Source organism: Gandjariella thermophila (assembly GCF_005405885.1).
GTDB classification, from domain to species: Bacteria; Actinomycetota; Actinomycetes; order Mycobacteriales; family Pseudonocardiaceae; genus Gandjariella; species Gandjariella thermophila.
In genome coordinates this window covers 341,722-398,169 of sequence record NZ_BJFL01000002.1, presented here as the reverse complement: position 1 = coordinate 398,169, position 56,448 = coordinate 341,722, and the positions used below count along the sequence as shown (strand labels likewise).

Below are 56,448 nucleotides of genomic sequence, written 5' to 3'. Positions count from 1 at the left end.
CGGCGACCAGCCAGGCGGTCCTGGCGATGTCCCCGGCCTGCGGGCCGATGGTGTCCACGCAGCCGAAGATCACGTCGTCCACGTCGATCGGGTCGACGTCGGTGCGGTCCAGCAGCGCGGTGATCACCCTGGCGCCGAGGTCGGCGGGGTGCACCCCGGCGAGCGCCCCGCCTCGCCGGCCGACCGGAGTGCGCACCGCGTCGATGATGTACGCCTCGGACATGGAACTGTCCTCCTTCTTGACCGCGAGTCTGCGCGCCTACGATCCCGTCGGCAGGGCCGGGCTCGGGACGACATCGGTCTGCTCGTAGGGGCCCTGCCTCCGGGATCGTGCGGCGGCCGGACCGCGCTCGGTGGTCGCGGCCGTATCGCGGCTCGACACGATCACTGAAACGCCTTGGATTCAGGTGGCCGGCTGCCGGCGGGCGGCGGACCGGCGGCGCCGGGTGGAGATGCCGTCGAGCAGGATGCCCAGGTACTGCTCGGCCACCGCGCGGGCGGTCAGCGCGCCGCCGGGGCGGTACCAGCGGACCGCGACCCACACCGTGTCCCGGATGAAGCGGTAGACCAGCTCGACGTCGAGATCGGGACGGAACGCGCCGGACCGGACGCCCTCCTCGAGGATGCCGACCCACAGCTTGCGGAACTCCACGTTGAGGTCGTCGATGTAGGAGAACCGCTCGAACTGGGCCAGGTGGCGGGCCTCGTTCTGGTAGATGGCCACCTCGGAGTGCCGGCGGTCGATGCTCTCGAACGAGGCCACCACCACCGCCTCGAGCATGTCCCTCGGGTCACCCCCGGCGGCGACGATCTCCCGGTACCGGCCGAACAGCTCGTCCAGGAACCCGCGCAGGATCTCGTCCACCATGGATTCCTTGGAGTCGAAGTGGTGGTAGAGGCTGCCGGAGAGGATGCCGGCCGCGTCGGCGATGTCCCGCACCGTGGTGGACCGGAAGCCACGCTCGGCGAACATCTCCGCGGCGAGCGCGAGCAGTTCCGCCCGGCGCTCGGAACCGCCGGCGTTGCTCTCCCCGGAACCGCCCGATCGGCGTCCTCGCGGGCTCATCCTGGTCTCCTCGTCGTCGTCCTGCTACGGATGCTGGCTGGAAACCGATACCACCTCGCCGGTGAGGTAGGACGCGTAGTCGCTGGCCAGGAACACCATGACGTTGGCCACCTCCCAGGGTTCGGCGGCGCGGCCGAACGCCTCCCGGGAGGTCAGCTCGGTGAGCAGGTCCTCGCTGGTGACCTTGGCCAGGAACGGGTGCATGGCCAGGCTCGGCGCGACCGCGTTGACCCGGATGCCGTGCTCGGCGGCGTCCAGCGCGGCGCATCGGGTGAGCGCCATGACGCCGGCCTTGGCCGCCGCGTAGTGCGCCTGGCCGACCTGCGCCCGCCAGCCGACCACGGAGGCGTTGTTCACCACCGCGCCGCCGCCGCCCTGGGCGGCCATCTGCCGCAGCGCCGCCCGGGTGCACCGGAACGTGCCGTTCAGCGTCACGTCCAGCACCCGCTGCCATTCCTCGTCGGTCATCTCCAGCACCGACCGGGTGCCGCCCAGCCCGGCGTTGTTGATCAACACATCGATCCGGCCGAACCGCCGCACCGCGCCGGACAGCAACGCCTGCACCTGCCCGCCGTCGGTGACGTCGCAGGGCAGCCCGTGCACCCGGTCGCCGTGCTCGGCGGCCAGCTTGTCCACGGTCTCGCCGAGCCGCCGCTCGTGGTGGTCGCTGACCACCACCCGGGCACCCTCCTCCAGGCAGCGCCGGGCGGCGGCGGAGCCGATGCCGGTGCCGGCCGCGGCCGTCACCACGACGACCTTGTCGGCCAGCAGGTCGTGGCCGGCGGGGTAGGCAGGGATCACGGGCGCGCCTTCCTTTCCGCGGCTTCGCGCGCCCCCGCGAGCGGGTCGGCAGGGCGCGCGCTGCGGTCATCTCGGGCATCGCGACTTGACACGCGCATTACCGGGCCTCCCGGGGCAGGCCGAGCACCCGCTCGGCGATGATGTTGCGCTGGATCTCGTCCGAGCCGCCGTAGATCGTGTCGGCCCGGCTGAACAGGAACAGCCGCTGCCACTCGTCCAGGTCACCGGCGTCGGTACCGGCCACCATGGAGGGCGCGCCGATCACCTCCATGGCAAGCTCGCCGAGGGCGCGATGCCAGCCGGCCCAGAACAGCTTGGCCACCGACGCCTCGGCCATGCCCGGCGTGCCGCCGGAACCGGCGAGGGTGCGCAGCGCGTGCGCGCGCAGCACGTCCAGGCCGAGCCAGGCCCGGGTCAGCCGCTCCCGCAGCACCGGGTCGTCCACCGCGCCGTTGCGCTTCGCGAGTTCGGTGATGCCCTCCAGCTCGCGGCGGAAGCCGACCTGCTGGCCGAGGGTGGCGACACCGCGCTCGACGGCGAGCGTGCCCATGGCCACCTTCCAGCCCTGACCGACCTCGCCGACCACCAGGTCACGGGCGGTGCGGGCACCGTCGAAGAACACCTCGTTGAACTCGGACGTGCCGGTGAGCTGCTGGATCGGCCGCACCGTCACGCCGTCCTGGCGCATCGGCACCAGCAGGTACGACAGCCCGGCGTGGCGCCGGGAGCCGGGTTCGGTGCGGGCCAGCACGAAGCACCAGTCGGCCACGTGCGCCAGCGACGTCCACACCTTCTGCCCGCTGACCACCCACTCGTCGCCGTCCAGCGTCGCGGTCGTGGACACCGAGGCCAGATCGGAGCCGGCGCCGGGTTCGGAGTAGCCCTGGCACCACAGTTCCTCCACGGCGACGATCTTCGGCAGGAACCGCCGCTGCTGCTCGGGCGTGCCGAACGCGATCAGGGTGGGGCCGAGCAGTTCCTCGCCGAGGTGGCTGACCTTCGCCGGGGCGCCGGCGCGAGCGTACTCCTCGTGGAAGATCACCTGCTGCTCGACGGTGGCCCCGCGACCGCCGTACTCCACCGGCCAGCCGAGGCAGGTCCACCCGGCGGCGGCGAGGTGCCGGTTCCACGCCAGCCGCTCCTCGAACGCCTCGTGCTCCCGGCCGGGACCGCCGAGGCCGCGCAGCGCGGCGAACTCGCCGGAGAGGTTGTCCGCCAACCACTCCCGCACCTGGCGACGGAAGGCCTCGTCCGTCACGCGCACCTCCGTCTGGCCAAACGGAACCCGACCTGCGTAGGCTAGCCTACCAAGCACTTGCTTTGCCAAAGGCGCAGCGGGAGGGGACGTGAGTCTCGACGACGCGAGCACGATCCCGGCCGCCGTGGCCCGTGCCGCCGCCCGGTTCGGTGACGCCGAGGCCGTGGTCGACGGTTCGGTGCGGTTGACCTATGCCGAGTTGCACGACCGGGTCCGCACCCTGGCCCGCCTGTTCCTGGCCCGCGGCGTCGAGCCCGGCGACCGGGTGGCGGTGTGCGCGCCGAACACCCACCACTGGGCGGTGGCCGCGCTCGGCGCGCTGTACGCCGGGGCCACCCTGGTCCCCGTCAACACCCGGTTCACCGGCCCCGAAACGCTGGACGTGGTGCGGCGCAGCCGGGCTCGGACGCTGGCCGTCGCCGGCCCGTTCCTCGGCACCGACCGGCTGGCCGAGCTGCGCCGGGCCGCCGCGGCCGAGCCGGACGGGTCGCCCGACCCCGCCGACCCGGTGCCCGGGCTGCCCGCGGTGCGCACCGTGCTGCGCATCCCGACCGAAGAGCCCGCCGAACCCACCGCCGGTGCCATCGAGTGGAACGAGATCGACGCCTACGCCGACATGCTCACCACGGCCGACGCGGACGCACGCGCCGAGGCGGTCGACCCGGACGGCGTCAGCGACATCCTGTTCACCTCCGGTACCACCGGCCGCAGCAAGGGCGCGATGAGCGCGCACCGCCAAGCGCTCGCGGTGGCCGAGGCGTGGGCGGACTGCGGCGAGGTCACCGCGGCCGACCGCTACCTGGTGATCAACCCGTTCTTCCACAGCTTCGGCTACAAGGCCGGCATCCTCGTCTGCCTGCTGCGCGGCGCCACCCTGGTGCCGCAGCCGGTGTTCGACGTGGAGCGGGCGATGAAGCTGGTCGACGCGGAGCGGATCACCGTGCTGCCCGGCCCGCCCACCATCTACCAGACCATGCTGGACCACCCGAGCCGGGACACGTTCGACCTGTCCACCCTGCGGCTGGCGGTGACCGGTGCGGCGACCGTGCCGGTCGCCCTGATCGAACGCATGCGCGCGGAACTCAGCTTCCGCACCGTGCTCACCGCGTACGGGCTGACCGAGGCGGTGGTGGCCACCATGTGCCGGCCCGGTGACGACGCCGACCGGGTCGCCCGCACCTCCGGACGCGCCGCCGCCGGATTCGAGGTGCGGGTCGCCGACCCGGACGGCAACCCGCTGCCGCCCGGCGAACCCGGCGAGGTCCTGCTGCGCGGCCCCAACGTGATGCTCGGCTACCTCGACGACCCGGAGGCCACCGGCCAGGCGATCGACCGGGACGGCTGGCTGCACACCGGCGACGTCGGCCGGCTGGACAGGCGCGGCTACCTCACCATCACCGACCGGCTCAAGGACATGTACATCTGCGGCGGGTTCAACGTCTACCCGGCCGAGGTGGAGCAGGTACTCGCCCGGCTTTCCGGGGTCGCCGATTCCGCGGTGGTCGGCGTGCCGGACGACCGGCTCGGCGAGGTCGGCAAGGCGTACGTGGTCACCCGGCCCGGGCACGAACTGTCCACAGAGGACGTCATCGGGCACTGCCGCACCCGGCTGGCCAACTACAAGGTCCCCCGGCACGTCGAGTTCCGCACCCAGCTCCCCCGGAATCCCGGCGGCAAGGTCCTCAAGCGCCAACTGCGAGAGGAGTCCCAGCAATCATGACCGACGAGGACGTGGTCCGCTACGAGCGGCGGGGCCCGGTCGCGGTGGTGACCATGCACCGCCCCGAGTACCGCAACGCGCAGAACTCCGCGATGACCTACGCGCTGGACGCCGCGTTCACCACGGCGGTGGACGACAACGACGTCTCGGTGATCGTGCTCGCCGGCGCCGGCAAGCACTTCTCCGCCGGCCACGACATCGGCACACCCGGCCGGGACGTGGACGTCTCGTACGAGCGCAGGGCCGTGATGTGGTGGGACCACGTGGACAAGCCGGGCGGGGACCAGCGCTACGCCCGGGAGATGGAGGTCTACCTCGGCATGTGCCGGCGGTGGCGGGACATGCCCAAACCCACCATCGCCATGGTGCAGGGCGCGTGCATCGCCGGCGGGCTGATGCTGGCCTGGGTGTGCGACATGATCGTCGCCTCGGACGACGCGTTCTTCGCCGACCCGGTGCTGCGGATGGGCATTCCGGGGGTGGAGTACTTCGCGCACCCGTGGGTGCTCGGCCCCCGCGCGGCCAAGGAGGTGCTGTTCACCGGGGAACGGTTCGACGCCCGCCGCGCCTACGAGCTGGGCATGGTGAACCGGGTGGTCTCTCGGGACAAGCTGGAGACGGAGACGTTCACCCTGGCCGAGACCATCGCCAAGATGCCGCGCTTCGGCCTGGCGCTGGCCAAGCGGGCGGTCAACCAGTGCGAGGACCTGATGGGCATGCGCTCCGGCATGGACTCGGTGTTCGGGCTGCACCACTTCGCGCACGCGCACAACGCCGAGGTGTCGGCGGACTCGCTGGCCGGCCTGGACGCGCGCGCCATGAAGCGGGCCGGGAGCTGACGTGGACCTCGACCTGGACGCCGGCGATGTCGCCTTCCGCGACGAGGTACGGGACTGGCTGACCGAACACGTGCCGGCGCGGCCGCTGCCGTCGATGGACACCGCCGAGGGCTTCGCCGCGCACCGCGAGTGGGAGGCCACGCTCGCCGGCGCGCGGCTGTCCGCGGTGTCCTGGCCGGCGGAGTACGGCGGCCGGGACGCGTCGCTGCTGCGCTGGGTGCTCTTCGAGGAGGAGTACTACGCGGCGGGCGCGCCCGGCCGGGTCAGCCAGAACGGCATCTTCCTGCTCGCCCCGACGCTGTTCGCGCACGGCACCGACGAGCAGCGCAAGCGGCTGCTTCCCCGGATGGCGCGCGGCGAGGACATCTGGGCGCAGGCGTGGTCCGAGCCCGAGGCGGGCAGCGACCTCGCCGCGATCCGCAGCAGCGCGGTGCGCACCGACGGCGGCTGGCTGCTGTCCGGGCAGAAGACGTGGAGTTCCCGGGCCACCTTCGCGGACCGGGGATTCGGGCTGTTCCGCACCGACCCGGACGCGGAACGCCACCGCGGTCTCACCTACTTCCTGTTCGACCTGCGCGCCGAGGGCGTCACCATCCGGCCCATCCCCCAACTCGACGGCGAGCCCGGATTCGCGGAGATCTTCCTGGACGGGGTGTTCGTGCCGGACGCCGACGTGCTCGGCGAGGTGCACAACGGCTGGCGGGTGGCGATGAGCACGGCCAGCAACGAGCGCGGCCTGTCGCTGCGCAGCCCGGGCCGGTTCCGCGCCGCCGCGGACCGGTTGGTGCGGCTGTGGCGGGCGGTCGGCGCCCCGTCCGACACCGCGCTGCGGGACCGGGTGGTGGACGCCTGGATCGGCGCGCAGGCATACCGGCTGTACACCTTCGGCACGGTCACCCGGCTTGCCGAGGGTGGCGGCCTGGGCGCCGAGTCCAGCGTGAACAAGCTGTTCTGGTCCGAACTGGACGTGGCATTGCACGAGACCGCGCTGGACCTGCTCGGCGCCGAGGGCGAGCTGACCGGCCGGTGGCTCGACGGCTACCTGTTCTCCCTGGCCGGCCCGATCTACGCGGGCACCAACGAGATCCAGCGCAACGTCGTCGCGGAGCGGCTGCTCGGCTTGCCCAAAGGGACGTAGATGAGCGTGTCGAGGCGCGGCACCCACCCCGGCAGAGCGCGCACCGGGGCGTCAGCGTGCTGACCTCGGCTACCGCAGCGACGCCCCGGCGAGACGATCGCGGTCGCGCGGGGTCGCGGAGAGGACGGTGACCGGTGAAGTTCACGCTGAGTCCGGAGCAGCGGCAGTTCGCCGCCAGCATCGGCGATCTGCTCAGCGGCTCCGACGTGCCCGGCCTGGCACGCCGGTGGGGCGCCGGACAACCCGACCTGGCCACGTGGCGGCGGCTCGCCGACCTCGGGGTGACCGGGCTGGCCGTGCCGGAGCGCTGGGACGGCCTGGCCGCGCACCCGGTCGACCTGGTGGTCGCCTTCGAGGAGCTGGGCCGGCACGCGGTGCCCGGACCGCTGGTCGAGTCGGTGGCCGCGGTGCCCACCCTGCTGGTCGAGTTGGGCGACGACGCGCTCGCCGGGCGCTGGCTGCCCGCGCTCTCCGCCGGGACCACCGTGGCCACTCTGGCGGCTCCGCCGCACCTGCCCTACGCGCTGGACGCCGACCTCGCCGACCCGGTGCTGCTCGTCGTGGACGGCACCCTGAGCCTGGCCAGGACCACCACCGCACTGTCCTCAGTGGACGCAACCCGCCGGCTGTTCGCGGTGGACGGTGCCGGCGTGCTCGCCTCCGGGCCGGCGGTGACCGCCGCGGCCGGGCGGGCGTTCGACGCCGGCACCCTGGCGTGTGCCGCGCAACTGGTCGGCGCCGGCCAGGCACTGCTGGAACGGGCCACCGACTACGCGAAGCAGCGCAGCCAGTTCGGCCGGCCGATCGGCGCCTTCCAGGCGGTCAAGCACCAGTTGGCGGACGTCCTGGTCGGGCTGGAGCTGGCCCGGCCGCTGGTGTACGGCGCGGCGGTGGCGGTGGCCGACCGGTCCGCCACCGCCGGCCGGGACTGCTCGGCCGCCAAGGTCGCCGCCGGCCGGGCCGCCTACCAGGCCGCGCGCACCGCGCTCCAGGTGCACGGCGCGGTCGGCTACACCCAGGAGTACGACCTCGGGCTGTGGCTGACCAAGGTCCGCGCCCTGCTGTCCGCCTGGGGCACCGCGACCACGCACCGCGCCCGCGTCGCGGCCGCACTCCGGGACGCGGCCACCACCGCCGCCCGTAGATAACCAAGCGATTGTTTGGTTTACTCCGGGGCGTGTACGCGTTGACCGAGGAGCAGGTGGCGCTGCGGAACGCGGTTCGGTCGCTGCTGTCCCGGCGGTCCGACCCGGCCGCGGTGCGCGCGGCGGCGGCGTCCGGCCGCGGCTACGACCCCGACCTGTGGTCGGTGCTGTGCGAGCAGATCGGCGTCGCGGCGCTGGCCGTGCCCGAGGAGTACGGCGGCGCCGGGGCCGGGGTGCCGGAGATCCGGTTGGTGCTGGAGGAGTTGGGCCGCACGCTCACCCCGTCGCCGCTGCTGGGCTCCGCGGTGCTGGCCGCGCAGGCACTGCTGGCCTCCGGCGACGCCGAGGCGTGCAAGCGGCTGCTGCCCGGGATCGCGGATGGCAGCCGGATCGCCACCGTGCTGTGGACCGGGCCGGCCGGGCACTGGTCCGCCGAGGACACCGCCTGCTCCGCCGAGCCGCGCGGCACGGGTGGCTGGGCGCTGCACGGCAGGGCGCACCACGTCCTCGACGGCGACCTGGCCGACGTGCTGCTGGTCGCCGCGCGCACCGACACCGGCATCGGGCTGTTCGAGGTGACGCCGCACCAGCCGGGCGTGCACCGCCGGCACGCCGCGACCATGGACCTCACCCGCCGGCTGGCCACCGTGCGGCTGGCCGGTGCCACCGGGCGGCGGATCGGCGACGACGCCCGGCCGGCGCTGCGCCGGGCCCGTGACACCGCCTGCGCGGCGCTGTCCGGCGAGCAGGTCGGCGCGGCCAGCCGGTGCCTGGAGCTGACCGTGGAGTACGCCAAGGCGCGGGTGCAGTTCGACCGGCCGATCGGCAGCTTTCAGGCGCTGAAACACCGGATGGCGGACATGTACGTGCTGGTGGAGACGGCCCGGTCGGCGTCGCACGCGGCGGCGCAGGCGGCCGAGGAGGGCGACGCCGAGCTGCTCGCCGCCCGTGCCGCGGCGGCCAAGACGTACTGCTCCGAGGCGCTGTGCCGGGTGGCCGCCGAGATGATCCAGTTGCACGGCGGCATCGCGATCACCTGGGAGCACGACGCCCACCTGTACTTCAAGCGGGCGCACGGCAGCGCGCAGCTCTTCGGGCAGCCGCGCGAGCACGCGGCCCGGCTGGGTCGGCTGCTCGGCCTGGACGGCCCGGCCCGCTCCGGCGGGTCGCTCGGCTGAGCCGACACATCGCCGCCGACCAGCGTATCCGGGGCAGCCACGTGCGCCACTGTGAAACGTGTTCTACTCTGTGCGCGACCGAACACCGAGAACGGATGGCGTCAAATCGCCACCGGTCGATAACCTGTTTCAGGCAGGACGGCTCGCACACCGGAGGGACGCGATGAGTGGGAACGGGGTCCGCAGCATCGATACCGGCGCCCCGCCGCAACGGTTCGCCCGTGGCTGGCACTGCCTGGGCCTGGCCGACACCTTCCGGGACGGCAAGCCACACGCCGTGGAGGCCTTCGGCACCAAGCTCGTCGTCTTCGCCGACTCGGCCGGCGCCCTGCACGTGCTGGACGCCTACTGCCGGCACATGGGCGGCGACCTTTCCCAGGGCACGATCAAGGGCGACGCGGTCGCCTGCCCGTTCCACGACTGGCGCTGGGGCGGCAACGGGCGCTGCGTGGACATCCCCTACGCCAAGCGGGTGCCGCCGCGGGCCCGGACCCGATCGTGGCTGACCCTGGAGGAGAACAGGCAACTGTTCGTCTATCACGACCCGCAGGGCAACCCGCCGCCGGAGCACGTGGTCATCCCGCGCATCCCCGAGGCGTTCGAACCCGGCTGGTCGAACTGGACCTGGGACAGCGTCCGCATCGACGGCTCGAACTGCCGGGAGATCATCGACAACGTCGTGGACATGGCCCACTTCTTCTACATCCACTTCGCCTTCCCGACCTACTTCAAGAACGTCTTCGAGGGCCATGTGGCCACCCAGTACCTGCACTCCCGCGGCCGCCCGGATGTCGGAGCCGCCCAGGGCAACTACGCCGGCGAGGACGTGACCCTGCGGTCGGAGGCGTCCTACTACGGCCCCTCCTACATGATCAACCACCTGGCCACCAACTACCGGGGCACCCCGATCGACGCCATCCTGATCAACTGCCACTACCCGGTGACCCCGGAGTCCTTCGTGCTGCAGTGGGGCGTGACGGTGAGGAAGCTGCCCGGCCTGGACGACGCCCAGGCCGACGCGGTGGCCGGCAAGTTCGCCAAGTCCTTCGGCGTGGGGTTCCTGCAGGACGTGGAGATCTGGCGGAACAAGACCCGCATCGACAACCCGCTGCTGTGCGAGGAGGACGGCCCGGTCTACCAGTTGCGCCGCTGGTACGAGCAGTTCTACGTGGACGTGGAGGACGTCACCGAGGACATGACCCGCCGCTTCGAGTTCGAGGTCGACACCACCCGCGCGGTGGCCTCCTGGGAGGCCGAGGTCGCGGCCAACCTGGCCAACCGCCAGACCGAGACGTCCACCCGATGACGGACCACGCCGCAGTGCGCGCCGCCTCCGCCGAGGCAGGTTCTCCCGCCGAGGCGGCGAATGACACCGCCGCCGACCGGAGGCTGTATCTGGAGGGCGGGCTGCGACCGCTGACCTGCCACGGCTGCGGCATCGAGGTGCTGGTCAAGAAGCTCAGCCCGGAGCACACCAGCATCCAGTGGACGACCGGCACCGACCGCTGCCCGGAGATCGCCGCGCGGGTCGCCGCCGGGGAACACCCGGCGCGCGTGGACACCTGCGCCCGGCTGCGCGCCAGCATCGAGCACGCCGTCCACGAGGGACTGGTGGAGGTGCCACGCCGGGAAGCCGACGCCGGCTGACCACCCGCGGTCGCGACTGATCCCTCGTCCTGGAAAGGGGGCGGCATGCCCATCGACCCGAGCGTCGCCATCGGCGCCGAGCTTCCCGAGGTGGAGTTTTCCTGGACCGCCTCCGATGTCCTGCTGTACCACCTCGGACTGGGCGCCGGCGCCGACCCGGAGGACCCGCGCGAACTGCGCTACGTCTACGAGCGGGACCTCCAGGTGCTGCCCACCTTCGGCGTGGTGGCGCCCACGTTCGGGGCCACCGAGCCGCCGCGGGTGTCCTTCCCCGGTGTGGACATCGACCTGGCCAGCGTGCTGCACGGCGAGCAGGGCATCACCGTGCACCAGCCGCTGCCGGTGGCCGGGTCCGCCCGCGCCCGCATCCGGATCGCCGACATCCACGACAAGGGCAAGGCCGCGGTGATCGTGCAGGAGTCCGAGGCGGTGGACGGCGCGGGGAACCCGCTGTTCACCACCCGATCCAGCATCTTCGCCCGCGGCGAGGGCGGTTTCGGCGGCCACCGCGGGCCGTCCGGCAGCACCACGCTGCCCGACCGCGACCCGGACGCCGAGTTGCTGTCCCCCACCCTGCCGCAGCAAGCGCTGCTGTACCGGCTGTGCGGCGACCGCAACCCGCTGCACGCCGACCCGGACTTCGCCGCGGCCGCCGGCTTCCCCCGGCCGATCCTGCACGGCCTGTGCTCCTACGGGGTGGTGTGCAAGGCCCTGGTGGACGGCCTGCTCAAGGGCGACACCGCCCGGGTGGCCGGCTTCTCCGCCCGGTTCGCCGGCGTGGTGTATCCCGGGGAGACGCTGCGCACCCGGGTCTGGGAGTCCGACGACCGGATACTGCTGACCACGTCGGTGGTGGAGCGCGACGACGCTCCGGTGCTCGCCGACGCGGTACTGACCATCCACTGACCGTGCCTTAATGAAACGCGTTGCCTTCCCCTGACGGGTCCGCGTGGCGGCACCGGGACGCGGGTGACGCCCAGGACGACAGCCACACACTGCCCGGCCGCCGGGGCGACGCGGCGCCTCGGGTAAACTGGAACGTGAAACCTGAAACAGGTTCCTTCTTCCGGACGAACATCCGATCTGAGCGGAGGGACGATCCGACGTCACCCCGCCCGACCATCCGAGGGGACCGCCTCGATGACATCGACGGCAAAGACGAACGCGTCGACCGGCAACGTGCTGAACACACTCGCCGACGACGAGCTCGGCTCGGCTGCGCAGCGTGATCGGCGCAAGCGGATCATCGACGCGACCGTTGCTCTGGCCTCCAAGGGTGGCTACGACGCGGTGCAGATGCGGACCGTGGCGGAGCGGGCCGACGTCGCGCTCGGCACCCTGTACCGCTACTTCCCGTCCAAGATCCACCTGCTGGTGTCCAGCCTGGCGCGCGAGTTCGAGCGCGCTCAGGAGCGGCTGGACCGGGCCACCGTCCGCGGTGAGACGCCGTACGAGCGGGTGCTCTTCGTGCTGGGCCGGGTGACCAGGGGGATGCAGCGCAACCCGCATCTCGCCGAGGCGATGACCCGGGCGTTCATGTTCGCCGACGCGTCCGCGGCCGCCGAGGTGGACACCGTGGCCCGGCTGATGGAGGGCATGTTCACCCGGGCGATGAGCGACGAGGAGCCGACCGACGAGCAGAAGGCCATCGCCAGGGTGATCGGCGACGTGTGGCTGTCCAACCTGGTCGCCTGGGTCACCCGGCGCGCCTCCGCCACCGACGTCTCCAACCGGCTGGAACTGACGGTTCGCCTGTTGCTCGGCTGACCGCCGCCGGGCCGGTCACAGCACCGTGAGGTCGCTGATCTTCCAGGTGGTTCCGGTGCGCACCGCGACCACGTCGAGCTGGGCGGCGCCCGAGTTGCTCTGGCTGCTGTCCGCGCGCAACGCCTGCTGGTCGACGAAGACCAGCGCCCGCGCGTGGTCGCCGTCGACCTGGATGACGCCCACCGACCGCACGGTCGTGGTGAGCATCAGCTTCTGCGCCGGCGCGTCCCGCTCGACCTGGGCGAACAACTGGTTGTACTCGTCGATGGCATGGCCGGTGAGCACGTTCTGCGCGGCCTGGCGGGTGGTCGCCGGATTGGTGTAGTCGTAGCTGAACGCGGCCCGCACCGCCTCGCCGACCTGGGTGCTCACCGCGTTCGTGGTGGCCACGTCGACCAGGGCGGTGTTGCGAGCCGCCTCGATCCCGCCCACCGCGTGCGCGGACAGCCCGAACCACACGGCCAGGCCGGCGGCCACCACGGCCACCCCGGCGAGCGCGGCCCGCACCAGCCGGCGCCGATCGGCCGGGCTGGCCGTTTCCACCTCGCGCGGTGGCTCGGTGGCGCCGGGCTCGGCGGCCCGGTCACGGTCCCGCTCGGGTGCCTGGTCACGGTCCGGCTCGGCAGCCCGGTCAAAGTCCGGCTCGGCGGCCTCGGCGGCCCGCCGGCAAGCCTGGCTGGCCGCGCCGTCCACCGCGCCGTGTCCGGCACCGTTTCCGGGCCGGCTCAGCGCGCCGCGCACCGGGTCCGGCTCCGCCCGGCCGGCCGGCTCCGGGCTGTCGCGCCGGATCAGCCCGGCGACCCGGGGCCGGCGCCGCCGGTGCGCCGTCCCGCCACCACGCCTGGAGAACGCCACTGTTCTCCTCCTTCCGTGCCGGCCGCTCAGCCCACCACGCCGACGACCTGCAACGAGGCCACCTTCCAGCCCTGCGGGGTGCGGGCCATGCCGGCGTCCAACCGGCTGCGTCTGATCGACGGCTGGCCGCCGTTCGCGGTCACCGACACCTCCAGCACGGCGATCACATCCGCCGTCCCAGCGTGGGTGTCCAGCCTGGTCACCGCGGCCTCGACTACCTTCGCCGCGGTGGCCGTCTTCGCGGTGCGGATCTGCTGCGCGTCGCTGTCCCGGCTGCGGGTCAACTCGTCGAGCAGTGCCCCGGTGGCCGCCTGGCGCCACCGCTCCAGCCCATGGTCGGCGTCCTGGTAGTCCAGCGTGTTGAGCACGATCAGTTCCTGCCGGCCGGCGTCCAGCACGGCATCCCTGGCCGAGGCGAACTGCAGGTCCTCATCGTGCGCGGTGTGCCACCACGACCAGCCGAACCAGCTGGCGGTGGCCACCGCCAGCACGGCGAGCACGGCGAGCGCGTCGCGCACCCGGTCCCGGCCGCCGGCGGCGGTCGCATCGCCCGGGGCGGCGGGTGCCGCGCCTGACACGGTCATCGAACTCCATCGGGTTTGTCCTCGGTAACCCCGGACACGCTAGAACACGTTATCGTTATGGCTCAACCGAGGTGTCGGTACCGGGAAAACGAGCGGTTCGGGTCCCAGGTCACGCGCGGCACCCGGCGGATCAGCGCAGCACGTCCTCGGCGATGACGCGTTCGATGTTCCGCTCCGCGAGCGCGGTGATTGTGACGAACGGGTTGACCCCCACCCAGCCGGGGATCAGCGAGCCGTCAGTGACGTAGAGGTTCGGGTAGCCGCGCACCCGGCCGTAGCCGTCCGTGGCCCTGCCCAACACCACGCCGCCGAGCGGGTGGTAGCAGAAGTCGTCGGCGAATGCCTTGTTGTGCCCGAACAGGTCATACCGGTACACGGTGCCGTTCGCCGCGTTGATCCTGTCGAAGAGCGCCTTCGCCGAGGCCACCGACGGCTGGCTCTGCTCGGGGCCCCAGCGCAGTTCCGCCCGGCCGGTGGCCGGGTTGTAGGCGAAGTTGCCGCGCTCGACGGTCCTGGTGATGGCCAGGTAGAGGTTCACCCAGGTTTCGAACCCGGCGGGGAGCGGGGCGATCTCGGCGAACACCGGATTGGCTGGGTCGGCCCGGTGGTCGATGCCCAGCGCCGGCATCCCGGACTGCACCGTGCCAGTCGGCTGCCACACGTGGTTGGCCCGCGCGGTCATGATGTTGCCGTTGTTGCCCCAGCGCTGCCCGATCTCCGGGCTGAGGTCGGGCAACGCGCCGGTCTCCCGGGCGCGCAGCAGCAGTTCCGTCGTACCGAGGCTGCCCGCGCCGAGGAACAGGTACCGGCAGCCGATCTCCCGGTCGGCGACCACCGAGCCGTACGGGTCGATCTGCCGGGCGCGCAGCAGATAGCCACCACCCGACTGGCGCTCGATGCTCCGCACCTCGGTGAGGGTCTGGATGGTGATATGGCCGGTGCCCAGGGCGGCGGGCAGGTAGGACCTGTCCAGGCTGCGCTTTCCGTGGTTGTTGCCGTAGATGACCTCGGAGTTCAGCGCGGACTTCGGCACGAGGCCGGCGTCCTCCCGCGCCATGTAACCAAAGTCGTAGACGTTGGGCACGAAGGCCGTGCCGTAGCCGGCCACGCGGGCGCTCTCCCGCGCCACCCGCGCGTACCGGTAGCAGTCGGCCGTCTCGAACCAGGCCGGGTCGACGTCGTTCACCCCGAGACCGGCGTTGGCCCTCGGGAAGTACACGCGGTACATCTCGTCCGCGTCCACGCCGGGCAGGATGTCGGCGAACGACGACCTCAGCGGGGTCACCGCCATCCCGCCGTTGACCAGCGAGCCGCCACCCACGCCGCGGCCGACGTAGACGTCCATGTTCGGGAAGTGCACCCGGTCCAGCACACCCGCGTACGGGGTGATGTCCCGGTTGATCACGTCCAGCCAGAGGAAGGTGGCCAGCGGCGCCTCGGTCCGCGTGCGGAACCACATGGACCGCTGGTCGGGGCTGAGCATCGTACAGAACACGTTCCCGTCCGGGCCGGGCTTGTCCCATAACTGGCCCATTTCCAGCATCAGCGTCGGCACCCCCGCCGCGCCGAGGCGCAGCGCGGTGACCGCCGCACCGTAGCCGGTGCCGACCACCACGGCGGGACTGAACGTGGCGCCGTCGGCCGGGCGATCGGCGGCGCGGGCACTGCCGCAGGCGATCGTGGTCAATCCGAACGTGGCCGCCGTCCGCATGGCGGCCAGGCCGAGAAACCGGCGGCGGGACAACGACAAGCGGGACATGGCGTCTCCTTCCGGCGCGGGCCACGGCGACGGGTCACCCGCGCCGGTCGCACGTCCGCGGGCCACCGAGCGTCACCGAGATCGACAGCACAGTAGCCACTAATCTGGACACCTGTCCATCACTCGCGGTGCATCGGCGAGGATCGCCGGAGCCGCGCCGGCCGCGAGATACCCTCACGCCATGACCGACCGGACGTCACCAAGTGCAACCGCCGCGTCAACGGCTCCGCCGCAGCCGGCCCGGTGTTCATGAGCGAGCCGATCCGCCAGGTCGTCGAGGGCCGCAGGGCCGACACGGTGCGGCGGCTGCTCGACGCCACCGTGGCCGAGCTGCGCGAGGTCGGCTTCCCGGCACTGACGGTGCGCTCGGTGGCCAGGCGGGCCCAGGTTTCCCCGGCGACCGCGTACACCTACTTCTCCTCCAAGGAACACCTGGTCACCGCGGTGTTCTGGAAGAAGGTGCAGGCGCTGCCACCGGCCGAGCGGGACCGCGCCGGCCGGCCCGCCGAGGACGTGGCCGCCGTGGTGCGGGCCATCGCGCTGCTGCTGGTCGACGAACCGGAGCTGGCCCAGGCGTGCACGCTGGCCATGCTCACCGACCACGAGGAGGTGCGCCGGCTCCGCGACCAGATCGGCCGGGAGATCTACGCGCGGCTGGCCGACGCGCTCGGCGCGGACGCCGACCCCCCGGCCGAGCGGGCCGTGCTGACCGCCTTCGTCGGGGCCATGGTGCTCGCCGGCAGCGGCCACCTGCCCTTCGCCGAGGTAGCCGACCACCTCCGCGAGATCACCGAAACGGTGCTGCGCCGGTCCCCGGTGAAACGCCGCTGACCTCCCTCTCCGGTCCGGGGGGCTCCCGCAGGTGGGTTGCCGGCGGCTCACCGCCCGGCCGCCACCGCCCGCGCGGGTCACGGCGTCGCGGCGGTGAAACGGGGACTTTCGGCTCTTATTGCCGAATGGCTATGCGTTTAGCTTCGGAGGCGTCCGGTGCACCGGCGCCGCGCGGCCAACAGGGGCCGTGACGCGACCCGCGAGGCGCCCTATGCCGGGGTGACGTCGCGAGGCCCGAGGTGACCACGCCGCGCGCCGCTGCCGGCATGCCGCGCACACTCGCGGAAAGGGAGCACCGATGCCAGAGAACAAGGCTGTGATCTACGAGGGCCCGGGCAAGGTGGAGGTCGAGTCCACCGAGTACCCGAGTTTCGAACTCAAGGAGGGGCCCGGCGTCAACCCGCTCAACGTGGGGCGCAAGACACCGCACGGCGTGATCCTCAAGGTGGCCGCGACCAACATCTGCGGCAGCGACCAGCACATGGTGCGGGGGCGGACGACCGCGCCGCAGGGGTTGGCGCTCGGCCACGAGATCACCGGTGAGGTGGTCGAGGTCGGCAGGGACGTGGAGTTCATCAAGGAGGGCGACCTGGTTTCGGTGCCCTTCAACATCGCCTGCGGCCGCTGCCGCAACTGCAAGGAGGGCAAGACCGGCGTCTGCCTGAACGTCAACCCGGACCGGCCCGGCTCCGCGTACGGGTATGTCGACATGGGCGGGTGGACCGGCGGTCAGGCCGACTACGTGCTCGTGCCGTACGCCGACTGGAACCTGCTGAAGTTCCCGGACAAGGAGCGGGCCCTGGACAAGATCCTGGACCTGACCATGCTGTCCGACATCTTCCCGACCGGGTTCCACGGCTGTGTCAGCGCGGGCGTCGGCCCCGGCTCCACGGTCTACATCGCCGGCGCGGGACCGGTCGGGCTGTCCGCCGCCACCTCGGCGTTCCTGCTCGGCGCCGCGGTGGTCATCGTCGGCGACCTGAACCAGGACCGGCTGGCCCAGGCGCGCAGCTTCGGCTGCGAGACGGTGGACGTCAGCCAGGCAGACCCGAAGGACCAGATCGAGCAGATCCTCGGCGTGCCGGAGGTCGACTGCGCGGTGGACGCGGTCGGCTTCGAGGCCCGTGGCCACGGCCGGGAGGCGCAGACCGAGCGCCCGGCCACCGTGCTCAACACGGTCATGGACGTGACCAGGGCCGGCGGTGCGGTCGGCATCCCGGGCCTGTACGTGACCGGAGACCCGGGGGCGGCCGACGAGGCGGCCCGGGAGGGCTCGCTGTCACTGCGGATCGGCCTCGGCTGGGCCAAGTCGCTGTCCTTCGCCACCGGGCAGTGCCCGGTGATGCGGTACCACCGGCAGTTGATGATGGCGATCCTGCACGACCGGGTGCAGATCGCCAAGAACGTCAACGCGACCGTGCTGCCGCTGGAGGACGCGCCGCGCGGCTACGCGGACTTCGACAAGGGTGCGGCGCGCAAGTTCGTGCTCGACCCGCACGGCATCGTGCGCGCACACATGCCGCAGCCTCGCCAGCCTGCCTGAGCCGTTCTCGGTGGGCGGGCGCGGGGACACCGCACCCGCCCACCGCTGTGGTCACCGCCGCCGGTACCAGCGGGGTGAGGTGGTCGGCGGCGGGGTGAGCGCGGCGCGCACCACGAGCACGTTCGGTCCGTCCGCGGCGACGAACTCGGTGAGCCGCACCGCGAACTCCGACCCGAAGCCGTCCACCACGGCGGCGTCCACGCCGAACGCGCGGGCCAGCGCGACGAAGTCCGGGGTGTGCAGGTCCACGCCGAAGTACGGGTGGCCGGCGTTCGCCTGGTCGAACCGCAGCATCCCGTAGCCGCCGTCGTCCACCAGCACCACGGTCACCGGTAGCCGCTCCTGCGCGGCGGTGGCCAGTTCCCCGCAGGCGAACAGGAACCCGCCGTCACCGCAGACGCTCACCGCCCGGCCGGTGCCGCCGAGCGCGGCGCCCAGCGCGGCCGGAAAGGAGAACCCGAGCGTGCCCCAGCCCACCGGATAGGCGAACCCGCGCGGCCGGCGCACCCGGTGGAAGCCGCCCAGCCAGTAGCCGGGGATGCACATGTCGGCGACCAGCACGGCGTCCGGCGGCAGCACCGCGTCGAGCACGTCCAGCAGTTGCGCGGCTTGCGGTTCCTCGGCGAGCACCGCCTTGCGCACCTCGGCGTTCAGCGCGGCCAGCCGCTCGGCCAGGTCCGAGTCGATCTCCCGCTCCGGCAGCGCGGCGACCAGCCGGGCCAGCACCCGCCGGGCGTCACCGGCGAGCAGCACGTCGGGCCGGTAGTTCTTGCTCGCGTCGGCCCGGTCGACGTTGACCGACACCAGCCGCTGCGGGGCCGGCATCGCCCAGTTCTGCGTCATCATCCCGTCGAAGTCGGTGCCCACCGCGACCACCACGTCGGCCTCATCCCACAGCCGGCCCACCTCGGGCAGGTGCACCGGCCCGTGCACGGCGTACGGGTGGTCCACCGGGATCAGGCCGCGGCCGCCGTAGGTGGTGACCACCGGCGCGCCGATCCGCTCGGCCAGCACCGCCACCTCGGCGCCCGCGCCGGAGCGGAGAGCGCCACCGCCCGCCCAGACCAGCGGCCGCCGCGCCGAGGACAGTTCGGCCACGGCCCGGTCCAGGTCGGCGTCGGAACACTCGTCGTGCTCGGCGGCGGCGACCGGTGGCAGCGGGTCGGTGCCGACCTCCGCGCTCAGGAAGTCGGTGGGCACGCCCAGGTACACCGGTCCCCGCGGAGCGGCCAGCGCCAGCCGCGCCGCCCGGTCGGTCAACCCAGCCAGGTCCGCCGCGCCGGGCACCTGCCAGGCGTCCTTGACCACCGGAAGGAACATCGCCCGCTGGTCCCTGGTCTCGTGCAGCACCCCGCGGTACACCCCGGGCCGGCGCAGCGAACTCGGGATGTCGGTGGCCACGACCAGCACCGGCGACCCGGAGGCCATCGCCTCGCCGGTCGCGCCGAGCGTGTTGGCCGCGCCGGGACCGGTGGTCACCACCGCGACCCCGAGCCGCCCGCTGGCCCGGGCATAGCCGTCCGCGGCGTACACCGCGGCCTGCTCGTGCCGCACCCCGACCAGGCGCGGGCCGTGCTCCCGCGCCGCCTCCCACACGGCCAGGTTGTGCACGCCGGGAAGGCCGAAAACAGTGTGCACGCCGTGCCCGGCGAGCACCCGAAGCAGCCGCTCGGCCCCTGTGGACGTTCCGGCTTCCGCTGCGGCGCTGATGGTGCCCACCCCTTCGACCGACCCGAGGCTGGTGCCGCCGGGTGCCCCGGCGGCGAGGACGCAGCCGACGCTAGACAGCCGGGCCGTGCGGCAACAAGGCCGCCGAAGCGATCTCCGCGATGTCCCGTTTGTCCGCCCGCCGGAACCCCACCGCCCCTCCCGGCGTGCCGGGGTGGTGGCCCGGCGCGCTGTCGCAGTTAATTTCGGTTTACACTGAACTAATCGTGCCAACTGTCAGAATGGCCGTGGCCGTCCCCCTATCCGGTGCGAATTTCGCCTCGGATGGCCGAGACCTGCGGGGTCCGCGACATTCGGGACATGCCGTCCACACCGCACCGCACCCCCGGCGACCCATCCGAGAGGCGGGGATGACCCACTCCGGCATGCCCCACCGGCTGGGTGACGAGCCCGCGCCCGACGGCGCCGGGGACGCGCCGGAGGCACCACCGTGGCGCCCGCCGTGGCCGCGGCGGGACGGGCACCGGCTGCCGTTGCGGACCCGGATGGCCATGCGGATCGGCGGAGCGGTCGCGTGGCTGTCGCAGGCCCTGCAGATGGGCCAGGGCGCCATGATCGGTGGCCGCCTGATGCTCGCGCTGGACCCCGGGGCCCTGCGGCGGCTCAGTCAGGGCCGGCTCACCGTGCTGGTGACCGGAACCAACGGCAAGACCACCACGACGGCCATGCTCGCCGCCGCGCTGTCCGAGCTGGGCGAGGTCGCGTCCAACTCGTCCGGGGCCAACATGCCGGGCGGGCTGGTCACCGCGCTGGCCCAGAGCCCCGAAGCTCCGCTGGCCGTGCTCGAGGTCGACGAGGGTTACTTCCCGAGCGTCGCCGCGACCGTGCGGCCCGGCGTCGCGGTGCTGCTCAACCTCAGCCGCGACCAGATCGACCGGGTGGGCGAGGTCAGCCGCACCGAGCGCGCCATCCGGGACGCGTTGCACACGCTTGACGGCGTTACCGCGGTGGTCAACTGCGACGACGCGCTGATGACCTCCGCGGCGCGGGATGTCGCGCACCCGGTGTGGGTGTCGGTGGGCAGCACATGGCAGGAGACCGCGGCGCGCTGCCCGCGGTGCGGCCAGCCGGTGACCACCGACGCGGCCGGCGACGGTGCCGGCTGGGGCTGCGCGTGCGGGTTCGAAAGCCCCCGCCCGCAGTGGACGCTGGACGGCACCGAGATCATCACCCCGGAGGGCGGGCGCGTCCCGCTGGAACTGCGGCTGCCCGGCCGGGTCAACGCGCGGAACGCGGCCATGGCCGTGGCGGCGGCGGTGACCCTGGGCGTGCCGGTGGACGCGGCGGTTTCCCGGGTCGGTTCGCTGGCCGAGGTGGCCGGGCGGTACCGCACCGTCCGGCTGGGCACGCACCGGGTGCGGCTGCTGCTGGCCAAGAATCCGGCCGGCTGGGCGGAGACCCTCGACCTCCTCGCGGGCAGCCGCGACCCGGTGGTGATCGCCGTCAACGCGCGCGAGGCCGACGGGCGGGACACATCCTGGCTGTGGGACGTGCCGTTCGAACGGCTCCGCGGCCGGTCGGTGGTGGCCAGCGGGGAGCGGGCCACCGATCTGGCGGTGCGGCTGACCTACGCCGACGTGCCGCACGTGCGCCTGCCCGAGCCGTGGTGGGCGGTGGAGATGCTGCGGCCCGGGCACGTCGACCTGGTCGCCAACTACACCGCGTTCCGGGAGCTGGTAATCCGGTGCTGACTGCCTGTTCCGGAACGGGACCGACCCGCGATGGCGAGCAGCGGAACGTGCCAGGGCACGTTCCGGAACAGGCGCTGAGCCGCGCCCGGTGGGGGCTGGGATGAGGATCCGGGGCCGGCGTGCCGGCGGTGCCGGGTCGCCCCGGCGCCGGTGGCGGCTCGCCGGCGTCGGCGCCGGCGCGGTCACCATGCTGCTCGCCCCGCTCGCCGTCCGGCTGGCCACCGGGCATCTCGCCCCCACCGACCTGCCCGCCGGGCACCCGCCGCCGGCCCGGCCGGCCACCTCGCCGCCCCAGCCCCGGATGGAGACACCACAGGTCGCCGCGGTCGAGCCGGCCCCGCTGGACTCCCCCGGCTTCGCGCCGGGCGCCTGCATGGCCCTCGGCCCGCTGCGCGGGAACCGGCACCGCACGGTGTTCCTCGACGCCGGGCACGGCGGCCCCGACCCGGGCGCGGTCGGCAGCACCGCCGCCGGCGGCCCCGTCGCGGAGAAGGACGCGACGCTACCCGTCGCGCTGCGCGCGGCGCGGCTGCTCCGCGAGGCCGGCTACCGGGTGGTGCTCTCCCGCACCCAGGACGGCCCGGTGGCCCACCTGCCCGGCGGCACCGATGCGGGCGTGCTCACCGTCGAGCAGTCGCATGCCGACCACATCGCCCGGGTGCGCTGCGCGAACCTGGCCCACGCCGCGGTACTGATCTCGATCCACTTCAACGCCTTCGACGATCCCGGCGAGGGCGGCGCCACCACCGTGTACGACCCCAGCCGGCCATTCGCCGCGGACAACCAGCGACTCGCCGTGGACCTGCAGCGCGGGATCGTCGCCGCGCTCGCCGGCCACGGGTGGCGGGTCGAGGACCGGGGCGTCGACAGCGACGAGGGCACCGGCGGGCCCGCGCTCTCCGAGCAGGGCGCCAGCTACGGTCACCTGATCATCCTCGGCCCGCCCGCCGCCGGCTACCTCGCCGAGCCCACCGGGATGCCCGGCGCGCTGGTGGAGCCGCTGTTCGTGACCAACCCGGGGGAGGCGGCCATCGCCGAAGCCCCGGCCGGGCAGCAGGCGATCGCCGAGGGCATCGCGCGAGCCGTGCAGGAGTTCGACGGGGGCCGCTGACCCCGCGCCACCGCCGTCACCGCGGTCGCCGTCATGGCGACGTTGCGCCGACCGGGCTACCGTGGCCAGTATCGACATTTCCCGCACCGGGGGTTCGTGGTGGCTGGGACCGTTGCTCCGGACATGACGGCCCGGCGAGGACAGGGCAACCTCCCCGCCGAGGAGACGAGTTTCGTCGACCGGCGCCGGGAACGCGACGAGACCAGGCGGCTGCTGTCCGTCTCCCGGCTGGTGACGCTGACCGGGGTCGGCGGCGTGGGTAAGACGCGGCTGGCGCTGCGGGTGGCCGCCGAGGTCAGCCGGTCCTTCCCGGACGGCGTGTGGCTGGCGGAGCTGGCCCAGGTCCAGGACGAGAACCTGCTGGCGCACACGGTCGCCGGGGCGCTGCGGTTGCAGGACCTGTCCAGCCGGGATCTGGTCAGCGTGCTCGCCGGCTACCTCGCGGACAAGCGGCTGCTGCTCGTACTGGACAACTGCGAGCAGGTGGTGACCGGCTGCGCGAGGCTGGCCGAGCGGCTCCTGCGCGCCGCACCGGGGCTGCGCATCCTGGCCACCAGCCGGCAGCCGCTCGGCATCCCGGCCGAGCACATGCTCCGGGTCCCGCCGCTGGCGGCGCCCGAGCCCGGCCACCTGTGGGATGGCGCCGAGGTGGGCGACTACGAAGCCGTGGCGCTGTTCTGCGAGCGCGCGTCGGCCGCGCTCTCCGACTTCCGCCTCACCCCGGACAACCAGGCGGCCGTGGTGCGACTGTGCCAGCAACTCGAGGGGATCCCGCTGGCCATCGAGCTGGCCGCGGCGCGGCTGCGCGCCCTCTCCGCCGAGGAGCTGCTGGCCCGGCTGGGCGACCGCTTCCGCGTGCTCGGCGGGGCCCGCGGCCTCACCCAGGCGCGGCACCGCACGCTGCGGGCAGCGATCGACTGGAGTTACGAGCTGTGTTCGGCGGCGGAGCGGCAGCTCTGGTCCCGGCTGTCGGTGTTCGCCGGCAGCTTCACCCTGGAAGCCGCGGAGGAGGTGTGCGCGGACGGGGACCCGAGCGACGAGTCGTTCGTGGACGTGCTTGCCGGGCTGGTCGACAAGTCCGTGGTCACCCGCGAGGAGACGCGGCGCCAGCACGGGGCGCCCACCCGGTATCGGATGCTGGAGACGATCCGCCAGTACGGCGCGCAGCGGCTGCGCGACCGCGGTGCCGAGCCGGAGTACCGCCGTCGGCACCGCGACTGGTACCTGCGGCTGTCCGAGCAGGCCGCGGCGGACTGGTTCGGGCCGCGCCAGCTCGCCTGGTACACCCGGATGCGATTGGAGCACGACAACCTACGCGCCGCGCTGGAGTTCTGCCTGCGCGATCCCGGCGAGCGCGATGCCGGCCTGCGCATGGCCGGTTCGCTCTGGTTCTACTGGGTGACCTGTGGCGTCCTCGCCGAGGGGCGGCAGTGGCTGGACCGCCTGCTTGCCCCGCCGGTCCCGACGTCGCCGGAGGCCGAGACCGCGAGCTGGGTGCGCAGCTGGATCGCCAGCCACCAGGGCGACCAGGTGGTCAGCGAGCAGGACGCGGCGCGATCCATCGAGCTGTCCAGGCGGCTCGGCGACGCCCGGCTGAAGGCGTACGCGGTGCACGCCGTCGGGGTGGCGGCGATGGTGACCGATCTCGACCGGGCCAGAGCCCTGCTGACGGAGGCATGGGCCCGGCACCGCGCCATGGACGACGTCGGCAGCGCCTCCGTGATGTCCCTGGTGCAGCTGTCCGTGGTGGCCAACCTCCAGGGCGACCTGGCCGGCGCCGCCGGCTACGCCACCGAGTGCCTGCGGATCTCCGACCTGCACGAGGAGACCTGGACCCGTTCGTGGGGGCTGTCGCTGCTGGCGTTCGCCGAGTGGCGGCAGGGCGACAGCGCGCGGGCCGCCGACCGACTGCGAGAAAGCCTCGCCATCAAGCGCGGGTTCGACGACCTGTTCGGCATCGCCATGTCGCTGGAGTTCCTCAGCTGGTGCCTGGTCACCGACGGCCAGCACGCCCAGGCGGCCCGGCTGTTCGGCGCGCTGGAGGGGCTGTGGCAGTTCGTGGGTCTCCCGCTGATGGCCTCACCGCAGTTCAGCGGATACCGGCAGGGCAGCGAGCGGCAGGCGCGAGCGGCGCTCGGAGACGACCGGTACCAGGCCGAATACCAGCGTGGCAGGTCGCTGTCCATGCCCGAGGCACTGGACTATGCGCTCACCGGCACCGCCCGGTCGCCCGAGCGCGAGCGGGCGGCGGTCCGCCGGCCGGCGACTCCGGCGTCGAGATCCCCGCTGACAACGCGGGAAGAGACCGTCGCCGAACTCGTCGCCACGGGAATGTCCAATAAGGACATAGCGACCCGGCTGCTCATCGCCCCGCGCACGGTGGACAGTCACGTGGAGCACATCCTGGCCAAGCTGGGCTTCAACTCCCGCACCCAGATCGCCACCTGGGTAGCCCACCGGGAGCCGCGCCGGTCAGCCCGCCCCTGACCCGCCGACCGCATGGGCGGCGAGACCGACACCGACCGGAGCGTCCGGTTCGCCACGCATCTGCCGCAGCAGGGTCTCGTTGTCGAAGTAGATGCGTTCGGCGACCAGCCTGGCGGCGTCCTCGCCCTCCCCGAAGATGTAGAAGGCGGCCAGCTCGAAGGACACGTGCCGGCCCTGCGGAGCCACCCCACAGTACTCGCCGCGATGCGTGCCGCTGATGGTCACCTCCCGGACGGACACTCGCGGGGTGTCGTATTCGCCGGTGACCACGATGCGGAAGTCGGGAAGCACACCCTCCATGAGGCCGTAGAAGTCCTTGACGCCACTGAACCCGCCGAAGTGCGAGCTCAACGGCACCACGTCGTAGTACGCCCGGTCGTCCTGCACGAACGTGCCATACACCCGGCTCCAGTCGTGCGCGTTCTCCCCGGCGATATGCTCGTCGATCGTCCGGCGCTGGGCTGCGATCCGTTCCCGTTCGCTCGGTTCCATGACTCTGTTCCTTTTCCGCAGGGCCCCAGAGTCCTCGGCGGTGGCACCGACCCGCGGTGGACACCAGCGCCCGCTCCGTCGGGGACCCCTACGGCTCACTGTACGAGTCGCGCCCCGGCCACGCCGCCTCGTCGGTAACCCCGGTGTGCCACGCCGCGATCTGGGCGCGGGAGGTGAAGCCGAGCTTGGCGAGAATGTGCTCCACGTGGCTCTCCGCGGTGCGCTGGGCGATGACCAGCGTCTCGGCGATCTGCCGGTTGGAGAGGCCGCGCGCGATCAGGTCGGCGACCTCCCGTTCCCGCCGGGTCAGCAGGCTGCGCGCGTCGTCCGGCCGGTGCGCGGCCCGCGCGTCGCCGGTCTTGTCGCCCAGCGCGTACCCGATCGCCTCTTCCAGGGTGAACCCCGCGCCCTCCCGGTAGGCGGCGTCGAACGCCGCCTCGCCGAGCACCTCGCGGGTGCCGGCGACACACTGGTCGTCGAACGCGTGCACGCCCCACAACCCGCGGCCGGACCCGGCCAGCCGCCACGCCGCGTGCGCCGCGCCCAGCAGCCGCGCCGCCCGCCGGTGCTGCCCCTCGTCGCCCGCCGCGAAGGCGAGCACGGCCAGGCAGTGCGCGATGCCCCACGGGTCGTTCACCGACCGCTTCAGCCGCAGCGCCTCGCCGGCGAGCGCGGTGGCGTTCCGGCACTCGCCGCGGCGCCACCGCTCCAGCCCGGTCATCCACAGCGAGTGGAAGCCGAAGAACTTCGCCTCGTGCCGCTCGCACACCCGCAGCGCCTCCTCGCCCCACCCGAGTGCCCGGTCGTCGCCGAGCGCGCAGGCGCCGAGGGACATCATCAGCAGCGAGATCCACGTGCCGTACTCGTCGCCGGCCGCGCGGAGCTGGGTGAGCGCCTCGGCCATGGCGTCCAGGCCGGAGGCGTCGCCGCGGTGCAGCGCCGCATACCCGGTCCACAGCTCGGTGTACGCGGCCGACCCGACATCGCCCAGTTTCCGGGCCAGCGGCCCGCACTCGGCCAGCCGCCGCAGCGCCGGCTCCGGGTCGGCGAGCAGCAGGTCGAGGAAGCTGCACACCCACAGCGCCCTGGCCCGTTCCGGGGTGGGCGCGGTGTCCAGCCGCAGCGCCCGATCCAGCCAGTGCCGCCCCTCGGTGAGCAATCCGCTACCGATCCAGAAGCTGCGCAGCGACGCGGCGATCCGCTGGCCGGCGCGCGCCTCGCCCGGCTCGCTCAGGCAGAACTCCAGCGCGGCGCGCACGTTGGGATGCTCCACACGCATCCGGGACGCCCAGGTGACCTGGCGCGGGCTGAACCAGTCGGCGTATGCCTGCTCGGCCAGCGCCCGCACATAGTCCCGGTGCCGCCGCCGCAGCACCTTCTCCTGGCCGGACTCGGCGAGCCGGTCCCGGCCGTACTGGCGGATCGTCTCCAGCAGCCGGTACCGCGCGCGGTTGCCGTGCTGCTCCCGGGTGAGGATCGACTTGTCCACCAGCCCGGCCACCAGGTGCAGCACCTCCTCGCGAGGAATGCCGTCGCCCGAGCAGACCTCCTCGGCCGCCTCCAGGTCGAACCCGCCGGAGAACACCGACAGCCGCGCCCACAGCGTGCGCTCCTCGGCCGAGCAGAGCTCGAAGCTCCAGTCCATCATGGCGCGCAGCGTGCGCTGCCGCGGCAGCGCCGCCCGGCTGCCGGTGGTGAGCAGCATGAAGCAGTTGTCCAGCCGGTCCAGAATCTGTTGCAGCGACAGCGACTGCAGCCGCACCGCGGCCAGCTCGATGGCCAGCGGAATGCCCTCGAGCCGGCGGCAGATCGTGGCCACCTCCAGCTCGTTCTGCTCCGTCAGCCGGAACCCGGGCAGGCCGGCCGCGGCCCGCTCGGTGAACAGCGTGACCGCCTCGGAGGAGCGGAGGTCCGCCGGCACCCACTGACCGTCCAGGTTCGGCACGGACATCGCGGGCACTCCGAACACGTGCTCGCCGTCCACCCGCAGCGCCTGCCGGCTGGTAGCCAGCACCCGCAGCTCCGGGGCGGCCGCCAGCAGCGCGCCCACCAGCCCGGCGCACGCGTCCAGCAGGTGCTCGCAGTTGTCCAGCACCAGCAGCAGCCGCTTGTCGGCCAGGTACTCGGCCAGCCGCTCGGTCGGCGACACCGCCTGGTCGGGCAGCCCGAGCGCGCCGGCGACGGTGTGCACCAGCAGCCCGGGGTCCGCCAGCGCGGCCAGCTCGACCAACCACACGCCGTCCGGGAAGGCGCGGCGCACGTCCTCGGCCACGCGCAGGGCGAGCCGGGTCTTACCCACCCCGGCGACACCGGTCAGCGTCAACAACCTCGTCGCCGACAGGGCCCGCCTGACCTCGGACAACTCCCGTCGACGCCCGATGAAGCTCGATACATCGGCCGGAAGCGCCCCAGCGGGCCGACGCGGTTTCGTGGCTCGCATCGCAATCGTCACGTTACGCCCGGTGAGACAGCCGGGGAAGACGACTTCCCCGGGCCCGCGCCCGCGGGCGGCATGGTGATCGGCCCGGCAGGGTAGTCCGGCCCCAGGAACACCCTGTGTCGAGCCGCGGCACCCACGCGCGCGACCACGGCGGACACCGGTTCGCGGAGGGATAACATGAGCGACTTCCAGTCCCTGATCGACGCGGTCCCGAAGGGCGTCCTGGTGGGCGGCCGCTGGCGGGACTCCGCGAATGGCAGCCGGTTTCCGGTGCACGACCCGGCGACCGAGCGGCAACTGTGCGAGGTGGCCGACGCCCAGGCCGAGGACGCCACCGAGGCGCTGGACACCGCCGCGGCCAGGCAGCAGGAGTGGGCGGCCACCCCGCCGCGGCAGCGCGGCGAGATCCTGCGCCGGGCCTGGCAGCTCCTCACCGATCGGGCCGACGACCTCGCGCTGCTGATGACCCTGGAGATGGGCAAGAGCCTGACCGAGTCGCGCGCCGAGGTGACCTACGCGGCCGAGTTCTTCCGGTGGTTCGCCGAGGAGGCGGTGCGCATCGACGGCCGCTACGCGCGCAGCCCGAGCGGCGCCGAGCGGATAGTGGTCACCCACCAGCCGGTCGGACCCAGCCTGCTGATCACGCCGTGGAACTTCCCGCTGGCGATGGGCACCCGCAAGATCGGCCCGGCGATCGCGGCCGGCTGCACCATGATCATGAAGCCGGCGCAGCTGACGCCGCTGTCCATGCTCAACCTGGCCGCCATCCTGTCCGAGGCGGGCCTGCCCGACGGCGTGCTCAACGTGCTGCCGTCCAGTTCGGCGAGCCGGATCGTGCGGCCGCTGATGGGCGACGTGCGGCTGCGCAAGGTGTCCTTCACCGGGTCCACCGAGGTGGGCCAGAAGCTGGTCGAGCAGTCCGCCGGCAACCTGCAGCGGACCTCGATGGAACTGGGCGGCAACGCGCCCTTCCTGGTGTTCGCCGACGCCGACCTGGACGCGGCGGTGGACGGCGCGGTGACGGCGAAGATGCGCAACAACGGCGAGTCCTGCGTGGCGGCGAACCGGTTCCACGTGGCGGCGAGCGTCGCCGAGGAGTTCACCGCCCGGCTCACCGACCGGATGGCCCAGATGAAGGTGGGCCCGGGCACCGAGGACGGCGTCCAGGTCGGCCCGCTGATCAGCGAGGACCAGCGGAAGAAGGTGATGGACCTGGTCGAGGACGCGCTGCGGAAGGGCGCCGTGGCGACCACCGGGGCCAAGCCGCAGGACGGTGGCGGGTACTTCTACTCCCCCACCGTGCTGCGCGACGTGCCGGCGGACGCCCGCATCCTGCGCGAGGAGGTGTTCGGCCCGGTCGCCCCGGTCACCACGTTCGCCGACGAGGACGAGGCGGTGCGGACGGCCAACGACACCGAGTTCGGCCTGGTCGCCTACCTCTACACCCGGGACCTGGACCGCGCCGTCCGGGTCGGTGAGCGGCTGGCCACCGGCATGGTCGGCATCAACACCGGCCTGGTGTCCAACGCGGCGGCGCCGTTCGGCGGGATCAAGGCGTCCGGGTTCGGCCGCGAGGGCGGCGCCGAGGGCATCCACGAGTACCTGGACACCAAGTACATGGCGATCAAGCTCGGGTAGCTGGCCGAAGCTTCCGTATCGCCCACCCACCGGCGCCGGCCATATCGTCTGAGGGCATGAGCGAACACTTTGACGTCGTGGTCCTGGGGGCCGGGCCGGGTGGGTACGTCGCCGCGATCCGGGCGACCCAGCTCGGCCTGCGCACGGCGATCGTCGAGGAGCGCTACTGGGGCGGGATCTGCCTCAACGTCGGCTGCATCCCGTCGAAGTCGCTGCTGCGCAACGCCGAGCTGGCGCACATCGTGAAGAACGAGGCCAAGACCTTCGGCATCCACGTCGACGGCCAGGTCACCCTCGACTACGGCGAGGCGTTCCGGCGCAGCCGCAAGGTGGCCGACGGCCGGGTCCGGGGCGTGCACTACCTGATGCGCAAGAACGGCATCACCCAGTACGAGGGGCGCGGCACCTTCACCGACGCGCACACGCTGCAGGTGGCCATGGCCGACGGCGGAACCGAGACCGTCACGTTCGACCACGGCATCATCGCCACCGGGTCGACCACCCGGCTGCTGCCCGGCACCTCGGTCAACGAGCGCGTGGTGACCTACGAGGAGCAGATCCTCAGCGAGGACCTGCCCCGCAGCGTCGTCATCGCCGGGGCGGGCGCGATCGGCGTCGAGTTCGCCTACGTGCTGCACAACTACGGCGTCAAGGTCACCGTCGTGGAGTTCCTGGACCGGGTGGTGCCGCTGGAGGACGAGGAGGTCTCCGCCGAACTGGCCCGGCGCTACCGCCGGCTGGGCATCGACGTGCTCACCTCCACCCGGGTGGAGGCGATCGACGACACCGGCGAGCAGGTCCGGGTGGACGTCGTGGGCAAGGACGGCGCGCGGCGCACCCTGACGGCGGACAAGGTGCTGCAGGCGATCGGCTTCGCGCCCCGGGTGGCCGGCTACGGGCTGGAGCGCACCGGCGTGCGGCTGACCGACCGCGGCGCGATCGACGTCGACGGCCGCTGCCGCACCAACGTGCCGCACCTGTTCGCCATCGGGGACGTCACCGCGAAGCTGATGCTCGCGCACGCCGCCGAGGCGCAGGGCGTGGTGGCCGCGGAGACGATCGCCGGTGCCGAGACGATGGAACTCGACTACCTGATGATCCCCCGGGCCACCTTCTGCCAGCCGCAGATCGCCAGCTTCGGCTACACCGAGGCGCAGGCCCGGGAACGCGGTTTCGACGTGCGGGTGGCGAAGTTCCCGTTCAGCGCGAACGGCAAGGCGCCCGGTCTGGGCGACACCACGGGGTTCGTCAAGCTGCTCAGCGACGCGCGCTACGGGGAGTTGATCGGCGCGCACCTGATCGGGCCGGATGTCACCGAACTGCTGCCCGAACTGACTCTGGCCCAGCGGTGGGACCTCACCGCCACCGAACTCGCCCGCAACGTGCATGCCCATCCCACGCTGGGCGAGGCGGTCCAGGAGGCCATCCACGGCCTCGCCGGCCACATGATCAACCTGTAGATGCCGACGAAACACGGCGTCCCCACCCGAAACGCCACCCGAAAGAGTGACGGATTCCGGCGGGGACGCCTGCGGGTTCCGAACGGGTCCCGGCCCGGTCAGCCCTGGTCGACCACGGCGAAGTTGAGCTGGCCCTGCTCGTCGGGCTGCACGTCCAGCACCTTGTCGCTGAGGTAGAGGGCCGCCTGGGGGTCCAGAAACACCTGCGCCCCCTGGTTGCCGGTGACCACCTCGTCGCCGTCCGTCGGCTCGGCGGCGACGGAAACGGCCAGCGTCGCGCCCTCCTCCGACTCTGCGTGCACGGCGAACCGCAGTCCACCGTTCTCACCCTTTCCTTCGGCCTCGGACAGGGCGTTGATCGCCTCCGCGGCCGCGTCGGTGACGGTGAGCATGGTGTGCGTTCCTCTCGGATTGACGGTGCGTACCCCCGCCACGGTAGCTACCGGCCGCACCGGGCGCCCATCCGGGCGTGGTCGCACCACCGTGTGGTCGAGCCGCCGCCACTCACCTGGCGCGGTCGGCCGGTCACACCACGGCGACCGCGGCGAGCACCCCGCACCGGCGCGGGTCGTCGTCCTCGTCGGCCTGCTCCGGGCGCCACAGCGACGGTGGGACGATGCCCGGTGGCAGCACCGCGAAGTCCGCCAATAACTCCGCGATCTCCGCCCGGCCGCGCAGCACCAGCGGGTCGGAGCTTTCCTGGTACAGCGCCTCCATGCGGCGCATGTCGCTCTCCCGGCCCTCGGCGGTGTTGTGCGAGAACACCAGGTGCGAGCCGGGCGCGAGGTAGTTGCGGTAGCGGCGCAGGATCCCGCGCGGGTCGACCTCGTCGGGAAAGTAGTGCCACAGCAGCGAGACGACGACGCCCAGCGGCTCGTCGATGTCCACAAGGGACTGTGCGTCGGGGTGGGCAAAGATCGCCTCCGGTTCGCGGGCGTCCGCGCCGACCATCGCGGCGCGCGGGTCGCGGGCGACCCGTTCCCGGCCGGCGGCCACCGCGATCGGTTCGATGTCGACGTAGAGCACCCGGCACTCCGGCGCGGCCCGCTGGGCAATCTCGTGCACCATGCCCACGCCGGGAATACCGCAGCCGACGTCCACGAACTGCCGGATGCCCTGGCTGACGCAGTAGCGCACCGCGCGGTGCACGAACCTCCGGTTGTTCGCCGCGATCCTGGGCAGGTCCGGCATGATCTCCATGGCCCGGCAGGCGAAGTCGCGGTCCACGCCGAAGTTGGAACCGCCACCGAGGTAGTAGTCGTTGACCCGGGCGACGTTCGGTGTGGTCAGATCCACCCGGCGGGCGGTCAGCGGGGCGGGGATCAGCAACGAGTCCGGCCCCGGGCTCTCGGTTCCGGAACGGTGGGCCCCGTGACCCACGGAACCCGCCTCGACAGCAGCAACCTCCGGCAGCACGGCGCCAAAGTAGCGGCTCGCGCCGCCGTCACCCTACGAATCCGGTGATCAGTCACCTGAACGGGATCAACCGCGTGCGGGCTCAACCTTTGCCGGCGCACGGATCGGCCAGCGGCGGCAGCGGGCCGACCACCGTCTCGTACAGCCGGGCCAGGCTGTCGATCATGCTGGCCAGGCCCAGTTCGAAGGCGCCCTCGTCCACCTCGATCCGGTGCTCGCGCAGCAGGTGTGCCTCCCGCAGGTGCGGATAGTCACCGGCGTAGAGCCGGGTGTCGGGGTCGAACCCCATGGCGAACGAGCCCAGCGCGGAGCCGGCCACGAAGTAGCGCATCATCGCGCCGATCTGGGTGGCGTACAGCCGCGGCCAGCCGGCGTTGACCAGGCCGCCGTACACCGCGTCGGCCAGCCGGAGGGCGGCGGGCCGGCGGCCGGGGCCGCGGGCCAGGAACGGCACCGCGTTCGGGTGCGCGGCCAGCGCGGCCCGGTAGGACCGGGCCCAGCGGCGCAGCGCCACCCGCCAGTCCTCGGTGCCGAACACCGCGATGTCCACCCGCTCGATGATCGCGTCGCCGACCGCGTCCAGGATCTCGTCCTTGGTGGCGAAGTGGTTGTACAGCGAGGGCGCCCGCACGCCGAGTTCGTGCGCCAGCCGGCGGGTGGACAGCGCGTCCAGGCCCTCCGCGTCGATCACCGCGAGGGCGGCGTCGATGATTCGCCTACGGGTGAGGATCGGCTGACGTGGCCGACCCATACCTGGCCTCCTCCGTGCGGCCGTGCGTGCGCGGCGCCGGGCACCGCGGCTGACACGATCATTGAACTTCTCGGGCGCGACCGCCGCCGCCCATTCTCCCCAACCGGTTGCGTCGTCCCGGCCGATCAAGGATTGGCGCGGTCCGCCGCTTCCGCACGGGCTACCGCGCGGTTAGCATCGAGACACAAAAACTTACAGCGCTAGTTAAGTCGGGGAGAACATGGATCTCGCGCTGTCGGAGGAGCAGGTCGCGCTGCGCGAACTGGCCGCCGACTTCGTCGACCGGGAGGTCGTGCCGCACGCCGCCGAGTGGGACCGGGCCGAGCGGGTGGACGCCGGCATCGTGCCCGCGCTGGGCAAGCTCGGCTTCCTCGGCATCACCATCGACGAGTCCTACGGCGGCTCCGGCGGTGACCACCTCGCCTACGTGCTCATGCTGGAGGAGCTCGGCCGGGGCGACAGTTCGGTGCGCGGCATCGTCTCCGTCTCCCTCGGCCTAGTCGCCAAGACCGTCGCCGGCTACGGCACTGAGGAGCAGAAACGGCAGTGGCTGCCGCGGCTGTGCTCCGGCGAGGCGCTGGGCTGCTTCGCGCTGACCGAGCCGGACACCGGCTCGGACGCCGCGTCGCTGGCCACCCGGGCGAGCAGGGACGGCGGCGACTGGGTGCTCTCCGGCAGCAAGATCTTCATCACCAACGGCACGTGGGCCGACGTCGCGCTGGTGTTCGCCCGCACCGGCCAGCCCGGTACCCGGGGAATCACCGCGTTCCTGGTGCCCACCGACGCACCCGGGTTCCACCGCAGGGAGATCCACGGCAAGCTCGGGCTGCGCGGCCAGGCCACCGCCGAACTCACCCTGGACGGGGTGCGGGTGCCGGACGCCAACCGGATCGGCGAGGAGGGCCAGGGCTTCCGGATAGCGATGGCCGCACTGGACAAGGGCCGCGTGTCGGTGGCCGCCGGGTGCGTCGGCATCGCCCGCGGCTGCGTCGAGCACGCCATCTCCTACGCCGGTGAGCGGCAGCAGTTCGGTCGCCCGATCGCCGGCTTCCAGCTGGTCCAGGAACTGATCAGCGAGATGGCCACGGAAACCGACGCGGCCCGGCTGCTGGTGTGGCGGGCCGCGCACCTGATCGACCGCGGCGAGCCGTTCGGCACCGCGGCGTCCATGGCGAAGCTGTTCGCCAGCGAGACCGCGGTCAGGGCGGCCAACCACGCCATCCAGGTCTTCGGCGGTTACGGGTACATCGACGAGTACCCGGTCGGCAAGTACCTGCGCGACGCCCGGGTGACCACGCTCTACGAAGGAACCAGCCAGATCCAGAAGCTGCTGATCGGCCGGGCCCTCACCGGGGTCAACGCCTTCACATAAACCACCGCAGAACACCGGGAGGGTACCGATGACGCTGTCCCTTGCCTGCACTCTCGCCGAGTCCGCGCGCCGCTTCCCCAAGCAGGTCGCCGTGATCGAGGGCGAGCACCGGGTGAGCTACGAGGAACTGTGGCGGCAGGCCCGCTCGCTCGCCGCCGGGCTGCGCGAACTCGGCGTGCAACCCGGCGACCGGGTCGCCTTACTCTGCCCCAACACCGTGGACTTCCCGCGCGCCTACTTCGCGATTCTCGGCGCCGGCGCGGTGGTGGTGCCGGTGCACCTGCTGCTCACCGCCGACGAGGTGGGCTTCGTGCTCACCGACAGCGAGGCCAGGCTGCTGGTCTGCGCGGCCGGCTTCGCCGAGGTGGCCAGGCAGGCGGGCGCGGCGACCGGGGTGCCGGTGGCCACGCTCGGCGAGGAGGAGGGCCGGGGCACCCGGCTGGAGGACGTCGCCGCGGTGGTGCGGCCGCTGGCCAGCTACGAGCCGCGCCAGGCCGGCGATCCCGCCGTCGTGCTGTACACCAGCGGCACCACCGGCCGCCCCAAGGGCGCCGTGCTCACCCACCTCAACCTGGTCATGAACGCCACCGTGAACAGCTTCGACGCCAACGGTCTCGGCCGCGACGACGTGGTGCTCGGCTGCCTGCCGCTGTTCCACACCTTCGGCCAGACCGTGGCCATGAACGGCGCGTTCCGGTGCGGCGTCCCGCTGGTGCTGCAACCCCGCTTCGACGCGGCGGCGGCGATCGAGTTGATGCTGCGCGAGAACGTCACGGTCTTCCTCGGCGTGCCCACCATGTACCTGGCGCTGCTGGAAGCCGCCGAGGGCCGGGCCGAGCTGCCCGCGCCGCGGTTGTGCATCTCCGGCGGCGCGGCCCTACCGGTGCCCGTGCAGGAACGGTTCCACGCCACCTTCGGCGTCCCGGTGTACGAGGGCTACGGGCTGTCGGAGACCTCCCCCACCGCCACGGTCAACCAGCCGGACCTGGGCAACCGGCCGGGCACCGTGGGCCCGCCGATCTGGGGCGTCGAGGTGGAGATCGCCCGGCCGGACGTGGACGACCGGATCGAGCTGCTGGGCCCCGGCGAGCCCGGCGAGATCGTGGTGCGCGGGCACAACGTGTTCGCCGGCTACCTGAACCGGCCGGAGGAGACCGCCGCGGTGCTGGTGGACGGCTGGTTCCGCACCGGGGACATCGGGGTCAAGGACGCTGAGGGCTTCGTGTCCGTGGTGGACCGGAAGAAGGACCTGATCATCCGCGGCGGGTTCAACGTCTACCCGCGCGAGGTGGAGGACACCCTGCTGGGCCACCCCGCCGTCGGCCAGGTGGCGGTGATCGGCGTGCCGGACGAACGCTACGGCGAGGAGATCCTCGCGGTGGTGGTGCCCAGCGAGGGCGCGGAGCGGCCCGGCGCCGAGGAGATCGTCGAGTGGGCGCGGGAACGCCTGGGCCGGCACAAGTATCCCCGCCGCGTCGAGTTCGTGGACACGCTCCCGCTCGGCCCCAGCCACAAGGTGCTCAAGCGCGAGCTGCGCCGGCAGTTCGCCCAGGCGTGATGGAGCGGAGGACGAGAATGACGAGTCCACTCGCGGTCGAGGTCGACCCCCTCGAGGTCGGCCTCGACCCGGCCCGCCTGGCCCGCATCGACCGGCACTTCGCCCGCTACGTCGAGGACGGCCGGCTGACCGGGTGGCTCACCCTGGTCAGCCGGCGGGGCCGCGTGGCCCACCTGTCCTGCCACGGCCAGCGGGACGTGGAGGCGGGCCTGCCGGTGGAGCCGGACACGGTCTTCCGGATCTACTCGATGACCAAGCCGATCACCTCGGTGGCGGCGATGATGCTCTACGAGGAGGGCGCCTTCGAACTGACCGACCCGGTGAGCCGGTACCTGCCCGTCTTCGCCGACCTCCGGGTGTTCCAGCGCGGCACCGCCACCAAGCCGATCACGCGGCCGGCCACCGAGCCGGTGCGGATCTGGCACCTGCTCACCCACACCGCCGGACTCACCTACGGCTTCCACCACGTGCACGTGGTGGACGAGATGTACCGGCGGGCCGGGTTCGAGTGGGGCTGGCCGCCCGACCTCGACCTGGCCGGCTGCTGCGCGGCGTGGGCGTCCCTGCCGCTGCTGTTCGACCCGGGCACGGAGTGGAACTACTCGGTGGCCACCGACGTGCTGGGCCACCTCGTCGAGGTGGTCTCCGGGCAGTCCCTGGACGACTTCTTCGCCGAGCGGATCTTCGCTCCGCTGGGCATGACCGACACCGGCTTCGCGGTCACCGAGGCCAACGCGGACCGGCTCGCCGCCCTGTACGTGGCCGGCACGGACGGTCGACCGGTGCGCAACGACGCGATGGGCCGCGCCGTGCTGCGCCGGCCGAAGATGCTGTCCGGAGGCGGCGGGCTGGTGTCCACCGCGCACGACTACCACCGGTTCGCCCGCATGCTGGCCGGCCGTGGCGAGTTGGACGGCGTCCGGCTGCTCGGCCGGCGCACGGTGGACTACATGACCAGCAACCACCTGCCCGGCGGGGCCGACCTGGAGACCTTCGGCCGGCCGGTGTTCGCCGAGACGCCGTTCACCGGCGTGGGTTTCGGGCTGGGCTTCGGCGTGATGCTGGACCCGGTGGCGCACCGGACACTGTCCACGGTCGGCGAGTTCACCTGGGGCGGCGCGGCCAGCACCGTGTTCTGGGTGGACCCGGCCGAGGATCTGGTGGTGCTGTTCCTGACCCAGCTGCTGCCCTCGAACACCCACCCGATCCGTTCCCAGCTCCGCCAGCTCGTCTACCAGTCCATCGTGGACTAAGGCGTGTCTGATGGGTCTTGATGTTGAGGTGCGTTATCCGTTGCTGGTGCATGATCGCCACGATCTGACCGATGCCGAGTGGGACCGGTTGGAGCCGCTGCTGCCGGACCGGACGCCGGCCCGGGGCGGGCGCTGGTCGGATCACCGGCAGGTGATCTGGCGGACCCGGGCAGGGGCGCCGTGGCGGTACCTGCCGACGTCCTACCGGAACTGGACGACTGTCTATCGGCATCGTCGCTGGTCAGGCGATGGCACATGGGTGAAGATCATGGACCGGCTACGCGCTGGATGTGACATGGACGAGGGCTCGCAGTGGACTGTCGGGGCCGATTCGTCGACGGTCCGGGCGCATCAGCACGCGGCCGGCGCGTGCCATGCGCCGGCCAAGGACATCCCGGAGCACAAGATGACCCCGCTGCTGGCGACCCCAGCCGAGTCCCCGGTCGAGTCCACAGACGACACAGGGGGTTGGGTCGAATCACAAGAGTTCCACGCCCGCGAGGCCCAAGCGGGCTGACCGAGAGGCGCTGGGGCGCTCCCGCGGCGGGCTGACCACGAAGATTCACCTGTTGAGCGACTCCCGGTGCCGGCCACTGGCCAGGGTCACTACCGCCGGGCAGAACTCATCGGGGGCCTGATCCACCAGACACGCCCTAGTGCGGTGTCCATCAACGATCAGCGGGTCCGGAGAGCCCTCTGACCTCGGTCGAGCCGGGCGGTCAACAAGGTCGACCCTATGTGGACCCCGCACCAAGGCCTGTCGCCGCCGCTAACTCGGGGCTGTGGGTGGCTGGACGCGTAGCGGGGCGGGTAACGGGAACAATCCAGGTCAGGGTGGTGCCCGTGGGGTGGCTGCAGACCGCGAGCATGCCGCGGTGGCGTTCGGCGCGAGCGCGGAGGTTGCGCAGGCCGCCGCGGTGGGTGGTGTCGCCGATGCCGCGGCCGTTGTCGGCGACGCGGACGGCCAACTCCGCGCCGCTGGCGGTGACCTCGACGCGCACGGCGGTGGCGTGGGCGTGGCGGGCGGTGTTGGACAGTGCTTCGCGGACGACCGCGACGACATCACCGGCCAGGGTCGCGCCGATCAGTTCGACCGGGCCGTTGAAGTGCAGCGACGGCGCGAATCCCAGCGGACCGCCGGCGTTCTGGACGACGTCCAACAGCCGTTGCCGCATGCTGCCGGTCGACTGCTGATGCGGAACCGGCGAGGGCCGTAGCCCGGAGATGGTCGTGCGAATCTCGGCGACGACGTCATCGAGCCGGCCCACCAGGCTCAGCAGCCGCCGCCGCAGCTGCGCAACGGGTTCCACGTCCGCGGCGGCGGCGATGCCTTGCAGGGTGATGCCGGTCGCGAACACCTCGGAGATGACGTGGTCGTGCAGGTCCCGGGCGATTCGGTCGCGCTCTTCCAGCAAGCGCAACTGCTCGGCTTGGGCGCGATGGTCGTCCAGTTGCTTCGCGAGCACGGCCTGCTCCGCGAACGAGGTGAGCATGGCCACGTCCTGGTCATCGAAGCCGGGCCGCCCCCGAACCTTGGCGACCCCCAACACGCCCAGGCGTTCCCCGTCGGAATCCACGACCGGGACGCACATGCCGGGGCCGAAGAAGGGAGCCAACAATGAGCGCGCCGGCGGGTAGGAGAACCGGTCGTCCGTGGCCATGTCGTCCCAGAGCTGCGGCTGGCCCTTGACAAAGGCCGGCCCAGCAAGGGAACCATCCACGGGCACCGGGAGCCCCAACAGCGTCTCAGCGCGCTCGCCGACCGCAGCAGGCGTGGCCAGCCAGTCAGGATCACTGGTGGGCACCATGACCATGGCGATGTCCGCGCCCGAGGCCGGCAGGGCGCTTTTCGCGATGAGCGGCCACAAGCCATCCGGGCCGGCGCCGGCCAGCACGGCCGAGGTGATTTCCACGGAAGCTTGCAGCCATGCCTCACGATGGCCGTGTGTCACGCTTGCGGACCGTAGTCAGAGGGCAGTTACTCTTCGACATGGTGTGACGTGGGTCACTGCGTATCTGTGGATAACCCTGTGGATAACCCGACTGTGGGCGAACATGTGTTCGACCCCGGTGCGCAATGAAGCAAGTCGAGGCGCGATGCCGGCGTGGAGGTCTGACCAGTACGCTTCGGTTGCGCCGAGGGACCATCGCGGGCGGTGGCGGCAGCGACGATCCCCGCGACTGCTTCGCCCGCGGGCCGGTGACCGTCCATGTGGAACAGGCCTCCGGCGCCGTAACTGCCGGAGCCCGCTGCCGTCTCGCCGCCTGGCGGGCGCTCGTGCGCGGCCAGACAATGGTGGCCGGTACCGATGGTGGCCGCTGTGCGGCAGTTACCCCTGCCGTCGCCAGGAGGCAGCGATGCGTCACACCAATCTCACCGGGGAGTCGGTCGAATACGCCAACGCCCGCGAAGAGCTGCGGCAGGCCGAGGTCGAGCTGATGCGCCATCGGGAACGGGTCGCCACCCTGCGCCGCCGGCTGCCGCTCGGCCCGGTGGTCAAGGACTACGTGTTCGAGGAGGGCCCCGCCGACCTGCAGGCCGGTGACGCACCGGTGACGACCGTGCGACTGAGCGAACTGTTCACCGGCCCCGGACGCGACCTGGTCATCTACCACTTCATGTACGGCAAGCAGCAGACCGAGCCGTGCCCCATGTGCACCATGTGGATCGACGGGTTCAACGGAGTCGCCCACCACGTCGCGCAGAACGTCGACCTCGCCATCGTCGCCGCGGCCGACCTGCCCACGCTCCGCGAGCACGCCCGGAACCGGCGGTGGACGAACCTGCGCCTGCTCAGCGCCGGGTCCAGCACCTTCAAGTACGACCTCGGCAGCGAGGACGCCGAGGGCAACCAGGACTCGACGGTGTCGGTGTTCACCCGCGGCGACGACGGGTCGGTGTGCCACTTCTACTCGGCGCATCCCCGGATGTCCGACGACATCGACCAGCGTGGCATCGACCTGCTCAACCCGGTGTGGCACATCCTCGACCTCACCCGCCAGGGCCGGCGCGACTGGTTCGCCGCACTGAGCTACTAGACGAGTGTCACCACACCGGCCCAGCGGCTAGTAGTCGCTAGGCTGATTCTGAATCATATTCACGCTGATGGCGGCGCGGCCGCCGGCCCGCACCGGCTGAATTGGATCTCAGCGTAATAATTCCGTCCCGTTGATGACCGGTAAGGCTGGCATTTGTCACGCATTCCGGTTGCGGTGGACGCCGGCTACTACGTCTTCGCACCCAACCTCGGTGGCCTACCGGGCAGCCCGTTCCAGGCCATGGGCCCGATCGCGGAGACCGCCCGGCAGCTCGCGGACTACGTGGCGCGGGTGCTGGCCGCCACCGGCGCGTCCAAGGTGGACATCGTGGGGCACGGGCGGTCGCGGCCCCCACCCGCGACCGCCCGACCGTCGGCTTTCAGTCGGTGCGGTCGAACAGGGCGACGCAGGTGGAGAGGATCGCCACGGTGACCGCCGCGGCGACGAGGACCTGCAGCCCCAGCGGCACCTGCCAGCCGCCCCAGGTGATCGCCGGATTGAACGCGGCCCGCGCCGCCGGCGGGATGTCGATGTGGTCGAAGATCACCGCCCGCATCGGCTGCACCACGTAGGTGAGCGGGTTGATCCTGGTCAGCAGGGACAGCCAGTCGGGGAGGTGCGCCATCGGAAACAGCGCACCGGACAGGAACATCATCGGCATGATGATGAGCTGGCTGGCCGGCATGGCCGCCTGGATCTGCTTGATCCGCGCGGACAGCAGCACGCCCATCGCGGTGAGCATGAACGCGCCGAGGAAAAGCAGCGCCAGCAGGCTGACCAGCAGCAGCGGGTGGTAGGGCACGCCGACCAGGCCGGCGAGGGCGAGCAGCACCACGCTCTGCAGCGTCGCGGTGGTGGCGCCGCCGAGACACTTGCCGACGATGATGGACGCCTTGCTCACCGGCGCCACCAGCATCTCCCGCAGGAAGCCGAACTCCCGGTCCCACACCAGGGAGATGCCCGCGAACGCTGCGCTGAACAGCACCGACATCGCCAGCACGCCGGGGAAGAGGAAGGTGCGGAAGTCCAGCCCGCCGCCGGTGTTGACCACACTGGACAGCCCGGTACCCATGACGAACAGGAACAGCAGCGGCTGCAGCAGCATGGTGAACATCCGAGCCCGATCGTTGCGGAACCGGATCATCTCCCGCCGCCACACCATCAGCGCGGCGCGGGCCTCGTGGCCGACGCCCCGCGGGGTGAGCGGCGGAGCCGCCCGCCGCGCCGGCCGTGCCTCGGGTTCGCGCACCTCGGTGCGCTCGATCTGGGTCTGCTCGGTCATCTTCTCCCTGCCATCGCCCGGAGGAAGGCCGACGAACCGTCCGCCTGCGCGTCGGAGATCGTACGGCCGGTGTAGGACATGAACACGTCGTCGAGGCTGGGCCGGGTCACTGTCACGGTGTCGATCCGCAGCGGCAACGTGGCGAACAGCTTGGGCACGAACTCGGCCCCGCCGGCGACCGAGAAGGTCACCATGCCGTCGTGCATCGCCGCCTCCACCCCCAGCCGGTCCCGCAACTGCCGGATGGCCGCGGCGTCGTCCTCCGTGCGGATCTGCACCCGGTCCGCGCCGACGCTGCTCTTCAGCGCGTCCGGGGTGTCGGTGACCACGATCCTTCCCTCGTTCATGATCGCGATCCGGTCGCAGTTCTCCGCCTCGTCCATGTAGTGCGTGGTGACGAAGATGGTGATGTCCTGCCGCTCGCGCAGCGAGGCGATGTACTCCCAGATCGACGCCCTGGTCTGCGGGTCGAGCCCGATGGTCGGCTCGTCCAGGAACAGCACCTGCGGGGAGTGCAGCAGGCCACGGCCGATCTCCAGCCGGCGCTTCATCCCGCCGGAGAACTTGATCACTTGGTCCCGGCGGCGGTCGGTGAGGCCGACCATCTCCAGCACCTCGTCGATGCGCTCCCGCAGCAGCCGCCGCGGCATGCCGTACAGCTCGCCGTGGAAGCGCAGGTTCTGCTCGGCGGTGAGGTAGCCGTCCAGGGTCGGCTCCTGGAACACCAGGCCGATCCGCCGGCGCACCGCCGAACGCTCGGTGTTGACGTCGTGCCCGGCGACGGTGGCCGAGCCGCTGGTCGCCTCCGCGATCGTGCAGAGGATCTTGATCGCCGTGGTCTTGCCCGCGCCGTTGGGCCCGAGGAAGCCGAACATCTCGCCCGCGGCCACCTCCAGGTCGATGCCGCGCACGGCCTCGACCTCGCCGTACCGCTTCACCAGCCCGCGAACGCTGACCGCCGCCTGTCTGGCCACGAAGCCACCCCTCTTCTCCGCGAGTTCGCGGGCTGCCGCGAACTCGCGTCACCCGTCAAGCCTCGAACAGTGTTAGAGGCACACCTAACTCTAACACTGTTAGTCTGTCAACGTGGTTTCCCGACCGAGCGCCAAACCCGTGTCCCGGGAGGCCATCGTCAGCACCGCCGTCGAGCTCATGGTCGAGCGCGGACTGGCGGCCGTGACGCTGCGCCGGATCGCGGAGCGGCTCAACGTGTCCGCGCCGACGCTGTACTGGTACATCGCCAGCAAGCGGGAGCTGCTGGACCGGGTCGCCGAGCACCTGATGCGCCGCGGCCAGGTGAAGGTGGTCGACCGGCCGGTCCGCGGCCAACCCTGGTGGGAGTGGCTGGAGCAGCGCAGCCGCACCATGTTCGAGGTGATGGTGTCGGTCCGGGACGCGCCGCAGGTGGTCGCCGGCAACCGCCCCACCCTGGACATGCTGGCCGGCTACGACCTCGCGCTCGGCGAGCTGGTGGCCGCCGGGTTCCCGCCGCGCGAGGCGCAGCAAGTGTTCTTCGTGCTCGGCGCCTACATCGGCGGGATGGCGCTGGAGTGGCAGGCCGAGGCCGCCCGCGGCGAGGCCGGCGCGGACGACAGCGCGCTGCTGGCGGCGGCGCAGGACAGCGCCCGGTACCCGCACCTGGCCGCCGCGGCGGCGGACTGGTCCCCGCCGCAGGCCACCTTCGACTACGGGCTCGCCCTGCTGATCCGCGGCATCCGCGACCGGCACGCGGAGCTGACCGGCGAAGCCGCCCGCGCCGGCGAGGAACGCCTCTGCCGCTGACCCCGCCGGTCACCGGCACGGAACGGTCAAGTGACGAATCGCCGCCCCGGTATGGCGCGGACCACAGCGCCGGACCACGCCCTCCCGGTACTTTCTAAGCGCTTGTTCACTTGGGAGGTGCGCATGGGACGAGCGACCGGCGACGCCCCGCCGGCATCCGGCGCGGCGAGGCCGGCCGAGGCGACCATCCGGGCGGCGGTCTTCGACTACGGCGGCGTGCTCACCACACCGGTGCGGGAGAGCATCGCGGCGTGGCTGGCCGCCGACGGCATCCGGCCGGAGACGTTCTCCGCGGCGCTGAAGGCGTGGATGTCCCGGTCGGCGCCGGTGGGCACCCCGGTGCACCGGCTGGAGACCGGGGAGCTGGCCATCGAGGAGTTCGAGCGGCTGCTGGCCGCGGAGCTGGCCACCCACGACGGGTCGCCGGTGGTCGCCGAAGGGCTGCTCACCCGGCTGTTCGGCGCCATGCGGCTGGACGACGCCATGATCGAACTGGTCCGTGAGCTACGCGACCGCGGCCTGCGCACCGTGCTGCTGTCCAACAGCTGGGGAAACACCTACCCGAGGGCACTGATCGCCGAGATCTTCGACGGCGTGGTCATCTCCGGCGAGGTGGGCCTGCGCAAGCCGGACCCGAGGATCTACCGGCTGGCCCTGGACCACGCCGGCGTGGCACCGGCCGAGGCGGTGTTCGTGGACGACGCGTCGCCCAACACCGATGCCGCCGCGGCGGTGGGCATGCGCGCCATCCGGCACACCGACGCGGCCACCACCCGGGCGCGGCTGGCCGAACTCGTCCCCGGTATCACTACCGCAGATATCTCCTAGGCCGCACCCTGGAGAAGGGGCGGACCGCACCATGCAACGTCAGCAGGAGGAACGCGTGACCCAGAGCAACCCCCGCGTCGCGATCGTCACCGGAGCCGCCCGCGGCATCGGCGCCGCCGTGGCCAAGCGGCTCGCCCAGGACGGTTTCGCCGTGGGCGTCGTCGACCTGCACGAGTCGAGTTGTGCCGACACCGTGAAGGAGATCGAGGCGGCGGGCGGCCGTGCCCTCGCCGTGGGCGCCGACGTCAGCAAGACCGACCAGGTGGACGCCGCCGTCGGGCGGGTCGCCGACCAGCTCGGCGCGCCCACCGTGCTGGTCAACAACGCCGGCATCACCCGGGACAACCTCCTGTTCAAGATGACCGACGAGGACTGGGACTCGGTCATCGCCGTGCACCTGCGCGGCTCGTTCCTGATGAGCCGGGCGGCGCAGAAGTACATGACCGAGCAGAAGTGGGGCCGGATCGTCAACCTCTCCAGCGTGTCCGCGCTGGGCAACCGGGGCCAGGCGAACTACTCCACGGCCAAGGCCGGCCTGCAGGGCCTGACCAAGACGCTGGCCATCGAGCTGGGTAAGTTCGGCGTCACGGTGAACGCGATCGCGCCGGGCTTCATCGTCACCGACATGACCGCGGCCACCGCGGAGCGGGTTGGCATGTCCTTCGAGGACTTCCAGCAGGCCGCGGCCGCGGAGATCCCGGTGCGCCGGGTCGGCGTGCCGGAGGACATCGCCAACGTGGCCGCCTTCCTGATCAGCGACGAGGCGTCGTTCGTCTCCGGTCAGGTCATCTACGTCGCCGGCGGCCCGAGGGCCTGACGGGCGAGAGGAGGATGACGATGCGCGTCTTCGCGAACCTCGCCGAGTTCACCGGGGCCAAGGGCGAGCACCTCGGGTACAGCGGCTGGCACGAGGTGACCCAGGAGCAGGTCGACAAGTTCGCCGACGCCACCGGCGACCACCAGTGGATCCACGTGGACGTGGAGCGGGCCAAGCAGGGCCCGTTCGGTGGGCCGATCGCGCACGGCTACCTCACCCTGTCCCTCATCCCGATGCTGGGCCAGGAGATCTACCGGGTGGACGGGCTGCGCATGGGGATCAACTACGGCACCAACAAGGTGCGCTTCCCCCGGCCCGTCCGGGTCGGTTCCCGGGTGCGCGGCGGCGCGGAACTGCTGGAGGTCACCGACACCGCGAACGGCACCCAGGCCGTGGTCCGGTTCACCGTGGAGATCGAGGGCGAGGACAAGCCGGCCTGCGTGGCGGAGACCGTCGTGCTCATGGTCGGCTGAACCGCCGGCCGTGGTGGGTCCGGTGGGGGCGGACCCACCACGGCGCGACACTCCAGCCAGGTGTCTAGCCGACATACCGTCCGGTCGGTATGCTGACCGGGAAGAGAGACCGAGCCGAGGGGAGCCGATGAGCGACAGCGAGCTGCCGGGCCTGGACCTCGAACGCCTGCGGGCCCACCTGAACCGGGAGCTGCCCGGCCTGGTCGGCGGCCCGCTGCGGGGTGAGGTGATCGCCGGAGGAAGGTCGAACCTCACCTACTCGGTGACCGACGGCGCGTCCCGGTGGGTGGTGCGCCGCCCGCCGCTGGGCCACGTGCTGGCCACCGCGCACGACATGGGCCGCGAGTACCGGGTGGTCAGCGCGCTGCGGGACACCGCGGTTCCGGTGCCGAACACGCTGCTGCGCTGCGACGACCCGGAGGTCATCGGCGCCCCCTTCTACGTGATGGAGTTCGTCGAGGGCACCCCGTACCGGCGCAGCGAGGAACTGGCGGCGCTCGGGCCGGAGCGGACCAGGGCGATCGGGCTGTCCCTGGTGGACACCCTGGTCGACCTGCACGCCGTCAACCCGGCCGAGGTGGGCCTGGCCGACTTCGGCCGGCCGGAGGGCTTCCTGGAGCGCCAGGTGCGCCGGTGGAAGAAGCAGCTCGACGCGTCCCGCAGCCGGGACGTGCCCGGCGTGGACGAGTTGCACGACCGGCTGGCCGCCAGTGTCCCGGTCTCCCCCGCCCCGGCGATCGTGCACGGCGACTACCGGCTGGACAACGTGCTGGTCGACGCGGGCGACCGGATCACCGCCGTGCTGGACTGGGAGATGTCCACCCTCGGTGACCCGCTCACCGACCTCGCCCTGCTGGTCGCGTACGCGAAGCGGGAGATGCCCAGCGGCGAGGACAGCCCGGTGGCCAACGCCAGCGGCGCGCCCGGCTACCCGCCGGTGGACGAGGTCGTCGCCCGCTACGCGGAACGCTCCGGCCGTGATGTGTCCACTCTGGACTGGTACGTGGCGTTCGCGTTCTTCAAGCTGGCCGTGATCCTGGAAGGCATCCATTACCGGTTCGGCCTGGGTCAGACCGTCGGCGCCGGCTTCGACCGGGTGGGCGAGCTGGTGCCTCCCCTGGTCGAGTACGGCCTGACCACGCTCAAGGAAGAGTCGTAGCAGCGGTCGCGCGCGCAACCCGCGGACAAGGAGTGACTCATGGACTTCGCCCTCGACGCCCGCACCGAGGAGCTGCGCCAGCGGCTGCTCGAGTTCATGGACTCGCACATCTACCCGGCGGAACCGGTGGCGGAGCGGCAGCTCGCCGAGGCCGACGATCCGTGGTCGCCGCCGCCGGTGCTCGAGGACCTCAAGGCCGAGGCGCGCCGCCGCGGCCTGTGGAACTTCTTCCTGCCCGGTGAGCACGGCGCCGGGCTGACCAACCTGCAGTACGCGCCGCTGGCGGAGATCACCGGGCGCAGCCCCCGGCTCGCGCCGCCCGCGCTGAACTGCGCCGCCCCGGACACCGGCAACATGGAAGTGCTCGCCATGTTCGGCAACGAGCGGCAGCAGAAGGAGTGGCTGGAGCCGCTGCTGCGCGGGGAGATCCGGTCCGCGTTCGCGATGACCGAACCGGACGTCGCCTCCTCGGACGCCACCAACATCGGCACCCGGATCGTGCGGGACGGTGACCAGTACGTCATCAACGGTCGCAAGTGGTACATCTCCGGCGCGATGAACCCGAACTGCAAGATCCTCATCGTGATGGGGAAGACCGACCCGAGCGCCGCCACGCACCGGCAGCAGAGCATGGTGCTGGTGCCCAGGGACACCCCCGGCGTGAACATCAGGCGCGGCATGCACGTCTTCGGCTACACCGACGGCGACCACGGCGGCCACGCCGAGATCGAGTTCACCGACGTGCGGGTGCCGGCGGAGAACCTCATCGCCGAGGAGGGCTCCGGGTTCGCCATCGCCCAGGCCCGGCTCGGCCCCGGTCGCATCCACCACTGCATGCGGCTGATCGGCATGGCCGAGCGGGCCCTGGAGCTGATGTGCCGGCGCACCCTGGCCCGCACCACGTTCGGCCGGCCGATCGCCGAGCATGGCGTGGTGCAGGACTGGATCGCCGAGGCGCGGGTGAAGATCGAGCAGTTGCGCCTGCTGGTGCTGAAGACCGCGTGGCTGATGGACACGGTGGGCAACCAGGGCGCGCACACCGAGATCCAGGCCATCAAGATCGCCACTCCGCGGACCGTGGAGTGGATCATCGACAAGGCGATCCAGGCGCACGGCGGTGGCGGCGTCAGCCAGGACTTCCCACTGGCCGAGCTGTGGGCCGCCGCCCGCACCCTGCGGCTCGCCGACGGGCCGGACGAGGTGCACAAGCGCTCGCTGGCCCGCCGCGAGCTGAAGCAGTACCTGCCGCCGAAGGGGGCGTGAGTGAGCACGGCAACCACGACCACTCAGGTGGACGCCGAGGACCTGCGCCGCCGGGTCCGGGACCTGCTGGCCGAGCACGATCCGAAGACCACCGACCGGCTGGAGTTCCTGCGCGCCCGGTTCGACGCCGGCCTGGCGTGGGTGCACTACCCGGTCGGGCTGGGTGGCCTGGACGCCCCGCGGGCCCTGCAGGCCGTGGTGGACGCGGAACTGGAGGCCGCCGGCGCACCGGACAACGACCCGCGCCGCATCGGCATCGGGCTCGGCATGGCCGCGCCCACCATTCTCCGGTTCGGCACGCCAGAGCAGCACCAGCGTTTCCTCCGTCCACTGTGGACCGGCGAGGAGGTGTGGTGCCAGCTCTTCTCCGAGCCGGGCGCCGGCTCCGACCTCGCCGCGGCCGCCACCAGGGCGGTCCGCGATGGCGACGAGTGGGTGGTCACCGGGCAGAAGGTGTGGACCTCCACCGCGCACACCGCCCGGTGGGGCATCCTGCTCGCCCGCACCGACCCGGACGTGCCCAAGCACCGGGGGCTGAGCTACTTCGTCTGCGACATGACCGCACCGGGCGTCGAGGTGCGGCCGCTGCGGCAGATCACCGGCGAGGCCGAGTTCAACGAGGTGTTCCTCAGCGAGGTGCGGCTGCCGGACACGTTGCGGCTCGGCGAGGTCGGCGAGGGCTGGAAGGTCGCGCAGACCACCCTGATGAACGAGCGGGTGGCCATCGGAGGCAACGCCATCCCACGCGAGGGCGGCATGGTCGGCGTCGTCGCCCAGACCTGGCGGGAGCGGCCCGAGCTGCGCACCCCGGAGCTGCACCAGCGGCTGCTGCGGTTGTGGGTGGAGGCGGAGGTGATGCGGCTGGCCGGGGAACGGCTGCGCCAGCAGCTCGCCGCCGGCCACCCCGGCCCGGAGGGCTCGGCGATGAAGCTCGCCTTCGCCCGGCTCAACCAGGCGATCTCCGGTCTGGAGGTGGAACTGCTCGGCGAGGAGGGGCTGCGCTACGACGACTGGACCATGCGCCGTCCGGAGATCGTCGACTTCCTCGGCCGCAACGCCGGCTACCGCTACCTGCGTGCCAAGGGCAACTCCATCGAGGGCGGCACCTCGGAGATCCTGCGCAACATCATCGCCGAGCGGGTGCTCGGCCTGCCCGCCGAGCCCCGCGTCGACAAGGACGTGCCCTGGAAGGACCTTCCCCGATGACCGACCTGCTCTACTCCGAGGTCGAGGAGGACCTGCGGGCCAGCGTCCGTGGCCTGCTCGCCGACCGATCCGACCCGGCCACGGTGCTGGCCCGCGTCGAGACCGACCAGCCGTACGACCTGGACCTGTGGCGCACCCTGGCCACCGACCTGGGCGTGGCCGGGCTGCACGTGCCCGAGGAGCTGGGCGGCCAGGGCGCGTCCACCCGGGAGACCGCCGTCGTGCTGGAGGAACTGGGCCGGGCCGTGGCGCCGGTGCCGTTCCTGGGCAGCGCGGTGCTCGCCACGTCCGCGCTGCTCGGCTGCGACACGGCCGCCGCCGAGGTGGCCGCTCTGGCCTCGGGTGAACGTCGTGGGGCGCTCGCCGTGCCGCTGTCCGCTGCGCCTTCCGCCCCGTTCCCGGACACGGTCCGGGTGGACGCCGAGGGCCGGCTGTCCGGCCGGGTCGGCACCGTCGCCGACGCGGCCGTGGCCGAACTGCTGGTCGTGCCCGCCGCCGGCCCGGACGGTCCCGAGCTGCGCGCCGTCGACATGCCCTCGGACGGGGTGACCGTCTCCGGCATCGTCGGGCTCGACCTGACCCGCGGCATCGCCGACGTGACCTTCGACGGTGCCGCGTCACGCCGTCTCGCCGGCCCGGACGTGGCCGGTACCGCCTTGACGAACGCACTCATCACCGCCGCCGGTTTGCTCGCCTCGGAACAGCTCGGCGTGGCCCAGTGGTGCCTGGATACCACGGTCGCCTACGTGAAGGAGCGGCATCAGTTCGGCCGGCCGGTCGGCTCGTTCCAGGCGCTCAAGCACCGGCTGGCCGACCTGTGGCTGGACCTGGTCGGCGCCCGCGCCGCCGCCCGCTACGCCGCCGACGCGCTGGCGACGTCCAGTGTGGACGTTCCGGTCGCGGTCGCCGTGGCCGCCTCGCACTGCTCGTCGGTCGCGGTGAAGGCCGCCGAGGAGTGCATCCAGTTGCACGGCGGCATCGGCATGACCTGGGAGCACCCGGCGCACCTGTTCCTCAAGCGCGCCAAGAGCACCGAGAGCGCCCTCGGCACCCCGGGCCGCCACCGCGCCGCCCTCGCCACCCTGGTCGACCTCCCTGCCCCGGTCGCCTGACCCAACGGTCCCGTCCCTGGCGACGACCACCCCTTCCCAGTCGTCGCCAGGGACGTTCTCCAGGGGCCAACAGCCGGTGCCGTGTCGCACGCGACGGACCTGCCCCGGTCGGGCACAATCGACCTGGGAGGTGGGGACGTGCATGAGTTGATCGCGCGGAAGCGGCCGCAGATCGAAGCCCTGTGCCGAGGGCTGGGTATCCGCCGCCTCGATCTGTTCGGCTCCGCTCTCGGCAACTCGTTCGACCCGGCCTCCAGCGATGTCGACGTGTTGGTGGAGTTCGACGTCGGGCCGGGATTTGACTACTTCGGAACGTACTTCAGTCTCAAGGAAGGCTTGGAAGAGATCCTGGGCCGACCGGTAGACGTGGTGAGCGCTACGAGCATCCAAAACCCCTACTTCCGGGACCAGGTAATCCGGACAAAGGAAAACCTCTATGCAGCCTGATCCCAGGAAGTACCTGTGGGACGCGCTACATTCGGTCGAGCTTGCCCAGGAGTTTTCCCGCGGAAAATCCTTCGCAGATTACGAGTCGGACGCCATGCTACGTGCCGCAATCGAGCGCCAGTTTGAAATCATTGGCGAGGCACTGAACCACCTCTCGAAGGTGGCACCACAGATCGCCAGTCAAATTCCCGAGCTACCCAGGATTGTTGCATTTAGGAACATCCTGATCCACGGCTACGCGACCGTGGATGATGCCCTGGTCTGGCAGGTGCTCAGCGACAAACTTCCGGACCTGCGGTGCGTCCTCAGTCGATTGCTCGATCTCGACCACGACTAGCTTCAAACGGTTAGACGGGCACCGCTATTATGTCTGCGTGGCGCCCGAACGGGTCACCGTACATCCGAACCAGATGAACGGCCAACCATGCATCCGTGGTCTGCGTATGCCGGTGGCAACGGTGCTAGCGATGCTGGCCGACGGGATGACGCCGAACGAGATCACCGCCAACTTCCCCGATCTTACGCTCGGCGACATCACCGCAGCGTTGCGGTATGCAGCCGAGGCAGTATCCGAGCGTACAGAAACCTCCCGGCTGCCGGGGAAGATTGGCTGAGGAGGCGGAAGCCGGGAGGTTCTGCGGAAACGTGTTGCCTCGTCCGCAGGTCAACTGTCGATAGGATCACCACCTCTCTTTCTTCGGTCTCGACCCCGCACGACACCTGTTGCAGCGCCGAGCGGAGGGCCGGACCGCCCGAGCAGGACGTCAGGCGCTTCTCGTGCCCGGCCAGGTCGTGCGCATTTCGTCGATCTTGGGGAGGTAGCCGGTCGGGCAGTCACCGATGGACCACCGCACCCGCTGGAACGGCGCGTCAGGATCGGCGACCGGCCACATCAGGCGGGTCGGCAGTCCTTCTGCTGCGATCCGCTCGATCAACGCAGGGACCGTGACGCCCCACTGGTTGCCCGGTCGGTAGACGTGCTGGGCTGCCACCTCACACCTCCCGGTCCGGCAGCGACACGAGGACGCGGATGACCTTCTCCGGCCGCCCCTCGATGTTCAGCATGAAGTCGCCGGCCTGCTCGCCGACCAGCCACGCTCGGGCGGCAACCACGCGGTCGTGGGAGAAGATGCGCAACACGTCCATGTGACTGCCTTCCACGACCCGGATGCCCTGGATCGCCGTGATCTCCCCGGCCGCGTCCCGCTTGTGCTGGAACCGCCATCCCGAGTCCACCCGTTCGCACAGCGCCAGCAACGGTTCCAGTACCGGGTACTCGGCCACGGCGGCGTACGGGTCGATGGGCGGCTGGCCATCGCCCGGCGGCGGCTCGGGCACGAAGCCGTGACGTCGCATGATGGTCTCCCCTCCGGCAGCGGGGCGGGGTCGGCGACCGCCCTCGCTTGCGCGATCCAAAAGCTATGCGCAGCAGGTCATGCGCAGAGAGTGCGCAAGCGCACGTTGAGCCATTGGAGTGATCTACAGCTCGTTGATCAGCCGGTCTACGCTGGGCGGCATGGCGGTCACCCCGACCAGTGGGCGTTCCCGGGCACTCCAACTCGGCGCGGAGCTGCGCGAGGCACGGAAGCGCGCCGGCATGACAGTGGCCCGCTTGGCGGATGCGCTCGGGTACCACCACTCGACCATTTCCCGCTGGGAACGCGGTGAGTCGACGCCGAGTGAGGCAGACACGGCCGCCGTGCTGGCGATCCTGGGGATCACCGGGGAGGAACGGGACCACGTTGTCGACCTCGCTCGGCACGACGACATCCACGACTGGGTCGCGCCAGGAATCGGCAGGCAACTCGCCGCCCTGATCGAGTACGAGCGCATCGCGCACACCATCACGGAGGTCGCTCCGTTACTCATTCCTGGATTGCTTCAAACCCGGGAGTACGCCAGTTCCATCATGCTCGGCGCGGGCATGTCACGGGGCCAAGCCGAACAGGGTGCCGTCGTCCGTCTAGGTCGGCAGCACGTGCTGACCCGCCGTACCCCTGTCAACTTCGTGGCCATCATAGGAGAGCTGGCTGTACGCCATCCGGCCTGCGACAACGATGCGATGGTGGAACAGCTTCATCATCTGCTCACCATGGCGAAACGACCAAATATTGACATCCGCATACTCCCATTCGACGCACACTATACGCCGGCGCTCGAAGGGCAGTTCGTCCTGCTTCAATTCCACCGAGACAAGCCGGTTGTTCAGCTTCAAAGTTACTGGTCGGCGAGCATGATTACGAACGTGCGAGCCGTCCAAAGTTACCAGAACGCCGTTGACTCGATACGCCGCAAGGCGCTGAGCCCGGAAGAGTCAGCCACACTCATCGAAGAGATCCTCAAGGACATGGAGAAGGCGGCATGACATCGACACGGTGGCGCAAGAGCAGCTACAGCGGCGGAAATCCGCAGACAAGCTGCGTCGAGCTGTCCAACACGCTGGACGAGATCCGGGACTCCAAGAACCCGACCGGGCCGACGCTGCGGGTGGACGTGGTCGCCTTCGTCCGCGCGGTCAAGTCCGGCCAGTTCGATCAGGCCGCGAAGTAGCTGCCATCCACCGGACCGGCCAGGCCGAGAGTCGTCAGACCGGCCGGCCGGTCCCGGCCTTTTCTCGCCTCGCGCCCTTCTGACGTGCCATCGCAGGCGCAGATTTCAAGAACCGCCCATAAGTTCAGCGGCAAGGACCGCATTGGGCTTGTACACACGCCCTTCAGCGTGATGTAGTTGATCAGCGTTCGTGTACTGCCAGCACTGCCGCAGTTCGCTTCCCCTTTCTATACGCCTGCGGCTTGAGGTCGGTTGTAACTGCGGCATCAAGGTCATCATGGACTGGGTGCCGTGCCAGTTTCTATACGCCCTGCGGCGTGAGGTTGGTGGTGACCCTATCCTGTCCGGCGGGGGCCGTGAGCAGGTGCGATGTACGGTGCTTGCGAGCTTGGTCGGGTAGAGCAGGTCTGGTGGTCCTTCCTGGGTCGCCCGGATGTGCGTTTTGGCGGGTAGGCGGCCATGCACGCGAGACCGGCAGTGGATCAGTACCGCCGCCCTCCCCATGTGGAGTAATCGCCGACGGCATTCGGCGTACTCGCCAGGCGGGCCGTCGAGACATCCGCCTCAATGGCTGGCCGGCATATCGTGCCGAAGGCCAGACGGGGCCGCGTGCGGCAGGCACGTCACCGTCCACGGCGGATCAGCCCGGTGCGTTGGGATGTGAAACGCGGACGCCGCCGAAGCCGCGGGTGGTGTAGGAACCGACGCCGGTGTACGGGGCCAGCCTGGTAAGCGAATCGACGGCAGCCGGGTCGATGGTGCCATCGACGGCGTAGGTGACTCGGCCGAGGAAACCGCCGACCGTCACCGTGACGGGCTGGCGTTCGCCGGACGGGTTGGGCCGCTCGTGCAGTACGACCCGTTCGACCTGGCTGGCGCCGGAGATCGCGGTGACCACGATCGGGTCCAGGCGCAGGTCGACTTCGAGGTCGCCGACGTGGCGGGCGCCGAAGCGACGCCATGCGGCACGGAGGCTGCCGAACACCGCGGAGGGCGAGGGCCAGGGCACAAACCTGTTGCCCCGCCGGAAGGTGACCGGGCTGACGAATTCCAGTGTCCAGCCTGGCCGGTCGCGCCCGGCCGCCAACTGGGGCCAGGTGACGGCCTCGACCTGTTTCAACGGCGTCGGCATGGCGAGGTCGCCCGTCGGGCGGGCGGATCGCCGGTAGGCGTCGGCGTGTTCGAGGAGTCGTCCCGCCAGGGTGTCGTCCACGAGGCCCAGCCGGACAACCCGGCCAGCGGAACCGCTGGGTTGCAGAGACCACGACCGCGCCTTCGCCGCGACGTGGTGGTCGTCGTCCAGCCAGCGGGACAACCGCCGGTGCATGTCGCGGCGGTCGATCGACGCTCCGTCGGGTAACTCCCACTCCCACACGCTCGGCATGATCACCTGCTTCCGTCGGACGGCACGCCGCGCAGGTGGACATCGGCGGCGGAGGGTCGGTCGCTACGGTCTCGGGTAGAAGTTCCTCGGCAGGCGGTCATGGTCGTCGCACCAGTCCTGCACGGCCCTCTCCACCGTGGCTTCATCGGGCGCGGGTAGGTCGCGGGTTCGGCTGCCGGTCATTCTCAGGTCAGCGCCGTCGGGGAGCAGCCGAGCCCAGAAGGCATGCGTGAAGACGCCCCAGGTCTCCCTGCCGGTTCTGTCGCGGCCCAGGAACACCGGTCGCAGCCACACCGGCGAGGCGCGGCGCAGCGGAGCACCGTTGAGGGCGGGTTCCACCGTCGCCTTGAACGGACCTCGTCCTCGTTTCGCCGAGTAGTAACCGACAGGCAGGCCGAGTGCGGCGATGGGGTATTCGGTTTCGTCGCCGTGAATGACGTGGCGCCACTCCGGGGAACGGGTGTCGTCGCCGATCGGGCCGCCCGGATCGACCACCGCGCGGAATGCCCGCCACTCGCGGCCGGCAAGGTCCAACGCGGCATCGAGTGACGTCGGCGTGCCGTGCAGCATCCGGCCGAACCACCAGCGGGGGGCCAGCACCGGGAACTCCGGCAGCGGCTCCGCCTCGTCGGGTTGCCCTTCGAGCAGCCGCCAGTCGCCGAGCGGGCTCTTCGCCTGGATCTCGGTCGGCACCGCTCGCTCCCCCAGCGCCGCCCACTCCCCCGCGGTCCGGGTGGTCGTCAGGTCCGCTTCTCGCCACCGGCCGGGGAGCCGCCCCGCGGTGACGCGCGCGCAGGCCAGTTGACCGAAGCCGCGGCGGGTGCGGGCGCCGAGTCCGCCGTAGGTGAGCCAGGCCCAGAGAGCCAGCATGAATCGGCCGTTGACCGTCTCGTCGTCGCCGAACCGGACGTCGAGATCGAAGGTTCGGCCCGGGTGGACGTAGTCGCGGGTGAGGCCGTCCCGGTAGCTCCACAGTCCCTGGCCCAGGAGGTACTGCGCGCCGCAGAAGCGGTCTCGGCGGCCCGGGGAGTAGGTCGCCCAGTCCGGTCGGGAGCCCCTTCCCGCGGCGAGGGGCTGCTCCCGCACGCGCAGCGCGATGCGGGAGCGGCGGGCCGTGCTGCCGAAGACTTCTTCTTCCTGCCGGAAGAGTTCCTTGAGGTCGGTGACGCCGTGGCCGGCGGCGACGGCACGGAACCAGAAGCGCAGCGCGCCACGGATGGACGGAACGCGGACCGGGCTGCCGGTTTCCCGCGCCGGGTCGTCCCCGCTGAACAGCGGGGTGACGACCGTGAGGTGCAGTGTGGTCCAGCTCATGGGCGTCCTCCTCGAACGCGGCGCAGCCGACCGAGCGGGGCGGTGACCGGCCGGTCGTCCCACAGGATCTGCGCGGCCAGGCCGGCCGCGAAGGCCCAGCCGGTCATCAGGACCAGGACCCCGGCGGCCGGGGCGGCGGTCCGGTCCTCCAGTTCCTTGCATCCGGCCAGCGGCCGCGCGGCCCACACGTCGGTGTTCCACCAGCCGAGCAGGCATTCGCCGTGCTCGCCCACGGACGGCGCGACGAAGCCGAGGAGCAGCAGG

Annotated in this window: 55 protein-coding genes and 1 pseudogene (2 of these 56 cut by a window edge); 35 read left to right on the top strand and 21 right to left on the bottom strand. The window is 71.7% G+C overall.

Annotated features, from left to right (window positions below):
- From FFT21_RS03830 to FFT21_RS03815, 4 genes are all read right to left on the bottom strand, one after another.
- Positions 1–223 carry the beginning of an acetyl-CoA C-acetyltransferase gene (locus FFT21_RS03830; RefSeq protein ID WP_137812299.1) on the bottom strand. It extends 932 nt beyond the left edge of the window, so 223 of the gene's 1,155 nt are visible here — the first part of the coding sequence; it begins with the start codon at positions 221–223; its stop codon lies beyond the left edge, outside the window.
- 180 nt (positions 224–403) lie between these two features.
- Complete coding sequence (locus FFT21_RS03825) at positions 404–1,066, bottom strand: TetR/AcrR family transcriptional regulator (RefSeq protein ID WP_137812298.1); 663 nt, start codon at positions 1,064–1,066, stop codon at positions 404–406.
- Between the two features lie 24 nt (positions 1,067–1,090).
- Positions 1,091–1,867 carry an SDR family oxidoreductase gene (locus tag FFT21_RS03820; protein WP_137812297.1) on the bottom strand — a complete coding sequence of 259 codons (777 nt, stop codon included), beginning with the start codon at positions 1,865–1,867 and terminating at the stop codon, positions 1,091–1,093.
- A 97-nt stretch (positions 1,868–1,964) separates the two neighbouring features.
- On the bottom strand, positions 1,965–3,125 hold the full coding sequence (locus tag FFT21_RS03815; protein WP_137812296.1) for an acyl-CoA dehydrogenase family protein: 1,161 nt from the start codon (positions 3,123–3,125) through the stop codon (positions 1,965–1,967).
- An 88-nt stretch (positions 3,126–3,213) separates the two neighbouring features.
- Between FFT21_RS03815 and FFT21_RS03810 the strand changes: the two genes are divergently transcribed.
- The 9 genes from FFT21_RS03810 to kstR all read left to right on the top strand — a co-directional run bounded on the left by FFT21_RS03810 (position 3,214) and on the right by kstR (position 12,559).
- The gene (locus FFT21_RS03810) at positions 3,214–4,845 is read left to right on the top strand and encodes a FadD3 family acyl-CoA ligase (RefSeq protein ID WP_137812295.1); all 1,632 of its coding nucleotides are present in this window, start codon (positions 3,214–3,216) and stop codon (positions 4,843–4,845) included.
- The gene (locus FFT21_RS03805; RefSeq protein ID WP_137812294.1) at positions 4,842–5,684 is read left to right on the top strand and encodes an enoyl-CoA hydratase; all 843 of its coding nucleotides are present in this window, start codon (positions 4,842–4,844) and stop codon (positions 5,682–5,684) included. The genes FFT21_RS03810 and FFT21_RS03805 overlap by 4 nt, the downstream gene beginning before the upstream one ends.
- A gap of 1 nt (position 5,685) precedes the next feature.
- Positions 5,686–6,822 (top strand): acyl-CoA dehydrogenase family protein, encoded by a 1,137-nt coding sequence (locus FFT21_RS03800; RefSeq protein ID WP_137812293.1) that lies wholly within the window; start codon positions 5,686–5,688, stop codon positions 6,820–6,822.
- Between the two features lie 134 nt (positions 6,823–6,956).
- Positions 6,957–7,970: an acyl-CoA dehydrogenase family protein gene (locus tag FFT21_RS03795; protein WP_137812292.1), complete on the top strand. Its 1,014-nt coding sequence runs from the start codon at positions 6,957–6,959 to the stop codon at positions 7,968–7,970.
- 29 nt (positions 7,971–7,999) lie between these two features.
- A complete protein-coding gene (locus tag FFT21_RS03790) occupies positions 8,000–9,145 on the top strand; it encodes an acyl-CoA dehydrogenase family protein (protein ID WP_137812291.1) in 1,146 nt (381 codons plus the stop codon).
- 163 nt (positions 9,146–9,308) lie between these two features.
- The gene (locus FFT21_RS03785; protein ID WP_137812290.1) at positions 9,309–10,451 is read left to right on the top strand and encodes a 3-ketosteroid-9-alpha-monooxygenase, oxygenase component; all 1,143 of its coding nucleotides are present in this window, start codon (positions 9,309–9,311) and stop codon (positions 10,449–10,451) included.
- Complete coding sequence (locus FFT21_RS03780; protein WP_307722897.1) at positions 10,448–10,792, top strand: hypothetical protein; 345 nt, start codon at positions 10,448–10,450, stop codon at positions 10,790–10,792. The genes FFT21_RS03785 and FFT21_RS03780 overlap by 4 nt, the downstream gene beginning before the upstream one ends.
- A gap of 45 nt (positions 10,793–10,837) precedes the next feature.
- Complete coding sequence (chsH3, locus tag FFT21_RS03775; RefSeq protein ID WP_137812289.1) at positions 10,838–11,698, top strand: enoyl-CoA hydratase ChsH3; 861 nt, start codon at positions 10,838–10,840, stop codon at positions 11,696–11,698.
- A 234-nt stretch (positions 11,699–11,932) separates the two neighbouring features.
- Positions 11,933–12,559 (top strand): cholesterol catabolism transcriptional regulator KstR, encoded by a 627-nt coding sequence (kstR, locus tag FFT21_RS03770; protein WP_137812288.1) that lies wholly within the window; start codon positions 11,933–11,935, stop codon positions 12,557–12,559.
- A gap of 15 nt (positions 12,560–12,574) precedes the next feature.
- On the opposite strand, the gene FFT21_RS03765 is transcribed toward kstR, so the two are convergent.
- The 3 genes from FFT21_RS03765 to FFT21_RS03755 all read right to left on the bottom strand — a co-directional run bounded on the left by FFT21_RS03765 (position 12,575) and on the right by FFT21_RS03755 (position 15,757).
- A complete protein-coding gene (locus tag FFT21_RS03765; RefSeq protein WP_137812287.1) occupies positions 12,575–13,414 on the bottom strand; it encodes a hypothetical protein in 840 nt (279 codons plus the stop codon).
- Positions 13,415–13,440: 26 nt separating this feature from the next.
- The gene (locus FFT21_RS03760; protein ID WP_137812286.1) at positions 13,441–13,998 is read right to left on the bottom strand and encodes an Rv1363c family protein; all 558 of its coding nucleotides are present in this window, start codon (positions 13,996–13,998) and stop codon (positions 13,441–13,443) included.
- Positions 13,999–14,128: 130 nt separating this feature from the next.
- On the bottom strand, positions 14,129–15,757 hold the full coding sequence (locus FFT21_RS03755; protein ID WP_192909370.1) for a GMC oxidoreductase: 1,629 nt from the start codon (positions 15,755–15,757) through the stop codon (positions 14,129–14,131).
- Between the two features lie 249 nt (positions 15,758–16,006).
- Between FFT21_RS03755 and FFT21_RS03750 the strand changes: the two genes are divergently transcribed.
- Together FFT21_RS03750 and fdhA are read left to right on the top strand one after the other, a co-directional pair.
- Positions 16,007–16,588, top strand: coding sequence for a TetR/AcrR family transcriptional regulator (locus FFT21_RS03750; RefSeq protein ID WP_137812285.1), 582 nt, complete (start codon positions 16,007–16,009; stop codon positions 16,586–16,588).
- Positions 16,589–16,886: 298 nt separating this feature from the next.
- Positions 16,887–18,131 carry a formaldehyde dehydrogenase, glutathione-independent gene (fdhA, locus tag FFT21_RS03745; RefSeq protein ID WP_137812284.1) on the top strand — a complete coding sequence of 415 codons (1,245 nt, stop codon included), beginning with the start codon at positions 16,887–16,889 and terminating at the stop codon, positions 18,129–18,131.
- Positions 18,132–18,182: 51 nt separating this feature from the next.
- On the opposite strand, the gene FFT21_RS03740 is transcribed toward fdhA, so the two are convergent.
- Positions 18,183–19,850, bottom strand: coding sequence for a thiamine pyrophosphate-binding protein (locus FFT21_RS03740; RefSeq protein ID WP_264081620.1), 1,668 nt, complete (start codon positions 19,848–19,850; stop codon positions 18,183–18,185).
- Positions 19,851–20,224: 374 nt separating this feature from the next.
- Between FFT21_RS03740 and FFT21_RS03735 the strand changes: the two genes are divergently transcribed.
- From FFT21_RS03735 to FFT21_RS03725, 3 genes are all read left to right on the top strand, one after another.
- Entirely contained in the window at positions 20,225–21,550 is a 1,326-nt protein-coding gene (locus tag FFT21_RS03735; protein ID WP_225978068.1) for a DUF1727 domain-containing protein, read from the top strand.
- 100 nt (positions 21,551–21,650) lie between these two features.
- On the top strand, positions 21,651–22,661 hold the full coding sequence (locus FFT21_RS03730; protein WP_137812283.1) for an N-acetylmuramoyl-L-alanine amidase family protein: 1,011 nt from the start codon (positions 21,651–21,653) through the stop codon (positions 22,659–22,661).
- Positions 22,662–22,784: 123 nt separating this feature from the next.
- The gene (locus FFT21_RS03725) at positions 22,785–25,148 is read left to right on the top strand and encodes a LuxR C-terminal-related transcriptional regulator (RefSeq protein ID WP_137812282.1); all 2,364 of its coding nucleotides are present in this window, start codon (positions 22,785–22,787) and stop codon (positions 25,146–25,148) included.
- Here FFT21_RS03725 and FFT21_RS03720 read toward each other — a convergent pair.
- Positions 25,134–25,640: an ester cyclase gene (locus FFT21_RS03720; protein ID WP_137812281.1), complete on the bottom strand. Its 507-nt coding sequence runs from the start codon at positions 25,638–25,640 to the stop codon at positions 25,134–25,136. The two genes, FFT21_RS03725 and FFT21_RS03720, sit on opposite strands and share 15 nt — an antisense overlap.
- 88 nt (positions 25,641–25,728) lie before the next feature.
- Complete coding sequence (locus FFT21_RS03715) at positions 25,729–27,963, bottom strand: ATP-binding protein (protein WP_307722896.1); 2,235 nt, start codon at positions 27,961–27,963, stop codon at positions 25,729–25,731.
- A gap of 294 nt (positions 27,964–28,257) precedes the next feature.
- Between FFT21_RS03715 and FFT21_RS03710 the strand changes: the two genes are divergently transcribed.
- Entirely contained in the window at positions 28,258–29,718 is a 1,461-nt protein-coding gene (locus FFT21_RS03710) for an NAD-dependent succinate-semialdehyde dehydrogenase (protein ID WP_137812279.1), read from the top strand.
- A gap of 56 nt (positions 29,719–29,774) precedes the next feature.
- Positions 29,775–31,178 (top strand): dihydrolipoyl dehydrogenase, encoded by a 1,404-nt coding sequence (gene lpdA / locus FFT21_RS03705; RefSeq protein ID WP_137812278.1) that lies wholly within the window; start codon positions 29,775–29,777, stop codon positions 31,176–31,178.
- Positions 31,179–31,276: 98 nt separating this feature from the next.
- Here lpdA and FFT21_RS03700 read toward each other — a convergent pair whose 3' ends face one another.
- The 3 genes from FFT21_RS03700 to FFT21_RS03690 all read right to left on the bottom strand — a co-directional run bounded on the left by FFT21_RS03700 (position 31,277) and on the right by FFT21_RS03690 (position 33,345).
- Positions 31,277–31,570 carry a HesB/IscA family protein gene (locus FFT21_RS03700; RefSeq protein ID WP_137812277.1) on the bottom strand — a complete coding sequence of 98 codons (294 nt, stop codon included), beginning with the start codon at positions 31,568–31,570 and terminating at the stop codon, positions 31,277–31,279.
- A gap of 133 nt (positions 31,571–31,703) precedes the next feature.
- Complete coding sequence (locus tag FFT21_RS03695) at positions 31,704–32,558, bottom strand: SAM-dependent methyltransferase (RefSeq protein ID WP_192909369.1); 855 nt, start codon at positions 32,556–32,558, stop codon at positions 31,704–31,706.
- Positions 32,559–32,676: 118 nt separating this feature from the next.
- Complete coding sequence (locus FFT21_RS03690) at positions 32,677–33,345, bottom strand: TetR/AcrR family transcriptional regulator (protein WP_137812275.1); 669 nt, start codon at positions 33,343–33,345, stop codon at positions 32,677–32,679.
- A gap of 220 nt (positions 33,346–33,565) precedes the next feature.
- Between FFT21_RS03690 and FFT21_RS03685 the strand changes: the two genes are divergently transcribed.
- The 5 genes and pseudogenes from FFT21_RS03685 to FFT21_RS03665 form a co-directional block, all read left to right on the top strand.
- Positions 33,566–34,717 (top strand): acyl-CoA dehydrogenase family protein, encoded by a 1,152-nt coding sequence (locus tag FFT21_RS03685; RefSeq protein WP_137812274.1) that lies wholly within the window; start codon positions 33,566–33,568, stop codon positions 34,715–34,717.
- A 28-nt stretch (positions 34,718–34,745) separates the two neighbouring features.
- A complete protein-coding gene (locus tag FFT21_RS03680) occupies positions 34,746–36,275 on the top strand; it encodes a long-chain-fatty-acid--CoA ligase (RefSeq protein ID WP_137812273.1) in 1,530 nt (509 codons plus the stop codon).
- A gap of 17 nt (positions 36,276–36,292) precedes the next feature.
- On the top strand, positions 36,293–37,528 hold the full coding sequence (locus FFT21_RS03675) for a serine hydrolase domain-containing protein (RefSeq protein ID WP_137812272.1): 1,236 nt from the start codon (positions 36,293–36,295) through the stop codon (positions 37,526–37,528).
- Positions 37,529–37,538: 10 nt separating this feature from the next.
- Positions 37,539–38,045, top strand: a complete 507-nt coding sequence (locus FFT21_RS03670; RefSeq protein WP_137812271.1) for a transposase — start codon at positions 37,539–37,541, stop codon at positions 38,043–38,045.
- Between the two features lie 4 nt (positions 38,046–38,049).
- Positions 38,050–38,148 (top strand): annotated as a pseudogene (locus FFT21_RS03665) (IS5/IS1182 family transposase); the annotation flags it as partial.
- A gap of 114 nt (positions 38,149–38,262) precedes the next feature.
- On the opposite strand, the gene FFT21_RS03660 reads toward FFT21_RS03665, so the two are convergent.
- On the bottom strand, positions 38,263–39,480 hold the full coding sequence (locus tag FFT21_RS03660; RefSeq protein ID WP_137812270.1) for a GAF domain-containing sensor histidine kinase: 1,218 nt from the start codon (positions 39,478–39,480) through the stop codon (positions 38,263–38,265).
- Between the two features lie 406 nt (positions 39,481–39,886).
- Between FFT21_RS03660 and FFT21_RS03655 the strand changes: the two genes are divergently transcribed.
- On the top strand, positions 39,887–40,567 hold the full coding sequence (locus tag FFT21_RS03655) for a DUF899 family protein (protein WP_137812269.1): 681 nt from the start codon (positions 39,887–39,889) through the stop codon (positions 40,565–40,567).
- Positions 40,568–40,946: 379 nt separating this feature from the next.
- Here the strand turns inward: FFT21_RS03655 and FFT21_RS03645 are convergent, their stop codons facing one another.
- The gene (locus FFT21_RS03645; RefSeq protein ID WP_137812268.1) at positions 40,947–41,849 is read right to left on the bottom strand and encodes an ABC transporter permease; all 903 of its coding nucleotides are present in this window, start codon (positions 41,847–41,849) and stop codon (positions 40,947–40,949) included.
- Positions 41,846–42,823, bottom strand: a complete 978-nt coding sequence (locus FFT21_RS03640) for an ATP-binding cassette domain-containing protein (RefSeq protein ID WP_137812267.1) — start codon at positions 42,821–42,823, stop codon at positions 41,846–41,848. Before FFT21_RS03640 ends, FFT21_RS03645 begins: the two co-directional genes overlap by 4 nt.
- A 112-nt stretch (positions 42,824–42,935) precedes the next feature.
- Between FFT21_RS03640 and FFT21_RS03635 the strand changes: the two genes are divergently transcribed.
- From FFT21_RS03635 to FFT21_RS03585, 11 genes are all read left to right on the top strand, one after another.
- The gene (locus tag FFT21_RS03635; RefSeq protein ID WP_225978067.1) at positions 42,936–43,631 is read left to right on the top strand and encodes a TetR/AcrR family transcriptional regulator C-terminal domain-containing protein; all 696 of its coding nucleotides are present in this window, start codon (positions 42,936–42,938) and stop codon (positions 43,629–43,631) included.
- A gap of 123 nt (positions 43,632–43,754) precedes the next feature.
- Complete coding sequence (locus FFT21_RS03630) at positions 43,755–44,459, top strand: HAD family hydrolase (protein WP_137812266.1); 705 nt, start codon at positions 43,755–43,757, stop codon at positions 44,457–44,459.
- Positions 44,460–44,514: 55 nt separating this feature from the next.
- A complete protein-coding gene (locus tag FFT21_RS03625; RefSeq protein ID WP_137812265.1) occupies positions 44,515–45,276 on the top strand; it encodes a beta-ketoacyl-ACP reductase in 762 nt (253 codons plus the stop codon).
- A gap of 20 nt (positions 45,277–45,296) precedes the next feature.
- Positions 45,297–45,749 carry a MaoC family dehydratase gene (locus FFT21_RS03620; protein ID WP_137812264.1) on the top strand — a complete coding sequence of 151 codons (453 nt, stop codon included), beginning with the start codon at positions 45,297–45,299 and terminating at the stop codon, positions 45,747–45,749.
- Positions 45,750–45,876: 127 nt separating this feature from the next.
- Positions 45,877–46,908, top strand: coding sequence for a phosphotransferase family protein (locus FFT21_RS03615; RefSeq protein ID WP_137812263.1), 1,032 nt, complete (start codon positions 45,877–45,879; stop codon positions 46,906–46,908).
- 39 nt (positions 46,909–46,947) lie between these two features.
- A complete protein-coding gene (locus FFT21_RS03610; protein ID WP_137812262.1) occupies positions 46,948–48,171 on the top strand; it encodes an acyl-CoA dehydrogenase family protein in 1,224 nt (407 codons plus the stop codon).
- Entirely contained in the window at positions 48,172–49,377 is a 1,206-nt protein-coding gene (locus FFT21_RS03605) for an acyl-CoA dehydrogenase family protein (protein ID WP_225978066.1), read from the top strand.
- Positions 49,374–50,489 carry an acyl-CoA dehydrogenase family protein gene (locus FFT21_RS03600; protein WP_137812261.1) on the top strand — a complete coding sequence of 372 codons (1,116 nt, stop codon included), beginning with the start codon at positions 49,374–49,376 and terminating at the stop codon, positions 50,487–50,489. Before FFT21_RS03605 ends, FFT21_RS03600 begins: the two co-directional genes overlap by 4 nt.
- A 138-nt stretch (positions 50,490–50,627) precedes the next feature.
- The gene (locus FFT21_RS03595) at positions 50,628–50,936 is read left to right on the top strand and encodes a nucleotidyltransferase family protein (RefSeq protein ID WP_137812260.1); all 309 of its coding nucleotides are present in this window, start codon (positions 50,628–50,630) and stop codon (positions 50,934–50,936) included.
- On the top strand, positions 50,926–51,273 hold the full coding sequence (locus tag FFT21_RS03590) for a HepT-like ribonuclease domain-containing protein (RefSeq protein WP_137812259.1): 348 nt from the start codon (positions 50,926–50,928) through the stop codon (positions 51,271–51,273). Before FFT21_RS03595 ends, FFT21_RS03590 begins: the two co-directional genes overlap by 11 nt.
- Positions 51,274–51,310: 37 nt before the next feature.
- Positions 51,311–51,550 carry a DUF433 domain-containing protein gene (locus tag FFT21_RS03585; RefSeq protein ID WP_225978065.1) on the top strand — a complete coding sequence of 80 codons (240 nt, stop codon included), beginning with the start codon at positions 51,311–51,313 and terminating at the stop codon, positions 51,548–51,550.
- A 150-nt stretch (positions 51,551–51,700) separates the two neighbouring features.
- Here FFT21_RS03585 and FFT21_RS03580 read toward each other — a convergent pair whose 3' ends face one another.
- A complete protein-coding gene (locus FFT21_RS03580; protein WP_137812258.1) occupies positions 51,701–51,928 on the bottom strand; it encodes a hypothetical protein in 228 nt (75 codons plus the stop codon).
- Between the two features lies 1 nt (position 51,929).
- Positions 51,930–52,292, bottom strand: a complete 363-nt coding sequence (locus FFT21_RS03575) for a hypothetical protein (protein ID WP_137812257.1) — start codon at positions 52,290–52,292, stop codon at positions 51,930–51,932.
- Between the two features lie 160 nt (positions 52,293–52,452).
- Between FFT21_RS03575 and FFT21_RS03570 the strand changes: the two genes are divergently transcribed.
- Positions 52,453–53,301, top strand: coding sequence for a helix-turn-helix domain-containing protein (locus tag FFT21_RS03570; protein WP_137812256.1), 849 nt, complete (start codon positions 52,453–52,455; stop codon positions 53,299–53,301).
- Complete coding sequence (locus FFT21_RS03565; RefSeq protein WP_137812255.1) at positions 53,298–53,486, top strand: DUF397 domain-containing protein; 189 nt, start codon at positions 53,298–53,300, stop codon at positions 53,484–53,486. The genes FFT21_RS03570 and FFT21_RS03565 overlap by 4 nt, the downstream gene beginning before the upstream one ends.
- A 640-nt stretch (positions 53,487–54,126) precedes the next feature.
- On the opposite strand, the gene cas6 is transcribed toward FFT21_RS03565, so the two are convergent.
- From cas6 to FFT21_RS29065, 3 genes are all read right to left on the bottom strand, one after another.
- Positions 54,127–54,699, bottom strand: a complete 573-nt coding sequence (cas6, locus tag FFT21_RS03560; protein WP_192909368.1) for a CRISPR system precrRNA processing endoribonuclease RAMP protein Cas6 — start codon at positions 54,697–54,699, stop codon at positions 54,127–54,129.
- Positions 54,700–54,933: 234 nt separating this feature from the next.
- Entirely contained in the window at positions 54,934–56,184 is a 1,251-nt protein-coding gene (gene cmr1, locus FFT21_RS03555) for a type III-B CRISPR module RAMP protein Cmr1 (protein ID WP_192909367.1), read from the bottom strand.
- Positions 56,181–56,448: the final stretch of a hypothetical protein gene (locus tag FFT21_RS29065; protein ID WP_192909366.1), read on the bottom strand. The gene runs 1,160 nt beyond the window's last position; only the last 268 of its 1,428 coding nucleotides appear in the window; the start codon falls outside the window, past its right edge — the gene reads right to left on this strand; it ends in the stop codon at positions 56,181–56,183. The genes cmr1 and FFT21_RS29065 overlap by 4 nt, the downstream gene beginning before the upstream one ends.

Excerpts from the sequence above, each read along its gene's own strand:
- FFT21_RS03825 (WP_137812298.1), bottom strand. The coding sequence starts at position 1,066 with ATGAGCCCGCGAGGACGCCGATCGGGCGGTTCCGGGGAGAGCAACGCC.
- FFT21_RS03805 (WP_137812294.1), top strand. The coding sequence starts at position 4,842 with ATGACCGACGAGGACGTGGTCCGCTACGAGCGGCGGGGCCCGGTCGCG.
- FFT21_RS03785 (WP_137812290.1), top strand. The coding sequence starts at position 9,309 with ATGAGTGGGAACGGGGTCCGCAGCATCGATACCGGCGCCCCGCCGCAA.
- FFT21_RS03780 (WP_307722897.1), top strand. The coding sequence starts at position 10,448 with ATGACGGACCACGCCGCAGTGCGCGCCGCCTCCGCCGAGGCAGGTTCT.
- chsH3 (WP_137812289.1), top strand. The coding sequence starts at position 10,838 with ATGCCCATCGACCCGAGCGTCGCCATCGGCGCCGAGCTTCCCGAGGTG.
- kstR (WP_137812288.1), top strand. The coding sequence starts at position 11,933 with ATGACATCGACGGCAAAGACGAACGCGTCGACCGGCAACGTGCTGAAC.
- FFT21_RS03760 (WP_137812286.1), bottom strand. The coding sequence starts at position 13,998 with ATGACCGTGTCAGGCGCGGCACCCGCCGCCCCGGGCGATGCGACCGCC.
- FFT21_RS03755 (WP_192909370.1), bottom strand. The coding sequence starts at position 15,757 with ATGTCCCGCTTGTCGTTGTCCCGCCGCCGGTTTCTCGGCCTGGCCGCC.
- FFT21_RS03750 (WP_137812285.1), top strand. The coding sequence starts at position 16,007 with ATGAGCGAGCCGATCCGCCAGGTCGTCGAGGGCCGCAGGGCCGACACG.
- fdhA (WP_137812284.1), top strand. The coding sequence starts at position 16,887 with ATGCCAGAGAACAAGGCTGTGATCTACGAGGGCCCGGGCAAGGTGGAG.
- FFT21_RS03735 (WP_225978068.1), top strand. The coding sequence starts at position 20,225 with ATGCCCCACCGGCTGGGTGACGAGCCCGCGCCCGACGGCGCCGGGGAC.
- FFT21_RS03730 (WP_137812283.1), top strand. The coding sequence starts at position 21,651 with ATGAGGATCCGGGGCCGGCGTGCCGGCGGTGCCGGGTCGCCCCGGCGC.
- FFT21_RS03725 (WP_137812282.1), top strand. The coding sequence starts at position 22,785 with ATGACGGCCCGGCGAGGACAGGGCAACCTCCCCGCCGAGGAGACGAGT.
- FFT21_RS03720 (WP_137812281.1), bottom strand. The coding sequence starts at position 25,640 with ATGGAACCGAGCGAACGGGAACGGATCGCAGCCCAGCGCCGGACGATC.
- FFT21_RS03710 (WP_137812279.1), top strand. The coding sequence starts at position 28,258 with ATGAGCGACTTCCAGTCCCTGATCGACGCGGTCCCGAAGGGCGTCCTG.
- lpdA (WP_137812278.1), top strand. The coding sequence starts at position 29,775 with ATGAGCGAACACTTTGACGTCGTGGTCCTGGGGGCCGGGCCGGGTGGG.
- FFT21_RS03700 (WP_137812277.1), bottom strand. The coding sequence starts at position 31,570 with ATGCTCACCGTCACCGACGCGGCCGCGGAGGCGATCAACGCCCTGTCC.
- FFT21_RS03690 (WP_137812275.1), bottom strand. The coding sequence starts at position 33,345 with ATGGGTCGGCCACGTCAGCCGATCCTCACCCGTAGGCGAATCATCGAC.
- FFT21_RS03685 (WP_137812274.1), top strand. The coding sequence starts at position 33,566 with ATGGATCTCGCGCTGTCGGAGGAGCAGGTCGCGCTGCGCGAACTGGCC.
- FFT21_RS03680 (WP_137812273.1), top strand. The coding sequence starts at position 34,746 with ATGACGCTGTCCCTTGCCTGCACTCTCGCCGAGTCCGCGCGCCGCTTC.
- FFT21_RS03675 (WP_137812272.1), top strand. The coding sequence starts at position 36,293 with ATGACGAGTCCACTCGCGGTCGAGGTCGACCCCCTCGAGGTCGGCCTC.
- FFT21_RS03670 (WP_137812271.1), top strand. The coding sequence starts at position 37,539 with ATGGGTCTTGATGTTGAGGTGCGTTATCCGTTGCTGGTGCATGATCGC.
- FFT21_RS03655 (WP_137812269.1), top strand. The coding sequence starts at position 39,887 with ATGCGTCACACCAATCTCACCGGGGAGTCGGTCGAATACGCCAACGCC.
- FFT21_RS03645 (WP_137812268.1), bottom strand. The coding sequence starts at position 41,849 with ATGACCGAGCAGACCCAGATCGAGCGCACCGAGGTGCGCGAACCCGAG.
- FFT21_RS03630 (WP_137812266.1), top strand. The coding sequence starts at position 43,755 with ATGGGACGAGCGACCGGCGACGCCCCGCCGGCATCCGGCGCGGCGAGG.
- FFT21_RS03620 (WP_137812264.1), top strand. The coding sequence starts at position 45,297 with ATGCGCGTCTTCGCGAACCTCGCCGAGTTCACCGGGGCCAAGGGCGAG.
- FFT21_RS03615 (WP_137812263.1), top strand. The coding sequence starts at position 45,877 with ATGAGCGACAGCGAGCTGCCGGGCCTGGACCTCGAACGCCTGCGGGCC.
- FFT21_RS03610 (WP_137812262.1), top strand. The coding sequence starts at position 46,948 with ATGGACTTCGCCCTCGACGCCCGCACCGAGGAGCTGCGCCAGCGGCTG.
- FFT21_RS03600 (WP_137812261.1), top strand. The coding sequence starts at position 49,374 with ATGACCGACCTGCTCTACTCCGAGGTCGAGGAGGACCTGCGGGCCAGC.
- FFT21_RS03590 (WP_137812259.1), top strand. The coding sequence starts at position 50,926 with ATGCAGCCTGATCCCAGGAAGTACCTGTGGGACGCGCTACATTCGGTC.
- FFT21_RS03575 (WP_137812257.1), bottom strand. The coding sequence starts at position 52,292 with ATGCGACGTCACGGCTTCGTGCCCGAGCCGCCGCCGGGCGATGGCCAG.
- FFT21_RS03570 (WP_137812256.1), top strand. The coding sequence starts at position 52,453 with ATGGCGGTCACCCCGACCAGTGGGCGTTCCCGGGCACTCCAACTCGGC.
- FFT21_RS03565 (WP_137812255.1), top strand. The coding sequence starts at position 53,298 with ATGACATCGACACGGTGGCGCAAGAGCAGCTACAGCGGCGGAAATCCG.
- cmr1 (WP_192909367.1), bottom strand. The coding sequence starts at position 56,184 with ATGAGCTGGACCACACTGCACCTCACGGTCGTCACCCCGCTGTTCAGC.